The following is a 57157-nucleotide window of genomic DNA, read 5'->3' as shown; positions in this document are numbered from 1 at the left end:
GGATATCCTCGGGCGTCGGGGCGATGCGGACATGGGTGAAGACCGAGCCGCCCTTCTGGGCGAGGCCGGCCATGTCGATCATGCCGCAGCCCTTCCCTTCAAGATGCGCGGCCATGCCGAGCACCGCGCCGACGGTGACAACGCCGGTGCCGCCGACCCCGTCGATGATCCCCGCCCAGCCCTGGGTGCCCATGCGGAATTCAGCCGGCGCGGGCACGCCGTCGAGAGGATCGGCCTTGCCGGCAATGCCCTCTGCCTTCCTGATCTTGCCGCCATGCACGGTGACGAAGGACGGGCAGAAGCCGTTGAGGCAGGAGAAGTCCTTGTTGCAGCTCGACTGGTCGATCCGGCGTTTGCGGCCGAATTCGGTCTCGACCGGCTGGATCGAGACGCAGTTCGACTGGACGCCGCAATCGCCGCAGCCTTCGCAGACCAGTTCGTTGATGAAGACGCGCTTGTCCGGATCGGGGAAGGTGCCGCGCTTGCGGCGCCGGCGTTTCTCGGCGGCGCAGGTCTGGTCGTAGATGAGAATGGAAACGCCTTTGAGCCCACGCAACTCGCGCTGGACGAGATCGAGGTCGTCACGGTGATGGATGCTGACGCCGGCCGGGAAATCGGCCTTGCCGGCATATTTGTCGGGCTCGTCGGTGACGACGGCGATGCGCTCGACGCCCTCGGCGCGCACTTGTCTGGCGATCATGTCGACGGTCAGGCCGCCCTCATGCGGCTGGCCTCCGGTCATGGCGACGGCGTCGTTGTAGAGTATCTTGTAAGTGATGTTGGCGCCGGAGGACAGCGCGAAGCGGATCGCCAGCACGCCGGAATGGTTATAGGTGCCGTCGCCCAGATTCTGGAAGATGTGGTCGCGCTTCGAGAACGGCGCCTGTCCGACCCATTGCGCGCCCTCGCCGCCCATGGCGGTGAAGCCGACCGTATTCCTGTCCATCCACAGCGCCATGAAATGGCAGCCGATGCCGGCGGCGGCGATCGAGCCGTCCGGAACCTTGGTCGAGGAATTGTGCGGGCAGCCGGAGCAGAAGAAAGGCGTGCGCGAGCCGATATCGACAGTGTCGGCGAGCATCGCCTGGAACTGGCGCAGCTTCGCCAGCCGCGTGGCGATTTCTTCCGACGGGCCGATGGTGCGCAGAATCCGTTCGCCGAGCGCGATGGCGATCTCGTTCGGATCGAGCGCGCCCTTGGCCGGAAACAGCCAGTCGCCGCGCTCGTCCTTCTTGCCGACGATCACCGGCTGCGTGGCGGTGCCGTAGAGGTTCTCGCGCAGCTGAACCTCGATCAAAGAGCGCTTTTCCTCGACAACGACGATGGTGTCGAGGCCGCACGCGAACTCGGCGATGTGCTGGAAGTCGAGCGGCCACGGGCAGCCGACCTTGAACAGACGGATGCCGATGCGGTTGGCGGCCGCCTCGTCAATGCCGATATCCTCCAGCGCCTGGCGGACATCGAGATAGCTCTTGCCGATGGTGATGACGCCGAGCTTGGGATTGCGGCCGCCGGAATAGACGATGCGGTTGAGACCATTGGCCTGGATGAAGGCGGAGGCGGCGGCGCGCTTGTACTCGTGCAGCCGCTCTTCCTGGCCGAGCATGTCGATCTCGTGGCGGATGTTGAGGCCGCCCGGCGGCATGTCGAATTCGGGAATGACGATGCCCAGACGCTCGATCGAGGCGTCGACCGAGGCGGTCGATTCGATGTTGTCCTTGACGCATTTGATCGCCGCCCAGGTGCCGGCGAAGCGCGACATTGCAAAGCCGTAGAGGCCGTAGTCGATGATCTCCTGGACGCCTGCCGGGTTGAGGATCGGCACCATGGTGTCGACGAATAGGAATTCGGTGGCATGCGCATTCGTCGAGGATTCGGCCATGTGGTCGTCGCCCATCAGGGCAAGCACGCCGCCGTGCTTGGACGAGCCGGCAAGATTGGCGTGGCGGAAGACGTCTCCGGAACGGTCGACGCCCGGCCCCTTGCCGTACCAGACGGAAAAGACGCCGTCATGCGTGCCCTCGCCCAGCAATTCGGTCTGCTGAGAACCCCAGCAGGCGGTGGCGGCGAGTTCCTCGTTGAGGCCGGGCTGGAAGACGATGTCGGCAGCCGCAAGCTGCTTCTTGGCCCGCCACAGCTGCATGTCGAGGCCCCCCAGCGGCGAGCCGCGATAGCCGGAGACGAAGCCCGCCGTGTTGAGGCCCGCGCGGCGGTCGCGCTCGCGCTGCATCAGAAGCATGCGCACGACCGCCTGGGCGCCGGACAGGAAGACGCGCTCCTTGCCAAGGTCGAACTTGTCGTCGAGCGCGACGTCGTGCAGCGTCATCAGGTATTTCCTCTGCGGAGGCGGCTCAAATCAGGCAGCCAACGTCGGAGTGGGACGCCGCAGTCTTTCTTCCCTTGGCGGAGAGGTCAAACAAAATCGCAGCAGCCAGATAACACGCAACAAACGGTCTGGCGAGTGGCCGACGGCGCATGCAAGACCGCGCTAACCGCTTCCCGAGGAACAAAAATTTCGTGAGCGCTGGGCTTTCAGGTCGCTTTCGAGCAATCCGGCTTCTGCGCATCGGGTAGTCTGCCGTCAGGATGGCCGGCAAGGTCCGGGTTGAGCTCGTATTTCGGGCCGATCACCAGCGGCCGGTCCGGCAGCATCGTCTGATCCTCCGACGAGGTCATGGTCGTGTCGATGCTTTGCAGCAATGTGCCGCTGGCATCCTGGATGCGGATAGAGACTTTGTAAGGCTTGTCCTTGACCACGCAGGAGAGCGGCGGGCTGGTGAGCGTGATATGGGGCAGCTTCGGCCAGATCTTCTGGTTGACGACGAGCGGATCGCCGCCCGCCGGATTCTGGAAGCTCACCACCGCGACCTGGCCGTCGACCATCGGGCGCAGCGGCTTCAGCGTGATGACATAGGTGGCGATGGCGAGCCGGTAATTGAATTCGAACAGCTTGCCGGAGATGGCGAAGAGCTGGTCGTTGCCGGTGTCGCGGCACGCGCCGAGCGCGAATGCAGCGATCAAGGCGACGCCGACCAGAGCCGAACGCGACAATTTCCTAAGCATTGCTGACCTCCCTCGCCGCTGTGCGGCGGCGGTAATAGCGGTTTGCCTTCTGGCGGTTGCCGCAAACCGCCATGTCGCACCAGAGGCGACTGGCGTTGCGGCTGCGGTCGACGAACAGCCAGCTGCAATTGGGACAGATCCTCAGCCTCGCCACCGTTTCGTCGCGCAGCAGCGACAGCGCCGAGACGGCCAAAGCCGCCTCGAAGGCGATCGGCGTTTGCGGATCGCCGAAAGGCTGGCCCGGCACCCCGATCTCGGTCGCGCTGCCGGACAGCCCGCCGGCGCAGGCCGTGAGGAAGTCCGGCAAGTGGCTGGTCGCAATCGCGCCGTTCGATACGGCATGACGAAACAGGCGGTCGGTCGCTTCGCGAATCGAGACGACGGCTGGCTTTATCTCGCCCGGCTCCGGCGCCTGCAGCCTTCGGCCGCCGAGCTCGGCCGCGCGAAAGCCGCTCGCCGCCTCGGCGAAGCGGGCGATCTCGGCCGGATCGTCAAAACGGTCAAAGGACTTTTGCGGATCGTTGCGCAGCACGACGGTGTTCGCCGTGTCGAGCGCAAGGATGCCGCCGGTGAAGCGGTGCGGGGTCCAGGAAACCGTCATGACAGAAATCTAACCGATAAAACGCATTTGACAAGTTAGATTCCGAGTGCAACGGTCCGGCGGGGTCGCGTCATACGACCTGTAGGATATCGCATGCTCTATTTCTTCCAGCAGGTGCTGAACGGGCTGCATTCGGGCGCGCTCTATGCGCTGCTCGCCTTCGGCTATGTGCTGACCAACGGCATCCTGCATCGCACCAACCTGGCTTACGGCGCGCTGTTCGCCTTCTGCGGCCAGACGATGATCCTGACCGCCGCCTTCGGCTATCAGGCGCTGTGGCTGACGCTGGCCGCCGCGGTAATGCTCGGCGTCGCCGCCGCCGTGCTTTATGCCGCGCTGATCAGTCATGTCCTGTCGCGCAGCGTTTTCGAGAGGCTCGCCGACCGCTCGCCCAACGCCATCGTGGTGACGACGCTCGGCATTCTCATCTTCCTGTCGGAAGCGAGCCGCATCGCGGCCGATACGCATGACCTGTGGCTGCCGCCGATGCTCGCCAACCCCGTCATCTTTGCCCAGGGTGAGGGCTTCAAGGTGACGCTCACGGTGATCCAGCTGCTCGATTGCGCTTGTATCATCGCGGTGGTGGCGCTGGCGGCCTGGCTGTTCTCGCATTCGCATTTCGGCCGCGCCTGGCGCGCCGTCTCCGACGACCCGAAAGCGGCGGCGATGTGCGGCATCGACGTCACCGCCGTGTTCCGCCGCGCCGTGCTGTTCAGCGGCTTTTGCGCCGCGCTGGCCGGCGTGCTTGCTGGTCTCTATTATGGCAATGTCTCCTTTGGCACCGGGCTGGTCTACGGCCTCAAGATCCTGTTCGTGACGGCGGTCGGCGGCTATCTGTCGCCGCTCAAGGCGGCGCTTGGTGCCGCGGCCTTCGGTATGGCGGAATCGCTCTGGGCCGGCTATTTCCCGCTCGAATGGCGCGACGCCTGGATCTATCTCTTCCTCGTCGCCATGCTGGTGCTGATCGGCGCCGGGCGCGACCAGGCCAAGATCGCCTGAGCTCCCAGACTTTGGTTGCATGACGTTGCGTCATGCGGCGGCATTCCGCCTCTGCGCGGCTTGCCGATCTGTTTGCCGTCGCTTTGTCATGTTGACCTGCCGGACCACGCACTGCATATCGTTGGGCCAAGCGGCGCGACACCGGAGGGGGAATCGGGCGCGCTGCCGGTACCAGGGAGGACTATGCATGGCAGGGCTGCTCGCTCTATCCAGGACGATCGACCGCATCAATGAGTTCACCGGCCGCTGGGTGTCGTGGCTGATCCTGCTCGCGATCCTGGTGAGCGCCGGCAACGCCGTCATCCGCAAGGTGTTCGACATCTCCTCCAACGCCTGGCTGGAGCTGCAGTGGTACCTGTTCGGGGCCGCCTTCATGCTGGCCGCCGCCTACACGCTGAAACAGAACGACCATATCCGCATCGACATTGTCTACGGCATGTTCTCGCGCCGTGTGCAGCACTGGATCGACCTCTTCGGCCATCTCTTTTTCCTGATGCCGTTCGTGGTGCTGATGGTGATCTATTTCGTGCCTTACGTGTCGCTTTCCTTCCGCAGCGGCGAGATGTCGACCAATGCCGGCGGCCTGATCGTGTGGCCGGCCAAGGCCATCCTGCTGGTCGGCTTCTTCCTGCTCGCGCTGCAAGGGATTTCCGAAATCATCAAGAAGATCGCCATCATGCGTGGCGACATGGACGATCCCACTCCTTTTATCTCGGCCCATGAGCAGGCCGAGCTCGAGGCCAAGGCGCTGGCCGAGGAAGCCAAGGCGCACGCGGGCGAGGTGCGCTCGTGATCGAATTCATCGCGCAGAACATGGCGCCTATCATGTTCGCCTCGCTGGTCATCTTCCTGTTGATCGGCTACCCCGTAGCCTTCTCGCTCGCCGCCAACGGGCTGATGTTCTTCTTCATCGGTGTCGTACTGTCGCCCTATTCCGGCGGGTCGATCAACCTTGCCTGGCCGCTGCTGCATGCGCTTCCCGACAATTTTTACGGCACCAGGGTGATGTCGAACGACACGCTCTTGGCGATACCATTCTTCACCTTCATGGGTATCGTGCTGGAGCGCTCCGGCATGGCCGAGGATCTGCTCGACACGATCGGGCAGCTGTTCGGGCCGATCCGCGGCGGGCTTGCCTATGCGGTGATCTTCGTCGGTGCGCTGCTTGCCGCAACGACCGGCGTGGTGGCCGCTTCGGTCATCGCCATGGGCCTGATCTCGCTGCCGATCATGTTGCGCTACGGCTACGACCGGCGCGTGGCCTCGGGCGTCATCGCCGCCTCCGGCACGCTGGCGCAGATCATCCCGCCGTCGCTGGTGCTGATAGTGCTGGCCGACCAGCTGGGACGCTCGGTCGGCGACATGTATGCCGGCGCGTTGATCCCCGGCCTCGTGCTCACCGGCATCTACATGCTCTATATCCTGATCATGTCGATCGTCCGGCCGAACTCGATGCCGGCGCTGCCGCTCGAGGCGCGTACGCTCGGCCACGGCGTGATATCTCTGCTGGTGGCAGTTGTGGTGACGGGCGCGATTTCATACGCGGCCTATCGCTACCTTGCGCCGACCCACGGCGACAATGCCGACATCCTCGGCTTCGCCGTCGGCGTCATCGTCATTTATGTCGTCGCCATCCTCGATCAGCGGCTCCGTATCAACATCATGTCGAAGCTGGCGCAGCAGGTGGTGATCGTGCTGATCCCGCCGCTGGCGCTGATCTTCTTGGTTCTGGGCACGATCTTTCTCGGCATCGCCACGCCGACGGAAGGCGGCGCCATGGGCGCCGTCGGCGCGCTCATCATGGCGGCAATGAAGGGCCGCCTGACGATGGACGTCATCAACCAGGCGCTGGCCTCGACGACCCGGCTTTCCGCCTTTGTGCTGTTCATCCTGATCGGCGCGCGCGTGTTTTCGCTGACCTTCTATGGCGTCAACGGCCATATTTGGGTCGAGCACCTGCTGACATCGCTGCCCGGCGGCGAGACCGGCTTCCTGATCGGCGTCAACATCCTGGTCTTCGTGCTTGCCTTCTTCCTCGATTTCTTCGAGCTCGCCTTCATCATCGTGCCGCTGCTGGCGCCGGCCGCCGACAAGCTCGGCATCGACCTGATCTGGTTCGGCGTGCTGCTCGGCGTCAACATGCAGACCAGTTTCATGCACCCGCCCTTCGGCTTCGCGCTGTTCTACCTGCGCTCGGTCGCGGCCCGCGTGCCCTACCTCGACAGGATCACCGGCAAGCAGATCGCGCCGATCACCACCGGGCAGATCTATTGGGGTGCCGTGCCGTTCGTCCTGATCCAGGTGATCATGATCGGGCTGACCATCGCCTTCCCGCAGATGGTCATGCGCTACAAGGGCGCCGCGGTGGAGCCCAGCACCATCGATCTCAGACTGCCCGACATGCCTTCGCTGTCGCCGCTCGGCACGCCCCCGGCGAACAACAATGGAGCTGCGCCGTCCAATGGCGGCGCTCCGGCGGCACCCGGCACGCCCGACCTGTCGCAGCCGCCGAGCTTCGGCGATGCGCCGGCCAAGCCGGCGGCGCCAGCGCCCGATCTCTCGCAGCCGCCCAAATTCAATTGAGGATACCCATGAGAGCCGTGCGGCTGGAAGCGGTAGGTAAGATCGGGTTGCGCGAGGTCGCAAAACCCGTTCCCGGGCCTGAGGACGTTCTGGTGCGCATCGAGGCCTGCGGCGTCTGCGGCACCGACCGCCACCTCTTCCATGGCGAATTTCCCTGCACGCCGCCGGTGACGCTCGGCCATGAGTTCTCCGGCATCGTCGAAGCGGTCGGCGCGGCGGTGACGGGCATTGCCGTCGGCGACCGCGTCACCGGCGATCCGAACATTGCCTGCGGGCGCTGCGCCCATTGCCATGCCGGCCGCGTCAATCTCTGCAGCAATCTGCGCGCCATCGGCATCCACCGCGACGGCGGCTTCGCCGATTACGTCCTGATGCCGCCAAGCCAAGCCTTCCGACTGCCCGCAAACCTCAAGCCGCCGCATGGCGCTTTCTGCGAGCCGCTCGCCTGCTGCCTGCACGGCGTCGACCTGGCCGCGATCCGGCCGGGCGCATCGGTCGTGGTGCTGGGCGGCGGCGTCATCGGCCTGCTCGTCGTGCAGCTGGCCAAGCTCGCGGGCGCGGCGACCATCATTCTGTCGACCCGGCAGGCTTCGCGGCGCGCGCTCGCCGAGGAACTCGGCGCGACCGCGACGATCGACCCAAGCGCCGGCGACCCGATCGCGGCCGTGGCCGGGCCGAATGGCCTGGCGCCCGGCGGCGTCGACGTGGTGCTGGAATGCGCCGGCGTCCGCGACACGGTCGAGCAGTCGATGCGCATGGCAAAGGCGGGCGGCACGGTGGTGATCGTCGGCGTCGTGCCGCAAGGCATGAAGGTGGAAATCGAGCCGTTCGATCTCTTGTTTCGCGAACTGAAGGTGCTCGGCTCCTTCCTCAACCCGTTCACGCATGGAAGGGCGGCTCATCTGATCGCCTCCGGCGCGATCGAGATCGACCGGCTGATTTCGAAGCAGGTCAGCCTCGAAGAGGCACCGGACGTGATCGCCAATCCGCCGGCGCCGGGCGAGGTCAAGGTGCTGGTGGTGCCGGGCCAAGGCTGATGGCGCAGTTTTCCATCTTGCAACGTTGGCGATTGGCGAAACCGCCGATGAGGGCGCCCCTCTCCCCGTCCCTATACGGGAGAGGATGCCGGCAGGCAGGTGAGGGGCGGCGCCGACGTCGGATGGGTAAGGGTTAGACCCAGATCACGGCTCTAGGCTTTTCAATCGCCGAAGCTGGCGCTGCCCCTCATCCCCCTGCCGGGACCTTCTCCCCGTATAGTGACGGGGAGAAGGGGCTAATCTTCCTACAGCTTGCCATTGCGCTGCTGCACCATCATGAAGGTGTCGTAATTGTATTCGGCGACCTGGGCCCAGAGATAGTGCTCCTTGCGGAATGCCTTGATCGATTCCCAGATCTTCTTGAACGGCGCGTTGTTGGATTCCATCTCGGCATAGACCTCATTGGCCTTCTCGAAGCAGGCGGCCATGATCTCCTGGCTGAACGGCGCCAGCTTGGCACCGTTCGACACAAGCCGCTTCACCGCCGCCGGATTGAGATAGTCGTACTTCTGCAGCATGTTGGCGTCCGCCGCTTGCGCGGCGGTATGCACGAGCGACTTGTAGGCCGGCGAAAGCTCTTCGTATTTGGCCTTGTTGAACATCAGATGCACGGTCGGGCCGCCTTCCCACCAGCCGGGATAGTAGTAGTAGGGCGCGACCTTATAGAAGCCGAGCTTCTCGTCGTCATAGGGGCCGACCCATTCGGCGGCGTCGATGGTGCCCTTCTCCAGCGCCGGATAGATGTCGCCGCCGGCGATCTGCTGCGGCACGACGCCGAGCTTCTGCACAACTTTGCCGGCAAAGCCGCCGATGCGCATCTTGAGGCCCGAGAGATCGGCCACCGTGTTGATCTGCTTGCGGAACCAGCCGCCCATCTGAACGCCGGTATTGCCGCCCGGCAGGCCGAACAGCCCTTGCGTGGCGAGGAACTCGTTGAACAGGTCGATGCCGCCGCCATGATAGTGCCAGGCATTCATACCGCGCGCGTTGAGCGAGAAGGGCACTGCGGCACCGAGCGCCCAGGTCGGGTCCTTGCCCCAGTAATAGTATGCGACCGTATGGCAGGCCTCGACTGTGCCGGCCGTGGTGGCGTCCGCAGCCTGCAGGCCGGGCACGAGCTCACCGGAGGCGAAGACCTGGACCTGGAAATTGCCGTCGGTCGCCTCCGACAGCATTTTTGAGAAGACTTCGGCGCCGCCATAGATCGTGTCGAGCGATTTCGGGAAGGACGATGCAAGCCGCCAGGTCACCTTGGGATTGGACTGGGCAATGGCCGGCGTGGCAAGTGCCGCCGCTGCTGCCGCGGCGCCCACGCCGGACGCACCGGCCTTGCGAATGAAAGAACGACGATCCATTAAGTTTCCTCCCTTGCGGATCAACTGACCGACGTCAGGGCATCCTCGTGCCCAGATCGGTTGGGGAAGAAACATACACAGGCAAAGGGTCGAGTCCAGCGTTGCGGGCGAGGGTTGCAGCCATTCCGGCGCCGCGTGCAACTATAGTCTAACGAACCTGCCGCTGGCCCATGCAAGGCAGCGAAACTCACCATGGCAAACTGCCTTCAGATCGCCTATTTTGTAGGCAGATTAACTCCTTAGCTCTCGAAGGAATCCAAACCCAAAATGCAGCAACCGCTCGTCGCAGTCTCGTCCGACGTCCGCCAGTTCGACAACTACACCTGGCACGCGGCACCCCAGCAGTATCTGGAAGCGGCGGTCGCGGGCGCCGGCGTGTTCCCGCTGCTGGTGCCGTCCTTCGGCGATCGGCTCGATTTCGACGAGCTGCTGTCGTCGGTCGACGGCGTCATGGTGACGGGCTCGAAGTCCAACGTGCATCCCTCGCTCTATGGCGGCGATCCCAGCGAGGCCAACGGCCCCTACGATCCGGCGCGCGACGCAACCACGCTGCCGCTGATCCGCAAGGCGATCGAGCGCGGCGTGCCGTTGCTTGCCATCTGCCGCGGCATCCAGGAGCTGAACGTCGCGCTCGGCGGCACGCTGGGCACCGAAATCCAGGAGCGCGATGGCTCGCTCGACCACCGCGCGCCGGTGAGCGACAATCAGGACGAGCGCTTCGGCATCCACCAGACGATCTCGATCAAGCCCGGAAGCTGCCTTGCCGGCGTGTTCGGCGCCGGCGAGATCAAGGTGAATTCGCTGCATCGCCAGGCAATCGACCTGCTGGGCTCCAGGCTCCAGGTCGAGGCTTTGGCCAGCGACGGCACGATCGAAGCAGTCTCCGTCAAGGATGCCCGCGCCTTCGCAGTCGGCGTGCAATGGCACCCCGAATACTGGGTGAAGTCGGACAGCAATTCCGCCAAGATCTTCAAGGCCTTCGGCGATGCGGTGCGCCTGCATGCGGCCGCCAAAACAGGTGCCCGCGCCGCGGCAGAGTAAGCCTGGACAGTTCCGCGGCTATTCGCTCGTGCTCAGCGCCAGAAGCGGCGCGGCCGGCGCGTAGGATTCGTAGCCGTCGCCATCGGCAACGCCGAAGGTGACGATCGGATCGACCCCGTCACTGAAAGCGACCGAACCATCCGCCTGCTCGCGCCAGAATTTCGCGTGCTCGATGCCAGGCATCAGCTTGCGGCAGTTCGGGGGACGGAAAGCAACGACAGGCCCTCCGAGACTTCGGCGCCGCGATGGATGGCGCAGGCCGCTTCATCGCCATTGGCGGTCAGCCGATAGGCGTTTGTCGGGATGAGTTCAGTGGCCTCGCTTTGGCCGTTGCCGCCATGCAGGAACTGAACGCCCCCGAACAACGCTACCGATGCTGCCAAGCCAACGAACAGCTTCACCCCGCCTTTCCGCACATAACCAAGTATGCAGAATGATTCCAAAGGGTTAAGTGGGCGTTAATAATGTGGCGACGCGTGCGGATTGGAGCATTTCCAGGACGGCTTTCCGTCCGGAATTGCACCAAAGCAAAGAGACAGGCGGTTTGCCGTTTTCGTGAATTCGCCGTTTTCCCTGAAACGGTGAAACGCCTCAGGCTCGCGCCTTGACGTTGAGCGTCTCGGGCACCGGCGTCAGCGGCCGGCGGTCGGTAAACCACGACACGAGGTTGTCGACGCACAGATCGGCCATGGCGCGGCGGGTGTGGACCGACGCCGAGCCGACATGCGGCAGAAGCGAGGCGTTGGGAGCATCGAGCAGGGCCTGCGGCACGTTCGGCTCGTCGGCAAAGACGTCGAGCCCGACGGCTGCGATGGTGCCGCTCTTGAGGGCGGCAGCAAGGGCTGCCTCGTCCACCGTCGAGCCGCGGCCGACATTGACAAAGACGCCGTTCGAACCCAGCGCCGACAGGACCTCGGCATTAACCGCTTTCTCGGTGGAGGTGCCGCCCGGGGCAATGCAGATCAACGTGTCGACGGCTTCGGCAAGCCCCTTCAAAGTGGCATGATATTCGTAAGCCAGGCCTTCGACCTTGCGCCGGTTGTGATAGGCGATCGGCAGGCCGAAGGCTTCAAGGCGACGGGCGACGGATCGGCCGATGCGGCCCATGCCGAAGATACCGACGCGGCGGCCACGCAAGGTAAGCCGGCTCAGGCGATAATTGCCCTTGGTCACCCAGTCGCCGTCGCGCAGCCATTTCTCGGCGGCGTAGAGCTCGCGCACGGTGTTGATCAGAAGACCGATGGCGGTGTCGGCGACCTCCTCGGTCAAGACATCGGGCGTGTTGGTGACCATGACGCCGCGCTTGGCCGCGTGACCGGCGTCGACCGAATCATAGCCGGCGCCGAAGCTGGCGATAATCTCAAGATTGGGCAGCGCTTCGATCATCGCCGCGTCGATGCCTGCATAGGAGGCGATGCCGCGCACCGTGGCGCGGATCTCGTCCGTAACCAAAGACGGATCGGCGCGTTCGATCCGCACACACTTGAACGCCTCGTCGATGCGGCCGAGGGCATGGTCGTTGAAATCGCCCGGCACAAGGATGGCGACCGGCAATTTTCCTTCGGCCTTCATGCACGCTCCACTGGCTTGCCGGTCGACTGCCGCACATGCAGTTCCGGCTTGATCAGCTCCTGCGAGGGCCGCACTGCCTGTCCGTTCAATTTGTCAAGCAGGGCGCTGGCGGCGCGGCGGCCGACCTCGCGCTGGCCGTTCCAGACCGTGGTCAGGGCCGGTGTCGCGATTGCCGCCTCCTCGAGATCGTCATAGCCGGTGACCGAGATATCGACGCCCGGCACGAGGCCGGCGCGCGCGATGCCGTTCATCAACCCGATCGCGACCAGATCGTTCCAGCAGCAGGCAGCGGTGGGCCTGTCCTTCAGCGCCAGAAACTGTCCCGAGGCCTCGAAACCCGCCTGCTTGGTGCGCGGCCCGGGAATGCGCCAGGACGGCTTCACCTCCAGGCCGGCCGCCTCCATCGCGTTGAGATAGCCCTGGTAGCGGTCGCGGCCGGTCGAGGTCTGGTCGGTGCCGCCGACCATGGCGATGCGCTTGTGGCCGAGCGAGATCAGATGATTGGTGGCAAGCGCGGTGCCATAGGCATCGTCGCCGCGGAACACCGGCACATCGGCGCCGGCAACGGTGCGCGCGATCAGCACTGCCGGCAGGCCGTTTTCCTCGGCCATGATGATGTCCTCGGCCGGCGTGCCGATGGCCGGCGACATGATGACGCCGTCGGCGCCCAGCTGCAGCAGCGTGTCGATGAAGGTGCGCTGCTTTTCCAGCTGGTCGTAGTGGTTTGACAGGATGAAGGTCTGGCGGCTGCGGTCGAGCTCGCTTTCGATCGAGCGCAGTATCTCGGCGAAGAACGGGTTCATGATGTCGTGCACGACGACGCCGACGATGCCGGAGCGCGAGGTGCGCAACGAGGCGGCGCGACGGTTGTAGATATAGCCGATGGCGCGGGCGTGCTCCTTGATGCGCTCGCGCGTCGTGCCGGCGACCAGCGGGCTGTCGCGCAGCGCCAGCGACACCGTTGCCGTGGAAACGCCGAGCGCATCCGCGATCGTCGAAAGCTTGATCTTCTGTGCCAGTGCCCTTCGCTCCCCAGGGTCTTTAAATTTTTTAAAACGGCCTTATGCCACCGGATTCGGCGCAAATCAAAGTTTTTTCGCCAGCGCCTCGGCCTCGGTGTCGAGCGAGGCGGAGTTGCGGACGCGAAGCCGGTGCTCGCGATGGATGATGTAGAGCCCGCTGGCAACGATGATGGCGGCGCCGAGCAGCGTCCAGCGGTCGGGGAACTGGTGGAAGATCAGCCAGCCGGAAATGATCATCCACACCATCTGCGAATAGGGATAGGGCGCGAGCTGGGTCGTGGTCGCCAGACGATAGGCCCGGACCAGCAAATAGTGGCCGCCGGCGCCGAAGACGCCGAGCATCAACAGGATGACCCAGTGCCAGCCATCCTGCGGCAATGACAGCGAGAAAGGCAGCAGCGGCAGGAGCAGCACGGCGGGTGCCAGCGCCGAAAAGAGGATCAGGCTCTCCGAGGTCTCCGTCGACGACATGCGCCGCGTCATGATCACGTAAATACTGTTCGACAGCATCGAGCCCAGCGCGAAGAGATGACCGATGCCGAACACGCCGACGCCAGGCCTGGTGATAATGAGCACGCCGACGAAGCCGGTGAGAATCGCCAGCCAGCGCCGCCAGCCGGCCCATTCGCCGAGCAGCGGGCCGGCAAGCGCGGTGATGACCATCGGGCCGAAGAAATAGATCGACGTTGTCTCGGCCAACTGCAGCGTGCGCAGCGCCAGGATATTGAACATGGTCGAGCCGAACAAAAGGACGCCGCGCAAGAGGTGCGCCGGCAGGTTGTTGGCGCGGAAGCGAACCGGCTCGCGCCAGCCGCGCAGGAAGATGCCGACCAGCAGGACATGCATGGTGAAGCGGGCCCACGCGACGATCAGCGCCGAGACGCCGGCCAGCACCAGATATTTGCTGGAGGTGTCGAGAAAGGTGAAGCAGACATAGACGCACAGCATCAGAAGCATCGCCGCGGGCGGCGTTGCGCTGTCGTCATTGTTTCTGGGAGCGCTCAAGGTCGGGCCGAAGGAAGATAGACGGTACCCTTCTGAGGCAATCGGCCCTTGCCAGCAAGCCAAAAGCGACTGGCCCAACAAGCGCTTCGGACAGGCTTAGAGCGCCTTGTCGGTTGGCGATTGGCTTGAACAGTTCGCGCAGTCGTCATCCACGGGCGAAGCAAGGAGCGAAGCGACGCGCGCAGACCCGAGGATCCATGCCGTTACATTGACGCTCCGCCAGCGGCGCAGAATTCTGCCCAGTTGCACACTCCGGCTAAGGTCGCGGAATGGATCCTCGGGTCTCCGCGTCCGCTTCGCTCCCGCTCCGCCCGTGGATGACGAAGCTGGTGAGTTCGCTGCCAATCTCGACGGTTCAAGATGGCATAAATCAGCCATGCATGCGGGCGCCCTTGGTGATCTTGTCGACGAGTTTTTTCTCGCCGCGCATGGCGATGCCGACGACCTTGGCGTCGTCCGGGGCGAATTCGGCGAAGACGGCGCGGTTGGCGACGTCGTGCCCGGTCGAAAACATCTCCTCGACATAGACGGATGTCGTCACGCCGCGTTCCAATGCCCGGCGGTGGATCGCGCCCAGCGTCGCCGCATCGGCCGACAAGACAATAACCGGCTGGATCGACATCGGGTTGTAGAGGTTGCCGGCACGATCACGGTAAGCCTCGCCGATGATTTCGGGGAACTGCGCAACGATGCCGCTGGTCAGGAACGCGGTGACGTTGAGCTTCTGCCACACCGGCAGGTCCTCTCTGAGAACAATTGCAATTTTCGTGTCGAACACCAAGATTGAGACTCCGAGACGGCCCGTGACGGGCGGGACAGGCGATGGCGCAGGCTCTAAGCGAAGAAGCGAAGGAAGGTCTTGAACGTTCGTGCGCGGATGCGGCCAACGGCGATCGCATCGTTTCGGCTCCGGGCGGCTCGGGTCTCGAACGCATCGAGGCGCGCTTCCATGGCAACGCCTTCGAGCTGCACCGGCACGACACCTATGCCATCGGCGTGACGCTGAACGGCGTGCAGCGCTTCCATTATCGCGGCGCGCTGCAACACAGCCTGCCCGGCCAGGCGATCGTGCTGCATCCAGACGAATTGCACGATGGCGGCGCCGGCACGGAAGACGGCCTGCGCTACAGGATCCTGTATCTGGAGTCGTCCCTGCTGCTCGACTGCCTCGATGGCGAGCCGCTGCCTTTCGTTCGCGACGCCGTGGTCGACGATCCTCGCTTGCGCGACACGTTGTTGTCGGCGCTGGCACCGCTGGACGAGGCACTCGGCGACCTGTTCGTGGCAGATTTCGTTGCGCAGCTGGCGCAACACCTCAAACGCCATGCCGGGCAGCCGGCAAAGTCAACGGGCAAGACCGCATGGCGCGCCGCCGCGCTTGCCCGCGACTATCTCGAGGAGAATGCCGAGCGACCGGTGCGCTCCGATGAGCTGGAGGCCGTCACCGGCCTCGACCGCTACGCGTTGTCGCGCCATTTTCGCGCCACCTATTCGACCAGCCCGCATCGCTTCCTGTTGATGCGCCGGCTGCAAAAGGCGCGGCGCATGATCGCCGAGGGCGAGTCGCTGGCGGAAATCGCCGCCGGCGCCGGCTTCAGCGACCAGAGCCATTTCAACCGGCATTTCAAGAAGGCGTTCGGCATGACGCCGGGGCGCTGGGCAGCGCTGGTGCGCGACGCGTAAGCGCGACGCGCAGCGTCGTCGCTCAGGCGCGATGCGCAGCATCGTCGCCTTTTCCGCTAAGCCGCCGATACTTGGGTGAAGCGACGACGCTTACGCGTCGCGCTTGCAATGCTAAGCCGGTGCGTGGAGCGACGATGCTGCGCATCGCGCTTCGAACGTCTCGCGGTTGAGCGATGACGCTGCGCGTCACGCCTCATCCAACTCCGCGTCATCGTCGATCAGCACCAGATCTTCGTTCGACAGATTCGCCTCGATGCGGGCGAGCAGCTTGAACAGCGCCTTCTGGTCCTTCTTGTCGAGGCCTCTCAGCGCCTGTTTCTCGGTCTTCTTGACCGACTTCTCGATGGCGCGGATGGTTTCGCGGCCGGACTCGGTGAGGAAGATATGGGCCTGGCGGGCATCGGCGTTGGAGGCGCGCTTTTCCAGGAAACCCTGCGCCTGCAGCCGGTTGATGGTCTTGGTGATGGTCGGCGGGCGCACGCCGAGCCGGCCGGCGAGGTTGCCGGGGGTCTGGCCGTCCTCGCGGTCGAGCGCCAGCATGATCTGGTCCTGGCCGGCATAGAAGCCGTGCGCCAGAAGCCGCGCGGCGAGCGCTGTGCGCGCCAGCCTTGCCGCCGAATGCAGCCGGCTCATTGTCGCCGTCTTGTCCGCCTTGGCCATGGTCGTTCCCTCTTCGGCCGAACCGGCGCGGACAAGCATAGAGGCTGTCCGACGGCTGGCAAATGACGATTTAAAGAGTCCGGCTTGCGGAACGCTTTGCCGGCAAGCATTGCGGTGCCCGCGCAGGTGATGCCAGATGTTTATTTCAGTTAGATGACAAACGACTTTTGCACCGGCGAGATTCACAGCGGACGCTGATGAAGGCGCTTGGGCGCCCGAGCAGTTCCTCCGTCTGGCCTGCCTCGGCCGCCGCCGATCCGTGCCTGGGGCCATTCCGCTTGGAGGGTCGGCCTGGCCCATCGGTTTGGCGCGTGCAAAAGCTCGACACCCATCCTATATCAGGCCGACAATCCAGGATTTTCGAGGCAACCCATGAGCGACGCACAGACGCAAATCCCCGTAACCGTTCTTACCGGCTATCTCGGCGCGGGCAAGACGACGCTGCTCAACCGCATCCTGTCGGAGAGCCACGGCAAGCGTTACGCCGTCATCGTCAACGAGTTCGGCGAGATCGGCATCGACAACGACCTGATCGTCGAGTCCGACGAGGAAATCTACGAGATGAACAATGGCTGTGTCTGCTGCACGGTGCGCGGCGACCTGATCCGCGTGGTCGAAGGCCTGATGCGGCGACCCGGCCGCTTCGACGCCATCGTCGTCGAGACCACGGGCCTCGCCGACCCGGTGCCGGTGGCGCAGACCTTCTTCATGGACGACGACGTGCGCACCAAGACCAAGCTCGACGCGGTTGTGGCGCTGGTCGACGCCAAGCACCTGCCGCTGCGCCTGAAGGATTCCAAGGAAGCCGAGGACCAGATCGCGTTCGCCGACGTGGTGGTGCTGAACAAGACCGACCTCGTCACGCCCGATGAGCTTGAAAAGGTCGAAGCGACGATCCGCGCCATCAACCCGGCGGCAAAAATCCATCGCACCCAGCGTTCCGGCGTGGCGCTTGACGAAGTGCTCGACCGCGGCGCCTTCGACCTGTCGCGGGCGCTGGAGAACGATCCGCATTTCCTCGACGCGCATGATCACGACCATGACCATCATCATGATCATGACGGTCATGATCATCACCATCACGACCATGCTTCCGACATCCATGACGTGACGGTGAAGTCGGTGTCGCTGCGCGGCGGCGAGATGGACCCCAAGAAATTCTTTCCCTGGATCGAGAAGGTGACCCAGATGGAAGGGCCGAACATCCTGCGGCTGAAGGGCATCATCGCGCTGCAGGGCGACGAGGACCGCTATGTGCTGCAGGGCGTGCACATGATCCTCGAAGGCGACCACCAGCGCGCCTGGAAGGATGGCGAAAAACACGAAAGCCGGCTGGTCTTCATCGGCCGCGATCTCGACGCCGAGCGGCTCAGGAAGAGTTTTGAAGCCTGCCAGGCGGCTTGATTTCCTGACTTTCAAGCGCTAGCGCTGCCCGTTCTTCCTTCTCCCCTTGTGGGAGAAGGTGGCCTCGCGAAGCGAGGTCGGATGAGGGGTGCTCCAGTTCGGCGATGACGGCGTTCCGTCACCCACCCCTCAACCGTCTCGGCGCTGCGCGCCGATCCACCTTCTCCCACAAGGGGAGAAGGCAAGGCCGCACCTAGCCGCGCTGGCTAATCTCGAACGGACCGTTTGCATGCCCACAGTCGCCCCGCTTGATCTCGAAGGCCATTGCGTTGCCGCCGTCTTCTTGAACGACGTGCCGCATTTCGCGCTCGCCGACGGCGCGATCCACCGGCTCGATAATGGGCACAAGACGGTTCAGGCCAATGACGGCCTGCTCGCCGCCTTCCATGACGCGGCCAACGACCGGCTGATCACCGGCGGCGAGGATGGCAAGGTGTTTGCCGTGAAGGCCGGCGGCGAGGTGAGCGAGTTGGCCAGCGCCGGCAAAAAGTGGATCACCAGCGTCACTGCCGGACCGCAGGGCGCGATCGCCTATGCTTCGGGCAAGACGGCCTTCGTGCGTTTCGCCGACGGCAAGATCAAGGAATTTAGCCATCCGCGCTCGGTGGAGGGGCTCGCCTTCTCGCCCAAGGGCATGCGCTTCGGTGTCGCCCGCTACAATGGCGCGACGCTGCATTTCCCGGCCGCCGAGGGCAAGCCGGTGGAGCTCGAATGGGCCGGCGCCCATACCGGCATCACCTTTTCACCGGACGGCGCCTTCCTCGTCACCACCATGCAGGAGAACGCGCTGCATGGCTGGAAGCTCGCCGACGGCAAGCACATGCGCATGTCGGGCTATCCGGGCAAGGTGAAGAGCCTGTCCTGGAGCGTGAAGGGCAAATGGCTGGCGAGCTCCGGCGCGCCGGCAGCGATCGTGTGGCCGTTCGCCAGCAAAGACGGACCGATGGGCAAGGCGCCGCTGGAGCTCGGCACGCGCGGCAATACCATGGTGACCTGTGTTGCCTGCCATCCCAGCCAAGATGTCACGGCCATCGGCTATGAGGACGGCATGGTGATTGCGGCGCGCTTCGCCGACGCCAAGGAAGTGCTGCTGCGCCGCCCCGGCAAGGGCGCCATCACGTCGATGATGTGGGACAAGGAAGAACGCCGTGTCGTGTTTGGCAGCGCCGCCGGCGATTGCGGCGTGATCGATATCACCGCGTAGGCAGTAGGGAATAGGCAGTAGGGCTTAGGGACGACGGCACCTACTGCCTACTGCCTACTGCCTACTGCCTACTGCCTACTGCCTACTGCCTACTGCCTACCGTCTGAGGGGACTTCATGCATTCAATCGACCGGACTTCCATCGGCGGCATCGACGTCGCCCGCATCGCCGAATTGCGCGAGACGGAGGCGGCCGCCTTCCACAAGGCGCGGCCGAAATCCGAGGCGAAGCTCGGCAACGGCATTGCCGGTTTCCTCGGCGGGGTGCCGATGCACTGGATGAGCGACTGGCCGACGCCGTTCCCGATCCTGGTCGACGGCGCCAAGGGCGCTACCATCACTGACATCGACGGCAACAAGCTCGACGATTTCTGCCTCGGCGATACCGGCTCGATGCTCGGCCATTCGCCGCCGGCGGTCGCCCGGGCGATCCGCCGGCAGGCCGCTCGGGGTCTGACTTATATGCTGCCAAGCGAGGATGCGCTGGCGATCGGCCCACTCCTGCAGCAGCGCTTCGGCCTGCCCTACTGGCAGATCGCCACCACCGCCACAGACGCCAACCGCTTTGCGCTGCGCGTCGCCCGCGCGGTGACCGGGCGCGAAAAGATCCTGGTCTTCAACGGCTGCTATCATGGCTCGGTCGACGAGACGATGGTGCGGCTGATCGACGGCAAACCGGTCAACCGGCCTGGGCTGGCCGGCGAATTCCGCGACCTCACGCGAGCGACCAAGATCGTCGAGTTCAACGACATTGCCGCGCTCGAGGCAGCGCTTGCGGCCCGCGACGTCGCCTGCGTCATCACCGAGCCGGTGCTGACCAATTCCTGCATGGTGCTGCCGGAACCCGGTTTCCACGACGCGCTGCGGCGCCTGACCCGCGCGGCCGGCACGCTGCTGCTGATCGACGAGACGCACACCATTTCGACGGGGCCGGGCGGTTATACGCGCAAGCACGGGCTGGAGCCGGACCTGTTCGTGCTCGGCAAGCCGGTGGCCGGCGGCGTGCCGGCGAGCATCTGGGGCATGAGCGAGGAGGTCGCCACGCGCTATGGCGCGTACAACCAGACCAAGGAGCCCGGCTATTCCGGCATGGGCACCACGCTGTCGGCGAACCCGCTGCAATTCGCGGCGATGCGCGCCACGCTGGAAGAGGTGATGACGGAGGCAGCCTACGCCCATATGGACCGGCTGGCGCGCCGCCTCGATGCGGGGCTCTCCGCCGTCATTCAGCGAAGCAAGCTGCCCTGGCATGTCGCGCGGGTCGGCGCCCGCGTCGAGTTCATCTGTGCGCCCGGACCGCTGCAAAACGGCGGCGAGGCCGAGAAGGCGCATGCGCCGGAACTCGAAGCCGCCATCCATGTCGCGCTGGTCAATCGCGGCGTGCTGATCGCGCCGTTCCACAACATGATGCTGATCTCACCGGCAACGACTTCGGCGCAAGTGAGCCGACTGATCGCCGCCTTCGCCGCGGTTGCGGGCAAGCTTGCGGCGTGAGAAAAGCGGCGATGGACAATCTGAACGCCGCTACCACCTCTCCTTCCGGCTCGACTCCCGCCGAGGCGAAGGCGTTTCTCGACGCGCATCCTGAGATCGAGGCGTTCGACATCGTGCTCACCGACGCCAACGGCATCGGCCGCGGCAAGATCGTGCGCCGGCACGAGCTGATGGGCATTTTCGAGAACGGCCGGCATCTGCCGATCTCGATCCTCGGCCTCGACATCACCGGCGAGGATGTGCACGAAACCGGACTGGTGTGGGACACCGGCGACGGCGATCTCAGGGCATGGCCGATCCCCGGCACGCTGGTCCCGCTCTTCGGCACCAACCCGCCGCGCGGCCAGGTGCTGATGTCGATGCACCACCTCGACGGCCAGCCGATGACCTCCGACCCGCGGCTGGTGCTGGCAAGGCAGGTGGAATTGCTGGCGGCGCGCGGACTGCATCCGGCGGGCGCCTTCGAGCTTGAGTTTTTCCTGCTGTCCAATGAGCGCGACGCGGATGGCAAGGTTCAGCCTGCCCGCGCGGTGCTCGACGGCCGCCGCTCGGCCAAGACCGAAGTCTATTCGGTCGACCATCTGCATGGCATGGAGCCACTATTTTCCGACATCTACGCAGCCGCGAGGGCGCAAGGCATTCCAGCCGAGACGGTGATTTCCGAATACGCGCCCGGCCAGTACGAACTGACGCTCAACTACCGCAAGGACGTGATGAGGGCGGCCGACGATCTCGTCATGCTGAAGCGGCTGGTGCGGGCGCAGGCGCGGCGGCACGGCGTCACCGCCTGCTTCATGGCCAAACCCATCGAGGCCTATGCCGGATCGGGCATGCATTTCCATGTCTCGCTGCAGGACGATGGCGGCCGCAACGTCTTCACCGAGGCAGCCGGCGAGAAATGGTCGCTAAGCCTGCTCAACGCGCTTGGCGGCCTCATCCACACCATGGCGGAATCCATGCTGGTGTTTGCGCCGCACGCCAATTCATGGCGCCGCTTCGTCTCGCAATCCTATGCCCCCGTGGCGCCCAGTTGGGGCGTCAACAACCGCTCGGTGGCGCTGCGCGTGCCGGCGGGCGACGCCAGGAACCGCCGCATCGAGCACCGGCCATCGGGCGTCGACGCGAATCCGTACCTTGTCGCCGCAACGGTGCTGGCCGGCATCGTCAAGGGCCTGGACGAGGGTCTGGACCCTGGCCTCGAGACGACCGGGAACGGCTATGAACAGGCAACGGAGAAATCGACCATGCCCGCCGACTGGCGCGCCGCAATCGAGGCGGCCGGAGGCTCCGATTTCCTGAAGTCGGCGCTCGGCCCCGACCTGCACAGAACCTTCGTGGCGATCAAGCAGGCGGAATATCTGCGCGTTGCGCGGACCGTCAGCGAGCTGGACTATCATCTTTATCTGCATGAGGTTTGAGCACAGGGCCTGACAGGCGCTGCAATCACGTTTTGCCGACGGCAGGAGATGCCGAAGAATTATTGGCGGAACCTTCCCGTGGCCTCGCTCATTCCAGATTTGATAGCAGGAGCAGACAGAGCCGCGTCAGAGATGATCGACCGGATGCCAACCACCCCACTACCGCGCCATGCCAAGGTGAAGGCCAAGCATTGGCCCGAGCCGGCCGATGTGGTGGCGCCTGAAGCCGAAGATATTCCGGAGTTGCGCGAAGAGGCGAAGGGCTGCCGCCGCTGCCCGCTTTGGCATGACGCAACGCAGACCGTGTTCGGCGAAGGACCGGAAAGCGCGGACGTGGTCTTCGTCGGCGAACAGCCAGGCGATCAGGAGGATCTGGCCGGCAAACCATTTGTCGGCCCGGCCGGCAGAATATTCGACAGCATCCTGGGCGACGCCGAAATCGATCGCCGCAAGGTCTATGTGACCAATGCGGTCAAACACTTCAAATTCGAGCCGCGCGGCAAAAGGCGCATCCATTCGAAGCCCAATGCCGGCGAAATCCAGGCCTGCCGCTGGTGGCTGGACAAGGAGCTCGACCTCGTCAAGCCGAACCTCGTGGTGGCGCTCGGCGCGACGGCGGCGCAGTCGCTGCTCGGCAAGGCCGTGCCGATCACCAAGATGCGCGGCGATGTGATCGAGCGCGAGGATGGCTTGCGCGTGTTTGTGACCATCCACCCCTCCTTCATCCTGCGCATCCGCGATCATGAGGACAAGGAGGCGGAGAGGAACCGGTTTTTGCAGGATATGCGGAAGGTGAAGGGGCTGATGGCTGCTTGATCGTTCTACGCACCCGAGGGACCGGTGGGCGTGCGCTTTTGAACGGCTCTGCGGCGTTGGAGATTAGCCGAAGCGCCTATCGCTTCGTCATCCACGGGCGGAGCAAGGAGCGAAGCGACGCGCGCAGACCCGAGGATCCATTCCGTGACTTCGATGCGCCGCAACGGTTCAGAATTCTGCTCCGCTGCATTCCTTGCCCGACGTCACGGAATGGATTCCAGGGTCTTCGCGACGGAGCTTCGCTCCTGCTTCGCCCTGGAATGACGACGTCAGCGCTTATCGCGCTACCTAACCAGAATCGCCCTCAGATCATTCACATTCGTGCCGGTCGGCCCCGGGACGAACAAATCTCCGACCGCATTGAAGGCCGTCCAGGCATTGTTGCCGGCGAGCATCGCCTTGGCGTCGACGCCTGCCGCGCGCATGCGCGCCACGGTCGAGCCGCTGGCGAAGGCGCCGGCATTGTTCTCCGAGCCGTCGATGCCGTCGGTATCGGCGGCCAAGGCATCGATGCCGTTCACGCCGTCGATACCGATGGCGAAAGCGAGCAGGAATTCCGAATTGCGGCCGCCCTTGCCTTTTGCCCGCAACGTCACGGTCGTTTCGCCGCCGGAGAGGATCAGCACCGGCTTGGCGAACGGGCGATTGCGCGTCGCCACTTCGCGGGCGATCGCGGCGTGGACGCCGCCGACCTCGCGCGCCTCGCCCTCGATCGCGTCCGAGAGGATGACGGCCTGAATGCCTTGCCGCTCAGCCTCGGCGGCGGCGGCTTCTAGAGAGACGCCGGCCGAGGCGGTCAGGTGCACCTCGTTGCCGGCGAAACGCCGATCATCGGGACGCGGCGCGTCGGCGGCGGTCGAATTGATGTGGGCCATGACCGCGTCCGGCAGTTTCATGCCATAGGCGGCGATCGAGGCCAGCGCATCCGCGCGGCTGCCGGTGTCGGGAACGGTCGGTCCCGATGCGACCAGCGCCGGATTGTCGCCCGGGATATCGGACACGACCAGCGATACGACCCGGGCCGGATGGGCAGCGGCGGCCAGGCGCCCGCCCTTGATGGTCGAGACATGCTTGCGGATGGTGTTCATCGCCGCGATCGGCGCGCCGGAGGCAAGCAGCGCTTCATTGACGGCGATCTCATCGGCAAGCGTCAGTCCGGGAGCCGGCGACGGCAGCAAGGCCGAACCGCCGCCGGAAATCAGCGCCACCACCAGGTCGTCAGCGGTCAGGCCCCGCACCTTCTCCAGCAGCCGGCGCGACGCCTCGAGGCCAGCGGCATCCGGCACCGGATGCGCCGCCTCGATGATCTCGATGCGCTCGCATCTGGCGCCATAGCCGTAGCGGGTGACAACCAAGCCGTCGATCGGTCCGTCCCAGACCTTCTCGAAGGCGGCCGCCATTTGCGCCGACCCCTTGCCAGCGCCGATGACGACGGTGCGACCTTTCGGCTTCGCCGGCAAATGATTGCGGATCGTCTTTTCCGGGTCGGCGGCGGCGACGGCGGCGTCGAAGATCGAGGTGAGGAAGCTTTTCGGGTCGGTCATTTTTCTTCCGGCGGCAGCGCGAGCGCGCTCGCATCGATGCCAAGATGCGCGCAAAGCGCGTCGACCACGAGGCCATGATCCTCGCGCTCGGGCAGGCCCGAGACGGCGATGACGCCGATGACGCCGGCACCCTTGACGGTGACCGGAAAGCCGCCGCCGGCGAGCACATAATCGGCAATGTCGAGCGCTTCCCCGACCTTGAACGTGCGGTCCGGGCGCTGCTGCTCAAGCACCAAGCGATAGGTGCTTTTGAGATAGCGCTTCACGACGTTGATCTTGCGCCGCGCCCAATCGGGATTGGAGGCGTTGGAACCCGGCATGGCGGCATAGAAGAGCGGCCGGTCGAAAGTCCTGATGTCGACGATGATCGGAAGATCTTCCTTCAGCGCCCGGTACCTGATGGCGGAGCCGATCTTAAAGGCGACAGCCTCATCGAAGGCCGGAAAGACCAGCGTGGCTTCCTGTTTCTTGATCAGAGCGATGTCGTCGGCGGTGGCCATGTCTCTTTCTCCGAAATCCCACCGTCGTTTGTACGACAAGCTCTGTCTGGTCAAGCACTCGTCGCGGGCGCGCCAGGGTCGACCCCCACTCCGTCGAGCTTCGCTCGACACCTCTCCCCCGATCGACGGGGGAGAGGAAAGGCGCGAAGCGATTCAAGCTGGCGCCTTTCCAGTTGGCCCCTTTCCTCTCCCTCCGGAGGGGGGAGAGGTGGCGCCGCGAAGCGGCGACGGAGTGGGGGAACCACTTGGCAACCAGGCGCAGTCATCATCTTGCCCTACTCGAAGATCTACCCCATTGTCGGGACTTATCCCGCCACAATCGCGCTCTTCGCCGGCCGGCCCGCCACATAGACCTCGCGCACGGCACGATCGTCGCCCAGCGTCTGCAGCAGGAAGAGCTCTTCCGCCAGCGTCTCCACAGTCTCCATCCTGAGCCGCATGCCCGGCGTGGCATGAGCATCGAGCACGACGATGTCGGCATCGGTGCCTTCGTCCAACGTGCCGACCTTGTCGGCCACCGACAGCGCTTCGGCATTGCCGCGCGTCAGTTGCCAGAAGGACTGGAACGGATTGAGCTTCTCGCCATTCAGCGCGATCACCTTGTAGCCTTCATCCATGGTGCGCAGCATCGAATAATTGGTGCCGCCGCCGACATCCGTGGCCGCGGCGATCCTGAGCGGCTTCTCGCGCCGGCGGTAACGCTGATAATCGAACAGGCCGGAGCCGAGGAAGAGATTGGAAGTCGGACAAAACACCGCGACCGAACCCGACCGCGACAGCGCGTCCGCCTCGCGCTCCGACAGGTGGATGCAGTGGCCGAACAGGCTCTTCTTGCCGAGCAGGCCGTAATGCTCATAGACGTCGGTGTAGTCGCGCGACCAGGGATAGAGCTCCTGGGTGAAGTCGATCTCGGCGTGGTTTTCCGACAGGTGCGTCTGCATGTGGAGATCGGGATGCTCACGGCAGAGCACGCCGGCCATTTCCATCTGCTCGGGCGTAGAGGTGATGGCGAAGCGCGGCGTGATTGCATAGAGCTGGCGGCCCTTGCCGTGCCATTCGGCGATCAGCGCCTTGGTATCGTCATAGCCGGTCTGCGGCGTGTCGAGCACGCCGTCCGGGGCGTTGCGATCCATCATCACCTTGCCGGCGATGTTGAGCATATTGCGCTCGTGCGACTCGGCGAAGAAAGCTTCGGCTGAACACTTGTGCACCGAGCAATAGGCGACGACGGTCGTCGTGCCCTGGCGCAGCATCTCGTCGAGGAAGACCCTGGCGATGCGGCGGCCATGCTGCGCGTTCTGGAATTTCGACTCTTCGGGAAAGGTGTATTTGTTCAGCCAGTCGAGCAGCTCGGCGCCGTAGGAGGCGATGATCTGCATCTGCGGCACATGAACGTGCGCATCGAGGAAGCCCGGCAGGATCAGATGCGGACGATGGTCGATCGTCTCGACGCCGGCGCCCGCCTTCTTCGCGACCTCGGCATACGAGCCGGCTGCGGCGATCTTGCCGTTGCCGATCAGCAGCCCGCCATCTTCCTCGTAGCGCCAGGCGGACTGGTCGTCGATCGCTTCGGGCCAGCGCAGGAAGGAGAGTGTGCGGCCGCGCAGAATTTTCGCTATCATGCTTATTTTCCGGCCCCTTCGAACCAGGCGACCAGAAGGGCCCGTTCCTGGTCGGTTATGTGGCTGACATTGGCAGGCGGCATGGCATGCGCCCGGCCGGCCTGGATGTAGATCTCGCGCGCATGCTCGGCGATGCGCTCGTCGGTGTCGAGCAGCACGCCCTTCGGCGCATGGTAGATGCCTTCATAGACCGGCTCTTGCGTGTGGCACATCGAGCAGCGGCCAAGCACGGTGTCGCGCACGGCCGGGAAATGCGCCGAGGCGATGTAGATCTGCGCTGCAGCGGAGGCGGCGGAGGTCTTCGGCTCGCCGGTCAGCACCTTCGGCACGGTCGACAGCCAGATGATGATCATGAACAGCACGGCCGCGCCCAACCATGTCCAGGTCGGGTTGCCCTTCCTTGCATGCACGGTGTTGAAATAGTGCCGGATCAGAACGCCGATGATGAAGACCAGCGAAGCGATGACCCAGTTGAACTCAGTGCCGAAGGCCAGCGGGTAGTGGTTCGACAGCATCAGGAACAGGACCGGCAAGGTCAGATAGTTGTTGTGCAACGAGCGCTGCTTGGCGATCTTGCCGTATTTCGGGTCGGGCTTGCGGCCGGCGATCAGGTCGGCGACGACGATCTTCTGGTTGGGGATGATGACCATGAAGACGTTAGCCGACATGATCGTGGCGGTGATGGCGCCGAGATGCAGGAAAGCGGCGCGGCCGGTGAAGAGATGCGTCAGCCCCCAGGCGATGAAGACGAGCACGCAGTACAGCACCAGCATCAGGCCGGTGTCGCTTTTGCCGAGCGGCGAGCGGCAGAGCAGGTCGTAGACGATCCAGCCGACGCCGATGGTGGCCAGCGACAAGAGAATGCCGACCGGCACCGAGATGTTGAGCACGTTGGGATCGATCAGGAAGAGATCGGCACCGGCATAGTAGACCACGCAGAGCATGGCGAAGCCCGACAGCCAGGTGGCGTAGGATTCCCATTTGAACCAGGTGAGATGCTCCGGCATCTCGGCGGGAGCCACCAGATATTTCTGGATGTGGTAGAAGCCGCCGCCATGCACCTGCCACTCCTCACCGAAGGCGCCGGCGGGCAGGCCGGGCCGTTGGCGCAGGCCGAGGTCGAGGGCGACGAAATAGAAGGATGAGCCGATCCAGGCAATGCCGGTGATGACGTGCAGCCAGCGGACCGCGAAGCTCAGCCAGTCCCAGAAAATCGCGAAATCCATCATTGCACTCGTCCCTGCCGATGAGAGCGACTTTACGGTCTGGCGCGCAAACGAAAAGAGGCGAGGTGCGCGATGACTTTCAAAAAAAAAAGGAAAATACTAGGGTTGCCTAAGGTGTGCGAGGATTCAGGTCAGGCCGAGCCGAAAACGGCGGGTTTCGAGAACCGGAGCGGAGCGTAGTTGAAGTACGTGAGCACCGGAAGCGCAGGAACCCGGCGTTTGCAGGCCGGCATCAGCTGAATCTCCACACACCTTCGCGCAGCCGCTTGAGAGCCACACATGGCCTATCTCGACAACATCGCTGTCTTCGTTCGTGTCGTCGAGCTCGGCAATCTTTCGGCGGCGGGGCGCGACATGCGCATTTCGCCGGCGGTCGCCTCCAACCGCATCAAGGAACTGGAGAAACACCTTGGGGTGCGGCTGTTCAACCGTACGACAAGACAGTTGATGCCGACCGAGCATGGCACGGTGTTCTACACCGGCGCCAAGCAGGTGCTGGACGCGATCACCGAGGCGGAGGCGGCGGTCGCCGCGCTCTCCGGCCAGCCACGCGGGACCATCAGGGTTACGGCGCCGCTCGGCCTCGGCCGGAGGCTGATCGCGTCAGGCATTCCGGACTTCCACGACAAATATCCCGATATCGAGGTGAGGCTTCGGCTCTCCGACCACAATGTCGATATCATGAAGGAAGGCATCGACGTCGCCTTCCGGCTCGGCATCATCGAGGATTCGAGCCTCAGGATGCGCGGCATCATGGAATGCGAGCGCGTGCTGGTGGCGGCGCCGAAATACCTGGAAGCGCGCGGCGAGCCGACCGAGGCGCAGGAGCTGATCGGTAAAAAGCACGACTGCCTGATGCTGCGCTATGCCGGCGCGCGTGAATATGTCTGGACGCTGCAGACGCCGAACGGACCGCAGAAATTCGAGGTGCACGGTCCCTATGACACCGACGACGGCGACGTTCTGACCGGCTGGGCACTATCGGGGCGCGGCATCATCAACAAGCCGCGTTTCGAGGTCGAGCCGTTCATCCGCGACCGGCGGCTGAAGGTGATCCTGCCCCAGGCGCCGCCGACGCCGGTGCAGTTCGCCGCCGTCTATCCGCACAAGAAGCTGCAGGATCCGAAGGTGCGGCTGCTTCTCGACTTCATGGCCGAGCGCTGCCAGCGGCTGATCAAGGACCTCCTGGCCGGGAAGTAACGGCCGGTGGCGTTGCCATCCCGGACGGAAGGCTACGGCGAAAGGCGCCAGGCCTAGCCGCGGCGCACTTTTTCCTGGAATGGCCTCGGATCAGTCCATTAGCCTGGCCGTTCCGGACACCCTGACCGAGCTGCCCGGCGCCGGCGGAATGTCGGCGTGAAGCCGCGAGCGCATGCCCATATCCTCGCCCTGGACGATGTCGATGGCGCCGCCATGCGGCCAGCCGAGATCGCGCAGGTAGCCGGCAAAGGCAGCGGTCGCGGCACCCGTCGCCGGGTCCTCGTAGACGCCGCCGGACGCGAAGGGATTGCGCGTGTGAAAGAGGCGCGGCGTCTCGGCATGGGCGAGGAGGATGGTGACCAGTCCTTCCCGCTGCATGAAGGCCTGGCCTTGCTTCAAGTCATAGGCCATGGCCGCCAACGCCGCGCGCGACTTCAGCGCCAGCACGAGATGATCGGCGCCGCCATGGATGAGCGCCGGCGGAATGGCGGGGTCGAGATCGGCCGGCTCATAGCCAAACAAGGCGCGCGCTTCGCCGACCAGTTCCGACGAAGCGGGCTTGCTGCGCGTCGGTGGCGACTGCAGGGCGGCGGCAAAATTGGCGCCATCGCGAAAGCCTTCGACGGTGATGTCCGCCTGGTTGAGGGTCAGCCTGAAAATGCCGTCGCCGAACTTTCCGACCAGCGCCGCGCCGAGCGCGATCGTGGCATGGCCGCAGAACGGCACTTCCGACTCCGGCGAAAAATAGCGCACGCGCCAGCCGTCGCCCTCGGGCGCCGCGAAGGCGGTTTCCGAGAAGCCAACTTCCGCCGCGACACGCTGCATGTCGGCGGCATCGGGCAAGATATCGCCGATGGCCACGCCGGCTGGATTGCCGCCGGTGTCTCCATCCGAAAAGGCGGCGATCTTCAATACGTCCATGTTCCTGACCCCGGTATCCGTGAGGCGCAACAAACACGTTTCGCGCCACTTTGGGAAATGAGGAAAGCAGCAAGCAGCGGTGAGCGCCAGTCACACCTGCAATCGGGGATGGCGCCTCTCGATCCAACGCGGAACGAAATTCTGGTCATCGCCGTTCTGACGATTGGCGGTCGCTCGGGCCGCCTTCAGCTTTCATCATGCGACGCAGCGGGACAGGAGCCGACCATGGACGCCATCGTCACCAAGAACGACCTCAAATCCGATGCCAAGAAGGAATCGATCGATCTGCTCAACGCCGGGCTTGCCGACGCCATCGACCTGGCGCTGATCACCAAACAGGCGCATTGGAACGTCAAGGGCCCGCAATTTATCGCCATCCACGAGATGCTGGACGAATTCCGCGAGGAGATCGACGGCCATGTCGACATTATCGCCGAGCGCGCCGTGCAGCTCGGCGGCACCGCGCACGGCACCTCGCAGGAGGTGTCGAAGGCGACGAGGCTAAAACCCTATCCGACCGACATCCACAAGACCAAGGATCATCTGGCGGCGTTGATCGACAGCTATGCCACGGCCGCCAAGCTGACCCGCGAAGCAATCGACGAGGCCGACGACGCCGGCGATCGCGATACGGCGGACATCTTCACCGCCTATTCGCGCTCGCTCGACAAATTGCTGTGGTTCCTCGAGGCGCACACGCAGGAAAAGGAATAGCCAGGCACTTCCTGGCTTTCACAACATAGCCGGCAGGAGTTAGCTCGCCATCGTCTTTTCAGGCGCGGCCGAAGCAGCCGGCTGAGCGCCGTGCGACACCAGCGCCGTCATGATCTCTGCGGCGGCGAGCGCTGCAATCACCGATGGGCGCTTGTCCTTCACCGCATTGCCGCCGATCGGCGAGACGAGCCGAGCGAACTGCGCTTCGCTACCCTCGGCGGATTTCAGGAACCAGTTCCTGAAGGTCGCCTTCTTGGTCTTCGAGCCGATCATGCCGACATAGGCGCTGTCGTCGCGCTTCAGCGCCTCGGCGACGATCAAGAAATCCAGCGCATGATCATGGGTCAGGATCGCGAAGGCCGATCCCGCCGGGGCCTCGCGCACCACGGCTTCGGGCAACGATGTCAGCCGCGTCTTCACCGTTTCCGGCATGCCTTCCAGCGCCTCGGCGCGGGTCTCGACGACGAAGACATGGATCGGCAGCAGCGCCAGCGAAGCTGCCAATGCCTGACCGACATGGCCGCCGCCGAACAGATAGACATGCGGCAGACGCGCCTCTTCCGATTCAGCGTTGGCGATCAGCTGCTGCTCCAGCGAAGCATCGACGAGGCGGATCGACACCTCGACGCGGCCGCCGCAGCATTGGCCGATTTCCGGCCCGAGCGGAACGTCAAGCGTTGCGCAGATCTCATCGACCTCGATACGGGCTTCACCGGCCGGAGATCGCGACCGCTGCCCTGCATTCAATACCTGCCGCGCCTTGTCGATCGCCATATATTCGAGCTGACCGCCGCCGATGGTGCCGAAAATCGACGATGCCGAGACAAGCATGAAGGCACCGGCTTCGCGCGGCGTCGAACCCTTCGTCGCCGCCACCTCCACCAATGCAGCCCGGCCGACCCGGCCGAGGAATTCCTTCAGCTGTTGCGCCTTCGAGTTCATCGTCTGCATTTCCACTTGGGAAATATAGGGTTTTTCCGCCCGAATTGCACGTTTTAAGCCGGCTTCGCGGCTTCCCGTTTCAACCTCTCGATCGCCATCAGCACCCGTTCCGGCGTCGCCGGAGCATCGAGACGTGGACAGATCTTGTGACCGGCAACGCTCGCGACGGCATCCGACAGCGCATGCAGCACCGACATGCCGTGCGGCAGCGGCGGCTCGCCTACAGCCTTGGAGCGGTGGATGGTCGGCTCATAGGCCGAGGACCAGTCAGTCAGCTTAACGTTGAAGATCTTCGGACGGTCGGACGCGAGCGGGATCTTGTAGGTCGACGGCGCATGCGTGCGCAGTCGTCCGCTGTCGTCCCACCAGAGCTCCTCCGTCGTCAGCCATCCCATGCCCTGGATGAAGCCGCCCTCGACCTGGCCGAGATCGATCGCCCGGTTCAGCGAACGGCCGGCGTCGTGCAGGATATCGGTGCGCTCGACGACATATTCGCCGGTCAGCGTGTCAACCGAGACTTCCGAGCAGGCTGCGCCATAGGCGTAATAGTAGAAGGCATGGCCGCGGCCCTTGCTGCGGTCCCAATGGATCTTCGGCGTCTTGTAGAAACCGGCCGCCGAGAGTTGGATGCGATTGATATAGGCCTGCTTGACCAGATCGTTGAAGGCCACTTCCTGGTTGCCGATGCGCACCCGGTTGGGCAGGAACACGACCTGATCGTGCGGCACCTGGTATTTGTCCGCTGCGAAATCGGTCAGCCGCTTGCGGATTTGGCGGGCAGCATCCTGCGCCGCCATGCCGTTGAGGTCGGCGCCGGACGACGCGGCCGTCGGCGAGGTGTTCGGCACCTTGGCGGTGGTGGTGGCGGTGATCTTCACCCGATCGAGGTCGATCTGGAATTCTTCCGCCACAACCTGCGCCACCTTGAGGTGCAAGCCTTGCCCCATCTCGGTACCGCCATGGTTCATATGCACCGAGCCGTCAGCATAGACATGCACCAGCGCGCCGGCCTGGTTGGCCTCGGTCTTGGTGAAGGAGATGCCGAACTTTACCGGCGTCAGCGCCAGACCGCGCTTGATGAAGCGGCTGTTGTTGTTGAAGGCGCTGATCTCGCGGCGTCGCCGCGCATAGTTCGCGCTTTCCTCCAGCTCGGCCACGATGCGCTGGATGATGCAGTCCTCGACCTTTTGATGGTACGGCGTGACGCTGCGCTCGCCGATCGCCTCCATCGGATCGTAGAAATTCAATTTGCGGATCTCGAGCGAGTCCTTGCCGACGGCGAAGGCAACCTCGTCGATGACGCGCTCCGCGCCGACCATGCCCTGCGGGCCGCCGAAGCCGCGAAAGGCGGTGTTGGAGACAGTATTGGTATAGAGCGGCGCCGATTTCGCATGCACCGCAGGATAGAAATAGGCGTTGTCGCAGTGGAACAGCGCGCGGTCGCCGACCGGACCGGAGAGGTCGGCGGAGAACCCGCAGCGCAACGCATAGGTGAAGTCGACGCCCAGGATATTACCCTCGTCGTCGAAGCCGACCTCGTAGTCGATGGCGAAGTCGTGCCGCTTGCCGGTGGCGGTCATGTCCTCGTCGCGGTCGAGCCGGATTTTCACCGCGCGCTTCAGCTTCTTGGCGGCGATGGCCGCGATGGCCGCGCACTGATTGGCCTGCGTCTCCTTGCCGCCGAAGCCGCCGCCCATGCGGCGCACTTCGACTGTCACCGCATGGCTCGGCACGCCGAGCGCATGGGCAACCAGATGCTGCGTCTCGCTCGGACCCTGCGTCGAGCAATAGACGACGACCTCGTCGTCCTCGCCGGGGATCGCCAGCGAGACCTGGCCTTCGAGATAGAAATGATCCTGGCCGCCGAGCCACATGCGGTTCTTGATGCGGCGCGGAGCGGCGGCAATCGCCGCGGCGGCATCGCCGCGCTTCAGGATCAACGGCGTGGTGACCTGCTTGTCGTTGACCGGGTCGAGATTCCAGATGTCGATGACGGCCGGAAGCTCGTCATACTCGATTTTTGCGAGACGCGCCGCGCGGCGCGCTTCCTCACGCGTCTCGGCAACCACGGCGAAGATCGGCTGGCCGTAAAACTCAATCTTGCCCTCGGCGAGCACCGGATCGTCATGCATGTTGCTCGGCGAAACATCGTTCTCGCCGGGCACGTCGGCATAGGTCAGGACATCGACCACGCCCGGCGCCGAACGCACGGCCGACAGGTCGACACTTTTCAGCGTGCCGTGCGCGATCTTCGACAGGCCGAGGCCAATATGCAGCGTGCCGGCAGGCTCCGGCATGTCGTCGATATAGACGGCGGCGCCGCTGACATGCTTGTGCGCGGAATCGTGCCGCTGGTCGGTGGCGACACCGCCTGCGATCTTTTCCGCCTTGAGATTGGGAGTGGCGTGCTTGTTCATCAGGCGGCCTCGTTGCGCGAGACCTGGAACGGCGCTTTCGTTCCGGTCGTCTCGATATAGAAGCGCAGCAGAAGGTTCTTTGCCGCCAGCGCCCGGTATTCGGCGGTCGCGCGCATGTCGGTCAGCGGCGTGAAGTCGCTGGCGTATTGCGCCATCGCGGCCTCCACTGTCGCTTCACTCCAGATTTTGCCAATAAGCGCCTTTTCGACTGCCGCGGCGCGCTTCGGCGTCGCCGCCATGCCGCCATAGGCGATGCGGATGTCGGCTACCGCGCCATTCTTGGCCAAGGTCAGGTTGAATGCCCCGAGCGTCGCGGTGATATCCTCGTCGCGGCGCTTGGTAACTTTGTAGACGGCAAACTTCGTGTCCTTTGCCGGCACCGGCACATGCACGGATTCGACGAATTCGCCGGGCTGACGGTCCTGCTTGCCATAGGCGATGAAGAAGGTTTCGAGCGGTATGGTGCGGCGGGCCTCGCCCTTGCGCAGCGTGAGCTGCGCGCCGAGCGCGATCAATGGCGGCGGCATGTCGCCGATCGGCGAGCCGTTGGCGATGTTGCCGCCGATGGTGCCCATGTTGCGCACCTGTTCGCCGCCGATGCGGTCGACCAGCGGTCCCAATGCCGGGATACGCTTCGACAGCGTCTCGAAGGCTTCGGTGTAGGTCACGCCGGCGCCGATGGTGATGACGCCGTCTTTTTCCGAGGTCGTACGCAAGCCGTCGAGGCCGCCGATAAAGATCGCCGGCGAGATGTCGCGCATATGCTTGGTGACCCACAGGCCGACATCGGTCGAGCCGGCGACGATGGTGGCGCCCGGTTCCTTCTCGAGCAAGACGGCGAAATCGTCGACGCTGGCCGGCACGATCAGCCGCGCCTTGCCCGACCCGATCTCGACCCTGGCGCCATCGCGCAGTACCTTCAGCCGCGCGGTGATGTCGTCGCGCTCCACGGCCAGCGGATCCTTAGCCGCCTTGCCGTAGCTCGAAATGGCGTGCGCTGCGCGCATGATCGCCTCATAGCCGGTGCAGCGGCACAGATTGCCCTGCAGCGCCTTTTCGATCGCCGCGTTGGACGGGTCGGGCGTCTTCATCCACAGCCCGTAGAGCGACATGATGAAGCCCGGCGTGCAGAAGCCGCATTGCGAGCCGTGGAAATCGACCATCGCCTGCTGCACCGGATGCAGTTTTTCACCGTCGCCGCGCAGATGCTCCACGGTGACGACATGGGTGCCGTCGAGCGAGCCCACGAAGCGGATGCAGGCATTGACGCTTTCATAGACGAGACCTTCGGTGGAGAGCTTGCCGACCAGCACCGTGCAGGCGCCGCAATCGCCCTCGGCGCAGCCTTCCTTGGTGCCGCGCAGCGAGCGGTTGAGCCGCAGCCAGTCGAGCAAGGTCGCATCGGGCGCGACGTCTTTCAGCGCCACGTCGCTGCCGTTCAGGATGAAGCGTATTTCGTTGCGGGTCTCAGCCATGTCTCAGCTCCCCCGATAGGTCGAGTAGCCGTAAGGCGAAATCAAGAGCGGGACGTGGTAGTGCCGTGCTTCCGCCATGCCGAAGCGGATCGGCACGATGTCGAGGAAAGCAGGTTGCGGCAGGTCGATCCCCTGGCCGCGCAGATAGTCGCCGGCGGCGAAGACCAGCTCATATTCGCCGATGCGGAAATCGGCGCCGGCAAGCAGCGGCGCGTCGCAGCGCCCGTCATCGTTGGTGGCGACGGTCTTGAGGTGCGTGCGGCCCTGGCCCTCGATGCGAAAAAGGCCTATCGACAGGCCCTTTGCAGGCCTGCCGGCCGCGGTGTCGAGCACATGGGTCGTCAGGCGCCCGCCATCGGCTTTCGACGTCTCTGCCACTGGCCGCCTCCGATCCCGGTTCAGTTTCAGGTCAATTGTGCGCCAATTAAAGGCTATGCATAAGCCCCGGTCGAGCGGAGCGTGGCAAAAAGCACTTTCAAAAATTTTCGGGGGAATGCATGCGCACTCCTTTCGATATCTTCATCTCGACCATCGGGCAGGAGCGGCAATGCGTTACGATCGGGACATGCGCGGTTACGGGGCAAATCCGCCGGATCCGAAATGGCCCGGCGGCGCGCATGTCGCGGTGCAGTTCGTCGTCAACTATGAAGAGGGCGGCGAGAACTGCGTGCTGCATGGCGACAAGGCTTCCGAAGCCTTCCTGTCGGAGATCGTCGGCGCGGCCCCCTGGGTCGGCCAGCGCCACTGGAACATGGAATCGATCTATGAATACGGCGCGCGGGCCGGCTTCTGGCGGCTCCACCGGCTGTTCACCGAAGCGCAAGTGCCGGTGACCTGCTATGGCGTCGCCACGGCGCTGGCGCGCTCGCCCGACCAGGTCGCGGCGATGCAGGAGGCCGGCTGGGAAATCGCCTCGCACGGGCTGAAATGGATCGACTACCGCGACCACTCGGCCGAGGATGAGCGGCGCGATCTCGAAGAGACGATCAAGCTGCACTACGAGGTGACCGGCGCGCGGCCGACCGGCTGGTACACCGGCCGCACTTCGGTGAACACGGTGCGGCTCGTCGCCGAGGAAGGCGGCTTCGACTACGTCTCCGATACTTATGACGACGAGCTGCCCTACTGGTTCGACCGCGACGGGCTGGAGAAGCCGCAGCTCATCATCCCCTACACGCTCGACGCCAACGACATGCGCTTCGCGACGCCGCAGGGCTTCAACTCCGGCGACCAGTTCTTCGCCTATCTGAAGGACAGTTTCGATACGCTCTATGCCGAGGGCAAGGCGGGCAGGCCGCGCATGATGAATATCGGCCTGCATTGCCGGCTGGTCGGCCGTCCCGGACGGGTAGCGGCGCTGAAGCGCTTCGTCGACTATGTGAAATCGCATGACAAGGTGTGGCTGACACGGCGCATCGACATCGCCAAACACTGGCGCGAGACGCACCCCTACGAGGCACCGGCGCTGCGGCCGTCGCGGATGGGGTTCGAGGAATTCGTGCATGCCTTCGGCGGCGTGTTCGAGCATTCGCCGTGGATCGCCGAGCGCGCCTACGAACTGGAACTCGGGCCCGCGCATGACAGCGCGGGCGGCCTGCACAATGCGCTCTGCCGCGTCTTCCGCGCGGCGAGCGAGGCCGAACGGCTTTCCGTCCTCAACGCCCATCCGGACCTCGCCGGCAAGCTGGCGGCGGCCAAGCGGCTGACGCCGGAATCGGCCAAGGAGCAGGCCTCCGCCGGGCTCGACGCGCTGACCGACAAGGAGCGCGAGCTGTTCTCGAAACTCAACGCCGCCTATGTCACCACCTTCGGCTTCCCCTTCATCATCGCGGTCAAGGGCAAGACGAAGGACGAAATCCTGGCGGAGTTCGAGGCGCGGATCGGCAACAGCCGCGGCACCGAGCTCGAAACCGCCTGCAAACAGGTCGAACGCATCGCGCTGCTTCGCCTGAAAGACATGCTCCCACTCTAATGTTTGTTTTTCACGCAATTCCGTATGGAAGGCCACGGCGAAGCCGCCGACCTAACCGCTTCATACTTTTCCTGGAATTGCTCTGAGGGCCAGGACCGATGGATATGATCAAGACTGCCGAGCGAACCTATTACGCCCCGCAGGGCGGCCATCCCGGCCAGAACGAGCTTCTGACCGGCCGCGCCGTGTTCACCGAGGCCTATGCGGTCATCCCCAGGGGGGTGATGCAGGACATAGTCACCAGCCCACTGCCGTTCTGGGACGAGACGCGGGCCTGGATCATCGCAAGGCCGCTCTCGGGCTTCGCCGAGACGTTCTCACAATATATCGTCGAAGTTCTGCCCGGGGGCGGCAGCGACCGGCCCGAACTCGACGCTGGCGCCGAGGGTGTGCTGTTCGTCGTCGAGGGCGAGCTCACCGTTTCGCTTGCCGGCAAAAAACATGTACTTGCCCCCGGCGGCTTTGCCTTCCTGCCGCCGTCGAGCGGCTGGACGGTGCGCAACGAGAGCGGCAGCGCCGTTCGCTTCCACTGGATCCGCAAGGCCTATGAGGCGGTCGACGGCCTCGACGCGCCGGAAGCCTTCTTCTCGAGCGATCAGGACGTTGCGCCGAGCCCGATGCCGGGCACGGAAGGGCGCTGGGCAACGACCCGCTTTGTCGACCCGGCCGACATGCGCCACGACATGCATGTTACCATCGTGACGCTGAAGCCCGGTGCGGTCATCCCCTTCGCAGAAACCCATGTCATGGAGCACGGGCTCTATGTGCTCGAAGGCAAGGCGGTCTACCGCCTCAACCAGGACTGGGTCGAGGTCGAAGCCGGCGATTTCATGTGGCTGCGCGCCTTCTGCCCGCAGGCCTGCTATGCCGGCGGCCCCGGCAATTTCCGCTACCTGCTCTACAAGGACGTCAACCGGCACGCCAGGCTTGGCGGCTATCTTGGGGGCAAGGCGCGGTGAGCCGCATCGTCGCCCGACCGCTGACCCGCGAGAACTTCGCGCCCTTCGGCGACGTCATCGACATGGGCGGCGACAACCGCTACCCGATCAATGGCGGCAAGGCGATGCGCTATCACGACCTCGCCACGGCGGAAGCCGCGGGGCCGAACGCGCGCGTGCTGATCTCCATGGTGCGCGGCACGCCCTATGAGATGCCGCTGAAGCTCACTATGGTCGAGCGCCATCCACTCGGCAGCCAGGCCTTCATCCCGCTGTCGCCGCGGCCGTTCCTGGTGGTCGTCTGCCATGACACCAAGGACGGTCCGGGTGAGCCGCATGCCTTTCTCGCCGGCCCCGGACAAGGCATCAACTACCGCCGCAACCTCTGGCACGGCGTGCTGACGCCGATCGGCGAGGAACAGGATTTCCTCATCGTCGACCGGGGCGGCGACGGCTCCAATCTCGAAGAGTTCCATTTCTCGCATCCTTACGAGATCCACCTTCCCTGAAAGCTCGCGATCCCCATGACCGACATTTCGCTGATCGACCGCCTGCTCGATGTGATCGAGCACGACATCGTGCCGAAGACGGCGCAAGGCGTCGCCCATGGCAACAAGCTGTTCGGCGCCGCGATCCTGCGGAAAGACAACCGCTCGCTGGTGCTGGCCGAGACCAACAACGAGATGGAAAATCCGCTCTGGCATGGCGAGGTGCACTGCCTGAAGCGCTTCTACGAGATGCCCAAGGCCGAGCGCGTCGACACCAAGGATGCGCTGTTCGTCGCCACGCACGAACCCTGCTCGCTCTGCCTGTCGGCGATCACCTGGACCGGTTTCGACAATTTCTACTACCTCTTCAGCCATGAGGATTCGCGCGACAGTTTTGCCATTCCGCACGATCTGAGAATCCTGAAAGAGGTCTTCACCCTGGATCCAGGCGGCTACAATGCCGAGAACGCCTATTGGAAGAGCTTTTCCATACGCAGGCTGGTCAGGGCTTTGCCCGACGCTGAGCGCAAGCGGCTGGAGGCTCGGATCGGCAGGATTTCGGCGCGCTATGACGAGCTGTCGGAGGCCTATCAGGCAAGCAAGGCCGACAACGACATTCCGCTGAACTGAAGTGTATAGCCTACCTTACCTTCGCGTTTTTCAGCACTTCATTTATCCGTGCCTGCCAACCCTTGCCGGTCGCCTTGAATTTTCTGACAACGTCCTGGTCGAGGCGGATGGAGACGACTTGCTTTGGTTTCTCCAGGGCCGGTCGGCCACGGGAACGCCTTATGCTCTCGAAAAGTTCCGGGAGCGCTTCCGCGAAAGGCTTGGCTTGTGCCAGCTGTTCGTCGGTCGCCTCCCCGTCCTCGGGATCGGCAGCAATCTGTCTTTGAATTTCGGCTTCCTCGGCATCGGTAAGCCGCCGAATGTGTGACTTAGTGTTGCTCATATACGGACCTTTCCTTTCGGCTGGCGTGACGCATCGAGATCACCGAGATCGCTTCGGAACCAAGCGGCTTGAAGATCACGGCGAGAATGATCTCTCCAAATTCTCCAATCGCCTTCAGCCGACCGGCTTTGGCCGAGAGGACGATTGACGTGGCAAAAAACTCGATATCGAGATCGGCGAAGTCGAGACCCCGGCTTGCGAGGTTCGTCACCCGTTTTTGGGTCATCCCAAACGATTTTCAGGCGAGATCATCCACTGTGTCTGCGTCGGGCCACGTGAATAAACGTAATACATAAATTACCCGAGGGAATGCAAGAGGAAGCCGGATAATCGAGGCTGCGTTCGCTAACGACCCAGGTCGCATTTTTTGATGCTCCAGTCGCGATTGGCGATTGAAAGTCGCCACGCTGCGTAGCGTTATGCGCCCCATGAAAACCGTCACCGAATTCCCCCGTAAAGTCGTCGAATTTCCCGATATGGGCATCGTCATGCCGGATGGCTGCCGGCTGTCGGCGCGCGTCTGGATGCCGGAGGACGCGACTGACGATCCGGTGCCGGCGATCCTTGAGCACCTGCCCTACCGCAAGCGCGACGGCACCATCTTTCGCGATCAGCTCACCCATCCCTATTTCGCCGGGCACGGCTACGCCTCGATCCGCGTCGACATGCGCGGCAATGGTGATTCCGAAGGGCTGATGGACGACGAATATTCCGAGCAGGAATTGCAGGACGCCTGCGACGTCATCGCCTGGGCGGCCGCGCAGCCCTGGTGCAACGGCAATGTCGGCATGATGGGCATTTCCTGGGGCGGCTTCAACTGCCTGCAGGTGGCGGCGAAGCAGCCGCCGGCGCTGAAGGCGGTGATCAGCCTGTGCTCGACGGTCGACCGCTATGCCGACGACATCCATTACAAGGGCGGCTGCCTGCTCCTGGAAAATTTCGGCTGGGCCTCGACGATGCTGTCCTATTCGTCGCGGCCTCCGGATCCGGCGATTGCCGGCGGCAACCGCTGGCGGGATTTGTGGCTTAACCGGCTGGAGAACCAGTCTTTTCTCCTCCCGCTCTGGCTCAGCCACCAGCATCGCGATGCCTATTGGAAACGCGGCTCGATCTGCGAGGATTTTTCGGCGGTGAAAGCGGCCGTGCTGTCGATCGGTGGCTGGCATGACGGCTACCGCAACACGATCTCCAATCTCGTCACCAACATCGAGTCACCGGTCAAAGGTATCGTCGGTCCGTGGATCCACAAATACCCGCATTACGCCGGGCCCAAGCCGGCGATCGGCTTCCTGCAGGAAGCGCTGCGCTGGTGGGACCGCTGGCTGAAGGGCGCTGAAACCGGCGTCGAGGCCGATCCGGCCTACCGCGCCTATGTGATGGACAGCGTGCGCCCGGCGCGCTGGCATCCCGAGCGGCCGGGCCGCTGGGTGGCCGAGCAGACCTGGCCGTCGGCCAACATCAAGCTTGAGACGATCGAGCTCATCCCCGACGGCGCCAAGCCCGCGATCGTCGCGTCGCCGCAGACCTGCGGACTTGCCGGCGGCGAATATTTTCCCTTCACCTTCGGGCCGGAACTGCCGGGCGACCAACGCCCCGACGACGCGCTGTCGGTTTGTTTCGATCAACCCGAGCTCGGCGAAGCGATCGACATCGTCGGGGCGCCGGAGCTCGATGTCCGGCTTGCCTCCGACCGGCCGCAGGCCAACATCGCGGTGCGGCTTTGCGATGTGCATCCCGATGGCGCCTCGGAGCTGATCTCCTATGGCGTGCTCAATCTGACCCACCGCAACTCGCATGAATTTCCGCAAGCGCTGGTTCCCGGGCAGACGGTTTCGGCGCGCGTCGTGCTCGACCAATGCGCCTATCGTGTGCCGGCCGGCCACAAATTGCGCATCGCCGTTTCGACCGCTTACTGGCCGATGATCTGGCCCTCGCCGGAACCCGTACGGCTTGATCTCTCGACGGCGACGCTGAGGCTGCCGCGGCGTCCGCTGGCAAGAGGGGATGAGGTTTCATTCCCTGAGCCGGAAGGCGCGACGCCGTGGGCGACCGAGACGATCAGGCAGGCGAATTCCGAACGCCATGTCGATCGCGACGAGAAGACCGGGCTGGTTAGGCTTTCCATAACCGACGATTTCGGCGAGGTGCGCGACATCGACCATGGGCTGGCCAATGGCAGCGTCGTGCGCGAGATATGGACGATCCATCCCGACGACCCGCTGTCGGCCACCGGAGCCACGCATTGGACGCAGACCTTGTCGCGCAATGAATGGTCGGTGCGGACCGAGACTTTTGCCGAGATGCGATCGGACGCCGCAAACTTCATCGTCAGCGCCAGAATCGAAGCCTATGAGGGCGAAAAGCTGATCTTCGAACGCGACTTCGAGCAGGCGATTCCCCGCTCGCGGGTTTGAGTCGGAACAAGATTGGTCCAAATGCGACGTGCGATTTACGCCACCGTATGTCGCATTCGGTCTTGCCTGCCGCTTTCCCTTACGGTCATTATCTCCTCCAATAGCAAGAAACGACCATAAGGTCGGATACCCAGAGTGAGGAACCATAATGTCCAACGAACTCGACTATCTCAGCCGGCGAGTCGCGGCCGGAAAACTTAGCCGTCGCGATTTTCTCGGTCGCGCCGCGGCGCTCGGCGTCACCGCTACCTTCGCCAACTCGCTGCTCTCCAGCGCCGTGCGCGCTGCCGGCCCGGTCAAGGGCGGCACGCTGAAGGCCGGCCTGGTCGGCGGTGAATCCACCAACAGCCTCGATCCGGCCCTGTTCATGACCCAGGTGCCCTTCGCCTTCGGCAAAATGTGGGGCGAATTGATCGTGGAGCTATCGCCCGACGGCAAGCTGGAGAACCGCATCGCCGAGGAGATCGGCTCTTCGGACGACGCCAAGGTCTGGACGCTGAAAATCCGCGACGGCATCGAATTCCACAACGGCAAGACGGTTACCGCAGAAGACGTCGCGGCCACACTCGAGCGTCATTCGGACGAGAAGTCCAAGTCCGGCGCGCTGGGCTACATGAAGGGCATCGACACCATCAAGGTCAACGGCAAGGAAGTGGTGCTGACGCTGAAGGAGCCCAACGCCGACCTCCCCTACCTCCTCAGCGACTATCACCTGATCGTGCAGCCGAACGGCGGCAAGGACAAGGCCGATGCGGGCATCGGCGCCGGTCCGTACAAGGTCAAGGTCAATGAGCCCGGCGTGCGCCATGGCGGCGAACGCTTCGCCAATTACTGGCAGGGCGACAAGATGGGCCACGCCGACCAGATCGAAATCATCGTCATCAACGATGCGACAGCGCGCACGGCGGCCCTGCAGGGCGGCCAGGTCAACATGATCAACCGCGTCGAGCCGAAGATCGTCGATCTGATCAAGCGCGTGCCTGGCGTCACCATCCGCAACCACTCCGGTCCGGGCCACTACGTGTTCATCATGCATTGCAACACGGCGCCGTTCGACAACAATGATCTCAGGATGGCGTTGAAGCTGGCGATCGACCGCGAGGAGATGTTGAAAAAAGTGCTGCGCGGCTACGGCTCGCTCGGCAACGATTTCCCGATTAACGCCTCCTACCCGCTATTCACCGAGATCGAGCAGCGCAAGTACGATCCGGACAAGGCCAAATTTCACTACAAGAAGTCCGGCCATGACGGTCCTGTGCTGCTCAGGACCTCGGACGTCGCCTTCCCGGGCGCTGTCGATGCATCCCAGCTTTTCCAGCAGAGCGCCGCCAAGGCCGGCATCAAGATCGAGCTCAAGCGCGAGCCCGGCGACGGCTATTGGAACGAAGTCTGGAACAAGCAGCCCTTCTGCGCCTCCTATTGGGGCGGCCGGTCGACACAGGACCAGATGTACTCGACCGCCTATCTGTCGACCGCCGACTGGAACGACACGCGCTTCAAGCGCCCGGACTTCGACAAGATGGTGCTGGCCGCGCGCGCCGAACTCGACGAGGCCAAGCGCAAGGCGATCTACCACGACATGGCCGTCATGGTGCGCGACGAAGGCGGCCTGATTCTGCCGATGTTCAATCAGTTCATCGACGCAACAGGCCCCAAGGTGGCTGGCTGGGTGGAGGATCCGCATCAGGAGCTTTGCAACGGCTACGCGCTGGCGAAGTGCTGGCTCGAAGCCTGAGCACGGCCTTGCGGAGATGTCCTCACCCATCGTGAAACTGGTGGCCCAGCGCGTTGCGCTGGGCATCCTCCTTCTGCTGGCCGTTTCGGTCCTGATCTTCGCCGGCACGCAGATTCTGCCCGGCGACGTCGCGCAAGCCATCCTTGGACAATCGGCGACCCCGGAGTCGCTGGCCAATCTGCGCGAGCAGCTCGGGCTCAACCAGCCTGCCTATATCCGTTACTTCCACTGGCTGGGCGGCGTGCTGACCGGCGATCTCGGCACCGCCATGTCGAGCGGCCAGGACATCGCGACTTCGATCAAGGAACGGCTGTGGAATACGCTGTTCCTGGCCTTCTGGGCGGCCATCGTGGCTATCCCGCTGGCGATCACGCTTGGGTTGATCGCGGTGCGTTACCGCAATGGCTGGGTCGACAAGCTGATCTCCGGCGTGGCGCTTGCCTCGACCTCCTTCCCGGAGTTCTTCATCGGCTATCTGCTCGTCTTCTACTTCGCGGTCCAGCACCAGTGGTTCCCGGCCATCTCAACCGTCTATGACGGAATGTCTTTGGGTGAGCGCCTGCAGGCTATCGCGCTGCCTGCGGCGGCGCTGACTCTGGTGGTGCTCGCCCACATGATGCGCATGACGCGCGCGGCGATCCTGAACGTCATGCAGTCGGCCTATGTCGAGACGGCGGAACTCAAGGGGTTGTCGGCCGCTGCCGTTATCCGCAAGCATGCCTTCCCGAACGCGATCGCGCCGATCATCAACGTCGTCATGCTCAACCTTGCCTATCTGGTGGTCGGCGTCGTGGTGGTCGAGGTGATCTTTGTCTATCCAGGCATGGGGCAATATCTGGTCGACCACGTCACGAAGCGCGACGTGCCGGTCGTGCAGGCGGTCGGCTTGATCTTCGCCGCCGTCTATATCACCCTCAACATCATCGCAGACATTGCGGCGATCGTCGCCAATCCGCGGCTCAGGCATCCGAAGTAGGGGGCGGCCGATATGCTCGATATCAGACGCATCCCCCTGCCATCGCTGGCCGGCCTGGTGCTGACCGCGCTGTTCGTGCTGGCGGCAATCTTCGCGCCCTTGATCGCGCCGCACGGCAACGCCGAGATCATCGGCGACGTGTGGGAGCCGATGTCGGCCGCGCACTGGCTGGGCACCGACAATCTCGGCCGCGATCTGTTGTCGCGCATGATCTACGGCGCCCGCATCACGCTGTTCATCGCGGTGCTGGCGACGGCACTGTCCTTCTCGCTTGGGGCCATTCTCGGCTTTTCGGCGGCGGTATTCGGCGGCTGGTACGACACGATCCTGTCGCGGCTCGTCGACCTCCTCATGTCGATCCCGACGCTGATCATGGGCCTCGTCGTGCTTTCGGTGCTGCCGTCGAACCTGGTGACGCTGATCCTGGTCATGGGCATCCTCGATTCGACCCGCGTCTACCGACTGTCGCGCGCGGTCGCCGTCGACATCAACGTCATGGATTATGTCGAGGCAGCGAAGCTGCGCGGCGAAGGCAGCGGCTGGATCATCTTCCGCGAGATCCTTCCCAATGCGCTGTCGCCGCTGGTCTCGGAACTCGGGCTGCGCTTCATCTATGCTGTGCTGTTCCTGTCGACACTGTCCTTCCTCGGCCTCGGCGTGCAGCCGCCGGATGCCGACTGGGGCGGCATGGTGAAGGAGAACAAGGACGGCATCGTGTTCGGCATTCCGGCGGCGCTCATCCCGGCGGCGGCGATCGCGGCACTTGCGATCTCGGTCAATCTCGTCGCCGATTGGGTGCTCAATCGCACGACGAGCCTGAAGGGAGGACGCGGCTGATGGTTGACGGCAAAGCAAAGTCCGGTCCTCTCCTCGACATCCGCAACCTGCGCATCGAAGCGACGGTCTATCCGCCGGGCGAAGCACCGAGAACCATCACGCTTGTCCACGACGTTTCGCTGACGCTGGAGAAGGGCAAGGTGCTTGGGCTGATCGGCGAGTCCGGCGCCGGCAAGTCGACCATCGGCCTGTCGTCGATGGGCTATGGCCGCGGCGGCGTTCGGATTACCGGCGGCGAGGTCATCCTCAACGGCCGCGACATACTGAAAGGCGGCAAGGAAGGCCTGCGCAAGCTGCGCGGCCGCGAAGTCTGTTATGTCGCCCAGTCGGCGGCGGCGGCCTTCAATCCGGCGCACCGACTGATGGACCAGGTGGTGGAGGCCACGCTCCTGCACGGCACCGCTACCCGCGCCGAGGCCGAGAAACGCGCCGTCGCCCTGTTCAGGAAGCTCAGCCTGCCCAACCCCGAAACGATCGGCGAGCGTTTCCCGCACCAGGTGTCGGGCGGCCAGCTGCAGCGCGTGATGACGGCGATGGCGTTGTGCTCGGAGCCGGACCTGATCGTCTTCGACGAGCCGACGACGGCCCTCGACGTGACGACGCAGATCGACGTGCTGTCAGCGATCAAGGATGCCATCCGCGACACCCATGTCGCGGCCCTTTACATCACCCACGATCTAGCCGTCGTGGCACAGGTGTCCGACGAGATCATGGTGCTGCGTCACGGCCGGCTGGTCGAATGGGGCGGCACCCGCCAGATCATCAAGGAGCCGCGCCAGGAATACACCAACGCCCTGGTCTCGGTGCATCAGATCGAACACCAGGAACAGCAGCCGGGCACGACGCCAATGCTGTCGGTGAAGAACGTGACGGCCGCCTATGGCGGCGGCCACGTCAAGGTGCTGAAGAACGTTTCGGTCGACATCTTTCCGGGCCAGACGCTGGCCGTGGTCGGCGAGAGCGGTTCCGGCAAATCGACGCTGGCGCGCGCCATCACCGGTCTCTTGCCGCCCGAGAAAGGTAGCGTTGTCTTCGACGGCCGCACGCTTGCCAACAGACTCGCCGACCGGCCGAAGGAGGACCTTCGCCAGCTGCAGATGATCTACCAGATGGCCGACGTGGCGATGAATCCGCGCCAGACGGTAGGCACCATCATCGGCCGGCCGCTGGAGTTCTATTTCGGCATGAAGGGCCGCGAGCGCGACAAGCGCGTCGCCGAGCTGCTCGACGAGATCGAGATGGGCAAGGGCTTCGTCGACCGCTATCCGGCCGAGCTTTCCGGCGGCCAGAAGCAGCGCGTCTGCATCGCCCGCTCGCTCGCCGCCAAGCCGAAGCTGATCATCTGCGACGAGGTGACCTCGGCGCTCGATCCGCTGGTCGCCCACGGCATCCTCAAGCTGCTGCTCAACTTGCAGCAGATCGAGAAGGTGGCCTACCTTTTCATCACCCACGATCTGGCGACGGTTAAGTCGATCGCCGATTCGATCGCTGTGATGTATCGCGGCGAGGTGGTGCGCTACGGATCCAAAAGCAAGGTGCTGACGCCACCCTTCGACGCCTACACCGACCTTCTGTTGTCCTCCGTTCCCGAAATGGAAATCGGCTGGCTGGAGAAGGCCATCAAGGGACGGCGCATGGAAAGCGCCGGCAACTGACGCAATTCCGGCAGAGCTGTTAAGCGGCTTTTGCACGGAATTGCGGCGCCGCCAACACCAAGAAAGGTCAGTGGCTGGGTGAAGAATCCCATGGCGAGATGATGGACGGCTACGCTCTCTGCCAGTGCTGGCTGAACGCCTGATATCAGGCTATCTAAAAGCAGCGCCGCTTGGCCGTGCCACACGCGGCGTTTTCGTTTCGAAGAACACGCACAGGGACGTTCCGTGCCGCTCAAATCCAAACTGCTGCTCATCATCCTCGACGGCGTGCCCTACCGGAACTGGCGCCGGCTGATGGGCAATCTCGAAGGCTGGGCGCAATCGGGCGAGGCGCAGGTGTGGAAGATGCGCTCGGTGCTGCCGTCGACCTCCGCCTGCTGTTACGCCTCGATCCACACCGGTGTCACGCCGCAGGTGCACGGCATTGTATCCAATGAGAACCGCTTTCGCGTCACGCAGCCGGACATTTTTTCGGAAGTGAGCAAGGCCGGCGGCAAGACGGGCGCTGTGACCCACTCCTACTGGTCGGAATTCTTCCGTTCGTATCCGTTCGATCTTGTCGAGGACATGGAGTTCGACGAGCCAAGCGGGCCGATCACGCATGGCCGCTTCCACACCATGACCGGCTACAATCTCAAGAACCAGATGACGCCAAGCGACGTCGACCTGTTCGCGACGCTGACGATGCTGACCAAACGCCATGGCATCGACTACGGCATCCTGCACACCTGCACGCTGGACTCGATGGGCCATCGCTTCGGCCAAGACTGCCACGAGATGGATCATGCCTGCTACGCGATGGACGGCATGCTCGCCGCCTTCCTGCCGCAATGGCGCCAGGCCGGCTATGAAGTGATCGTGACGGCCGATCATGGCCAGACCGATCGCGGCCACCATGGCGGCCATGACGACGAGATGCAGGATTTCGCGCTCTATTATTTCGGACCCGCGAAGGGACCTGAAGCCGACACGCTGCTCGACCAGCTGCAGCTCGCGCCAACAGTGCTGAGCCGGCTTGGCGTGACGATACCGGAGACGATGAAGGCGAAGGCGTTTTTGGGTTAAAGCGGCCTTTCCTTCTCCCTTTGTGGGAGAAGGTGGATCGGCGCGCAGCGCCGAGACGGATGAGGGGTGTTCCAGCGGAGTGAGACGTCGGCTTTCCCTGGAGCACCCCTCATCCGTCGCCTTCGGCGACACCTTCTCCCACAAGGGGAGAAGGAAAGGCGTCCCTACTGGCAACCTCCCCGCTCTTCAGTTAGCCTCCAAAGAATCCTTGGCGGAGGGTGAACCTTTTTGGACCGATCAGCGACAGAGCTTCGAGGAGCCAGGCGGCTCGACCGGCCATGAATGCGGCGACGGAAACCGATCGCGCGCTTGTAGACCGGGTCGCGAAGGGCGACCGGGCCGCCGTCCGGCTCCTGTTCATGCGTCACCACGCGCGGATCTACCGCTTCGTGGCGCGCCAGACGGGATCGGAAATGATGGCCGACGATATCACGAATGAGGTTTTCCTGGAGCTGTGGAAACAGGCGCCCAGTTTCGAGGGCCGCTCTGAAGTTTCCACGTGGCTGCTCGGCATCGCCCGCTTCAAGGCGCTATCCATGCTGCGCAAGAAGAAGGAAGACTGGATCGACGACGACGACGCGGCGCAAGTTCCCGACGGCGCCGACACGCCGGAAGTCGTGACCATGAAGGAAGACAAGGCCGCCGCCTTGCGGCGCTTCGTCGATGCCCTGCCGGAAGAACACCGCACGGTGATCGACCTTGCCTATTATCATGGCCAGTCGGTGACCGAGATCGGCGAGGTGCTCGACATCCCGGTCGCGACCGTCAAGACCAGGATGTTCTACGCCCGCAAGAAACTCGGCGAAGCCCTCAAGGCCGCCGGTTACGACAGGGGTTGGCCATGAGCGCCGCTGAAAAGATGTCGCGTCGCGACGAGATGGAAACGCTGCTGCCGTTCTACCTGAACGGCTCGCTGGAAGGCGCCGAGCTGGAGGCCGTCGAGGAGTGGCTGGCCACCGATCCGGCGGCGATGAATGCGCTTGGCGAAGCGGAGGCCGAGTTCTCCGGCACCGCAGCCGCCAACGAGGCGATCCGGCCGCCCGCCGACGCGTTCTCCCGCTTCTCCAAGGCGCTGGACGCCGAGGCCGGTCCGGTGCGCACACCCGGCCAATCCTGGCTGGCAAGAGTCTTCGGCCGGGTGACGGCAATGCCTGCCGGTGTCGCCTGGGCGGCTGCCGCGGCGCTGCTTGCGTTGGTCATCGTGCAGTCCTTCGAACAGCCGGGCGGCAAGGGCAAGGACTTCGAGGTGGCCGGCGCTCAGGACGATCTGGCGAAGCTGCCTTTCGCGCTGGTCAAGTTCAAGCCGGATGCGAAGATGGCCGATATCGCCGCCTTCCTCGGCCAGAATGGGTTGAAGATCGCCGGCGGCCCGACCGCGGACGGCGTGTTCCACCTGACGATTCCGGCCAGCACGGCGGCCGATTACGACAAGCTCGTCGGCCTTATTGCCGCCCAGCCTTTCGCGGAGGCTGTGGTGCAGGGAAGGAAACCGGCCGATGGCGGCTAAGGCGGTCATTCTGCATGCGGCGCTCCTTGCGGCGGCGGCATTTGTCGCCGCGCCTGCCTCCGCGCAGACCAACGATCCGAACCTGACGCAAAAACAGCTCGATTGCCTGGACCGCACGACGGCGGCCGGTGGCGGCTGCAACAAGGACAGCGGCGGCGCAGATGGCGGTAGGAGCAAGGACGCAGCCAAGGGCGGCGCGGTGTTCCTGCCGGCGCTGATCGTCGATCTGTTCCCGAACCCGCCGGCGCCCACGGCCCCGCAAACGCCGGCACCGTCCAACGGAACGTCGTCATCGAACGGTTCCAGCACCACGCCGCCACCCGCTCCAACGCCGAGCGGGCCCGTCACGGTGCCGCAGGGCCTCAACCTTGCCGAACCGCCGCGCGCGATCAGCGGCGAATTCGTGCCCGACGAGGTGCTGGTGACGGTCGAGGGCGATGCCGGCGTGGTGCAGCAGATCGCCAATTCCTTTGGCCTGCAGGTGCGCTCGCAGCGCCAGTCCCGGCTGCTCGGCACCACCGTGGTGCGCTTCGGCATCACCGACGGGCGGCCGGTCGGCGTCGTGCTGGCGCAGCTCGCAGCCGACGGCCGCACGCGGCGCCGCGAGCCCAACCATATCTACACGCTGCAGCAGGCGGCCGGCATCGTGAACTATGCCTTCGACCGCATCGCGCTCGATTCGAAAGAGGCGAGCGGCGAGAATGTGCGCATCGCCGTCATCGACACCGGCATCGACGACACCAATCCCGCGCTCGCCGGCGTGATTGCCGGCCAATACGACGCCATGCCCAATGTGCCGATCGAGAAGCGCGACCACGGCACCTCTGTCGACGGGCTTATCGCCGGTGTCGGTCCGCTGGAAGGCATGGCGCCGGGTGCGAAAATCTATCACGCGCGCGCCTTCGAAGGCGGCAAGTCGACCATGGACGTCATCCTGTCGGCGCTCGACTGGGCGGCGGAGCAGAATGTGCGCATCATCAATATGAGCTTCGTCGGCCCGAAGAACGACCTGCTCGGCACCGCCTGCCGCAATGCGCGGGCGATGGGCATGGTGCTGGTGGCCGCCGCTGGCAACAACGGCCCGAAAGCGCCCTATGGCTATCCGGCCGCCTTCGACGGCGTGATCGCGGTGACCGCCACCGACGCCAAGGACGGGCTGATGCCGCAGGCCAACCGCGGCGCCTATGTCTTCATCTCGGCGCCGGGCGTCGAGATGGTGGCGCCGAGCGGCGCCGGCTCGGACGTCGTCACCGGCACCTCCTTCGCCGCCGCGATCGTGTCCGGCGCCATCGCCAATCTGATCCACGCCGCGCCCGACCGCTCTGCCGACGACATCGAGAAGGCGCTGGCGGCCACGGCCAAGGATCTGGGGCCGAAGGGGCGGGACAGTGATTTCGGCTATGGGTTGATCGATATCAAGGCCGCCGGAGCGGCGAAGGAGTAGTGCTATCGACCGCCGGCGAATTACGAATTTAGATTATTACAGCGAGGCTGGTGGATGAGCAGCTCTCAGATGGAGAGATACGTCTGGTCCTCGATATTGTACTACATCGTGACCGGAATCGCATCTATAGTCATATTGTCTTTGACCGCCATAGGCGATTATCTTTGGAGTTTCTTGGCTCTATCCGGATATATTATATTAATTATATCTCTCAACGCATGGCGGCTGAGACGGCATCCTAGAAGCGTCCATCAAGTGAAATTGGTTCAAGGTGAGGGCGAGAGGGATCATAGCGCCGGCCCCAACCGGACAGGGCTTCCATCATAGAAGCGTGACAGCCGGAAACGGCTGAGGTCGTGGCCGGTGTCGTTCCCCTGGATCATGTCGGAGACGACGCGGCCGATGCCAGGCCCGATGCCGAAGCCGTGGCCGCTCATTCCTGTCGCGACGAAAAGACCGCCGATCGCCTGGACCCGATCCACGACGGGGACGACGTCGGGCATGGCGTCGATCATGCCGCCCCAGCCGAGCTTCAAGCGGGCTTTCTCGAACTGTGGAAAAAGCTGCTTGAAATTGCGCTCGCTCGAACGAAGCTTTGCCGGCTCAGGGGCTGGGTTGAGCACCCGCATTCTCTCGAAAGGGCTCTCTGAATCCGGCGCCCAATCGCGCGGCGTCGACCAGCCGTCGGGGTAGCCTGGCGGCGCGAAGGGGAAATAGCGCGTTCCGAAGGGATTGTCCCAGAGGGCGGGAAGATATTGGGTGAAGTGCCGGAATGCGTGAGGACCCAAATAAAGCAAGTGGCTGCCGCCCGCGGCGAGCGTATATCCGCCATCCTGCCTGCGCCGGAAAGCGATGTGGTCGTCGGCGGCCGCGCCCGCATAGACCTCGGGCAAGGCCTCCGTTGCGGCCACGGTTACGCGGACGCTGAGCTGGGGGATGGCTACGCCATGTCTCGCCAGGAACAGGGACGACCAGGCGCCGCCCGCGACCAGCACGGTTGAGGTCTCGATATATCCCGCCTCGGTCCAAACGCCCTTGATCCTGCCGGCTGCGATCTCGAGGGTGCGCGCCGCGCAATTCTCCACGATCCTGGCGCCTTTTCGCACGGCAAGCCTGGCTAACGCAGGCACCGCCAACCAAGGTTCCGCGCGCATATCGGAGGGCGTCGTCATCGCGCCCTTGAACCTGCGCGACATGCCGGTGATGAGTTTTGCGGTCTCGTCGACGCCCAGGAGGCGTGTGTCGAGCTCATGGATCGCGGCGATCCTCATGAATTCTTCGAACTTGGCCATATCCTTGTCGGCGTTCGCCAGGTAGGTCACGCCTGTCTGGTTGAGCCCGATGTCCTCGCCGCATTCCTCGGCCAGTTGCCGCCATAGGCGAATGGCCTCGATGACGATCGGCAGCTCATCCGCGTCCCGTCCCTGCTTTCTGATCCACCCCCAATTGCGGGAGGACTGTTCGGCCGCAACGCGGCCTTTTTCCAGCAGCGTCACCGGAATGTTTCGGGAAGCAAGGATGAGGGCCGTCGTTACGCCGATGATCCCGCCGCCGACGATCACCACCTCCGAAGCCTTCGGCGGAGGACCGGGGTACTGGACTGGATCCGCTTCGGTGAATGGGAATGTCGGCAAATGGCGCATCCGGAAGGACTGGTTGACGGTTCTGGCTTACCGGTTGTCACCGTCCAATATCAGGAGCAGCCGAAGGCTGACCGTTGTCCCACGGCAGTTGCCCGGAATGAGTCAGTGGCGAAGCTGTTGGATTAGGCGCCTATATCGGCGCTCCGGCCACCGATCCCCTGACGATCAGATCTACCGGCCAGACCTCACCGCGAGCCCCCTCTTCCAACCCCGATATCCGCGCCGCGAGCCGTTCTGCGACACGTGCGCCGGCGAGGCGGATCGAGGAGCGTGTCGTCGACAGCGGCACCGGGAAATTCTCCGGCCGCAGCCAGGGGAAGACGTCGTCATGGGCGACCAGCGAGAGGTCGCCCGGAATGGTGAGGCCGAGATCGCGCACGGCGCGCACCACACCCAGCGCCATGATCAGGCTGGAGCAGACGATCGCCGTCGGCGGCTCAACCTCCTCGAGCAGGCGGCGAGCGGCGCGGTAGCCATTTTCCTCGGTCATCGCCACGGAGTGGATGTGGCGCTCGCCGAGCGCCAGCCCGTTCGCGGCAAGCGCGCGGCGCATGCCGCGCTCACGGTGGATGGCGAAGGTCTCGCGCTCGTTGCCGTTGATCAGCGCCAGGCGCTTGTGGCCGAGCTGGATCAACAGCCTCGACGCTTCGTGGAAGGCGCCCTCATTGTCGATGTCGAGATAGGGATAGTCGAAATCGAAGCCCTCGCTGCGGCCGTGGACGATGAAAGGGATGCCCAGCGTGTTGACCAGCGCCAGCCGCTTGTCGGCCGGCCGCGGCGCGGACAGGTAGACGGCGTCGACCTGGCGGTTGGCGACGATGCGCCGGTAGGTCGTTTCCTCGTCGTCGGCGTCGGCGGGCGAAAGCACAAGGTCGAGCTCGTGCGCACGCGCATAGTCGCCGAGGCCGGAGAGGAATTCGACGAAGTGCGGATCGATGTCGACGGCGGCCCCGGTCGGCAGCACATAGCCGATCATTCCCGACTTGCCGGTGGCGAGCCGGCGCGCGCTGGGGTTGGGCCGGTAGCCATGGCGCTTGGCGGCGTCCATAACCCGGCGCCGGGTCTCCTCGTTGACCTCTGGGTAGCCGTTCAGCGCCCGGCTCACCGTGGTCTGCGAGAGCGACAGCATATGCGACAGCTGCTTGAGGTTCATCGGAGGCCTCCCGCCTCAAAGCGCTTTCAATTTTGAATCGATCTGACGATTGTTGGCGAGATCATCAAGCAGGACGACCTTAGAGGCCAGACAGCGTCGTTTGAAGCAAAATTGCTGCTGCAGCGCCAAAAAAGCATGCTGCGCTGCACTTTTTTCGCTTAATCTTCTCCTATTTAAATCGATTAATGACGTCGCCCACTTGACTCCAAGGCGATTCAATGGCGAGATCAAAATAGCCAAAGCGCTTTGGAAGTCTCTTCGAAAGGTTGCGGTTGCCCTTTCGCTGAGTCACAGTTCCGCGGCGTCGGCGGACGAAATGGAGGTTTCGTCCTTTTTGTGATCACTGGGAGGACTTGCGATGAAGAAAATGCTTCTCTTGGGTGCGGCATTCGCGGCACTCACCCTCAGCCTGCCGGCGCAAGCCGAACTGAAGTTCAAGCCGGGCGAGGATTCGAAATTTCATTGGGCCAATTACGACGACCTCAAGAAGGTCGACCTCAAGGGCGAGACGCTGACGATCTTCGGGCCGTGGCGCGGCGAGGACGAGGCGCTTGTCCGATCCGTTCTCGACTATTTCCAGGAAGCGACCGGCGCTGAGGTGAAATATTCCTCGTCCGAGAATTATGAGCAGCAGATCGTCATCGACACCCAGGCCGGCAGCCCGCCCAACATCGCCGTCCTGCCGCAGCCGGGCCTCATCCAGGATCTTGCTTCCAAGGGCGTGCTGACCCCGCTGGGCGACGACGTCGCGGCCTGGATCAAGGAAAATTACGCCGCCGGCGACTCCTGGGCCAAGCTCGGCACGTATACGGGCAAGGACGGCAAATCGGGCTTCTATGCCTTTCCCTACAAGATCGACGTGAAGGGGCTCGTCTGGTACTCGCCCGACAATTTCGACGAGGCCGGCTACAAGGTGCCGAAGACCCAAGAAGAACTCGCCGATCTGGAGAAGAAGATCGTCGCCGACGGCGGCAAGCCCTGGTGCATCGGGCTGGGTTCGGGCGGCGCCACCGGCTGGCCGGCGACCGACTGGGTCGAGGACATCATGCTGAGGACGCAGCCGCCGGAAGTCTACGACAAGTGGGTGAAGAACGAGATTCCGTTCACCGACCCGGCCGTTGTCAACGCCATCGACATCTTCGGCAAGATCGCCACCGACGACAAGATGGTGGACGGCGGCGCCAAGGCGGTCGCGGCGACCGACTTCCGCGACAGCCCGAAGGGCCTCTTCACCGTGCCGCCCAAGTGCTACATGCACCACCAGGCATCGTTCATCCCCTCCTTCTTCCCGGAAAACGTGAAGCTCGGCCAGGACGCCGACTTCTTCCCCTACCCGCCTTACGCCTCCAAGCCGGAACTGGGCACGCCGCTGGAAGTGGCCGGCACGCTGGTGATGATCACCAAGGATTCCAAGGCCTCGCGCGAGTTCATCAAGTTCCTCGAGATGCCGCTCGCGCATGAATTGTGGATGGCGCAGAAGAGCTTCGTCACCCCCTTCAAGGCGGCCAACAAGGAGGCCTATGGCAGCGACGCGCTGAAGAAGCAGGGCGAGATCCTGGTCGGCGCCACGACGGTCCGGTTCGACGGATCCGACCTGATGCCGGGCAAGATCGGCGCGGGTTCGTTCTGGACCGGCATGGTCGACCTGGTGGGCGGCAAGTCCGCGCAGGACGTCGCCGCCGACATCCAGAAAAGCTGGGACGGCATCAAATAGCATCCTGAAATCTTCCTAATTCTCCTACTGGACCCGGGCTACGGCCCGGGTCCGACCGGCGGTCCGCGCCGGAAGCCTTCGCGTTTCGATTGTTCCGAATAACCGAAAGTCGGTGCATCCGATCGCCAGCCTCGGCCGGCCGGTCATGCGCAGGGAGAGGAACCCATGGCGGCTCAGATTTTCTCGGCCATATTCGTCATCATCATCGGCGTCGGCGGCTGTGTCGCCTATTTCTGGGGCGCCAACAAACTGCTCGATCTCGTCTTCCCGTCACGCGGCGTCTCGGGCACCGCCGCCGTCGACAATTTGCGCCGGCAGGGAATGGTGCGGCCCTGGCTGTTCGTCGGCCCGGCGATGATCATCCTAGCCATCTACCTGATCTACCCGGTGATCGCGACGCTGTGGCTCTCCTTCTTCGACCGCGGCGGCACCAATTTCGTCGGGCTCGCCAATTATGAATGGGCGGTCAGCGATCATGATTTGCGCAATTCGATCTTCAACAACATCCTGTGGCTGGCCGTGGTGCCGGCTGCCTGCACCTTCCTCGGCCTGATCATCGCCGTGCTCACCGACAAGATCTGGTGGGGCACCATCGCCAAGAGCCTGATCTTCCTGCCGCTGGCGATCTCCTTCGTCGGCGCCAGCGTGATCTGGAAATTCATCTACGAGTATCGCGGCGAGGGCCAGGTGCAGATCGGCCTGCTCAACGCCATCATCCAATATTTCGGCGGCCAGCCGCAGGTTTGGATATCGCTGCCGTTCTGGAACAATTTCTTCCTGATGATCATCCTGATCTGGATCCAGACCGGCTTTGCGATGGTCATCCTGTCGTCGGCGCTACGCGGCATTCCGGAAGAGACGCTGGAAGCGGCCGTAATCGACGGCGCCAACCCGTTCCAGATCTTCTGGAAGATCATGGTGCCGCAAATCTGGGGCACGATCGCCGTGGTGTGGACCACCATCACCATCCTGGTGCTGAAAGTGTTCGACATCGTGCTGACCATGACCAACGGCCAGTGGAATACACAGGTGCTCGCCAATCTGATGTTCGACTGGATGTTCCGCGGCGGCGGCGATTTCGGCCGCGGCGCCACCATCGCCATCATCATCATGATCGCGGTCATCCCGATCATGGTCTGGAACATCC

General features: G+C 64.0%; 52 protein-coding genes and 1 pseudogene (2 of these 53 only partly in view). 28 read left to right on the top strand and 25 right to left on the bottom strand.

Annotation, left to right across the window (positions count from 1 at the left end):
- The 3 genes from FJ423_RS21265 to FJ423_RS21255 form a co-directional block, all read right to left on the bottom strand.
- Positions 1-2326 carry the 5' portion of an indolepyruvate ferredoxin oxidoreductase family protein gene (locus tag FJ423_RS21265; protein ID WP_140844792.1) on the bottom strand. 1148 nt of this gene lie to the left of the window's left edge, so 2326 of the gene's 3474 nt are visible here — the first part of the coding sequence; its start codon is at positions 2324-2326; the stop codon falls past the left edge of the window.
- A 206-nt stretch (positions 2327-2532) separates the two neighbouring features.
- Positions 2533-3063: a hypothetical protein gene (locus FJ423_RS21260; RefSeq protein WP_140844790.1), complete on the bottom strand. Its 531-nt coding sequence runs from the start codon at positions 3061-3063 to the stop codon at positions 2533-2535.
- The gene (locus tag FJ423_RS21255) at positions 3056-3664 is read right to left on the bottom strand and encodes a CGNR zinc finger domain-containing protein (protein ID WP_095769381.1); all 609 of its coding nucleotides are present in this window, start codon (positions 3662-3664) and stop codon (positions 3056-3058) included. The genes FJ423_RS21260 and FJ423_RS21255 overlap by 8 nt, the downstream gene beginning before the upstream one ends.
- Before the next feature lie 93 nt (positions 3665-3757).
- On the opposite strand from FJ423_RS21255, the gene FJ423_RS21250 reads away from it, so the two are divergent.
- The 4 genes from FJ423_RS21250 to FJ423_RS21235 all read left to right on the top strand — a co-directional run bounded on the left by FJ423_RS21250 (position 3758) and on the right by FJ423_RS21235 (position 8283).
- The gene (locus FJ423_RS21250) at positions 3758-4663 is read left to right on the top strand and encodes a branched-chain amino acid ABC transporter permease (protein WP_140844787.1); all 906 of its coding nucleotides are present in this window, start codon (positions 3758-3760) and stop codon (positions 4661-4663) included.
- Positions 4664-4850: 187 nt separating this feature from the next.
- The gene (locus FJ423_RS21245) at positions 4851-5456 is read left to right on the top strand and encodes a TRAP transporter small permease subunit (protein WP_140844782.1); all 606 of its coding nucleotides are present in this window, start codon (positions 4851-4853) and stop codon (positions 5454-5456) included.
- Positions 5456-7246, top strand: a complete 1791-nt coding sequence (locus tag FJ423_RS21240; protein ID WP_140844826.1) for a TRAP transporter large permease subunit — start codon at positions 5456-5458, stop codon at positions 7244-7246. Before FJ423_RS21245 ends, FJ423_RS21240 begins: the two co-directional genes overlap by 1 nt.
- Before the next feature lie 8 nt (positions 7247-7254).
- A complete protein-coding gene (locus FJ423_RS21235; protein WP_181174862.1) occupies positions 7255-8283 on the top strand; it encodes a zinc-dependent alcohol dehydrogenase family protein in 1029 nt (342 codons plus the stop codon).
- 245 nt (positions 8284-8528) lie between these two features.
- Here FJ423_RS21235 and FJ423_RS21230 read toward each other — a convergent pair whose 3' ends face one another.
- On the bottom strand, positions 8529-9638 hold the full coding sequence (locus FJ423_RS21230; protein WP_095769385.1) for a TRAP transporter substrate-binding protein: 1110 nt from the start codon (positions 9636-9638) through the stop codon (positions 8529-8531).
- A gap of 267 nt (positions 9639-9905) precedes the next feature.
- Here FJ423_RS21230 and FJ423_RS21225 point away from each other — a divergent pair, with 267 nt between their 5' ends.
- On the top strand, positions 9906-10679 hold the full coding sequence (locus FJ423_RS21225; protein ID WP_095769386.1) for a gamma-glutamyl-gamma-aminobutyrate hydrolase family protein: 774 nt from the start codon (positions 9906-9908) through the stop codon (positions 10677-10679).
- An 18-nt stretch (positions 10680-10697) separates the two neighbouring features.
- Here FJ423_RS21225 and FJ423_RS34820 read toward each other — a convergent pair whose 3' ends face one another.
- The 6 genes from FJ423_RS34820 to FJ423_RS21200 all read right to left on the bottom strand — a co-directional run bounded on the left by FJ423_RS34820 (position 10698) and on the right by FJ423_RS21200 (position 15056).
- A complete protein-coding gene (locus FJ423_RS34820; protein WP_348642919.1) occupies positions 10698-10862 on the bottom strand; it encodes a hypothetical protein in 165 nt (54 codons plus the stop codon).
- Complete coding sequence (locus FJ423_RS34815) at positions 10862-11080, bottom strand: hypothetical protein (RefSeq protein ID WP_348642918.1); 219 nt, start codon at positions 11078-11080, stop codon at positions 10862-10864. Before FJ423_RS34815 ends, FJ423_RS34820 begins: the two co-directional genes overlap by 1 nt.
- Positions 11081-11270: 190 nt before the next feature.
- Positions 11271-12251, bottom strand: coding sequence for a 2-hydroxyacid dehydrogenase (locus FJ423_RS21215; protein ID WP_140844772.1), 981 nt, complete (start codon positions 12249-12251; stop codon positions 11271-11273).
- On the bottom strand, positions 12248-13270 hold the full coding sequence (locus FJ423_RS21210; protein ID WP_095769389.1) for a LacI family DNA-binding transcriptional regulator: 1023 nt from the start codon (positions 13268-13270) through the stop codon (positions 12248-12250). The genes FJ423_RS21215 and FJ423_RS21210 overlap by 4 nt, the downstream gene beginning before the upstream one ends.
- A 66-nt stretch (positions 13271-13336) precedes the next feature.
- Positions 13337-14221, bottom strand: a complete 885-nt coding sequence (locus FJ423_RS21205; protein WP_181174863.1) for a DMT family transporter — start codon at positions 14219-14221, stop codon at positions 13337-13339.
- A 427-nt stretch (positions 14222-14648) separates the two neighbouring features.
- A complete protein-coding gene (locus tag FJ423_RS21200) occupies positions 14649-15056 on the bottom strand; it encodes a DUF2000 family protein (protein WP_140844762.1) in 408 nt (135 codons plus the stop codon).
- Positions 15057-15100: 44 nt separating this feature from the next.
- On the opposite strand from FJ423_RS21200, the gene FJ423_RS21195 reads away from it, so the two are divergent.
- On the top strand, positions 15101-15961 hold the full coding sequence (locus FJ423_RS21195) for an AraC family transcriptional regulator (RefSeq protein ID WP_140844758.1): 861 nt from the start codon (positions 15101-15103) through the stop codon (positions 15959-15961).
- Positions 15962-16147: 186 nt separating this feature from the next.
- On the opposite strand, the gene FJ423_RS21190 is transcribed toward FJ423_RS21195, so the two are convergent.
- A complete protein-coding gene (locus FJ423_RS21190) occupies positions 16148-16621 on the bottom strand; it encodes a MarR family transcriptional regulator (RefSeq protein ID WP_027169177.1) in 474 nt (157 codons plus the stop codon).
- A 372-nt stretch (positions 16622-16993) separates the two neighbouring features.
- Between FJ423_RS21190 and FJ423_RS21185 the strand changes: the two genes are divergently transcribed.
- The 5 genes from FJ423_RS21185 to FJ423_RS21165 all read left to right on the top strand — a co-directional run bounded on the left by FJ423_RS21185 (position 16994) and on the right by FJ423_RS21165 (position 22956).
- A complete protein-coding gene (locus FJ423_RS21185) occupies positions 16994-18025 on the top strand; it encodes a GTP-binding protein (protein ID WP_140844753.1) in 1032 nt (343 codons plus the stop codon).
- A gap of 229 nt (positions 18026-18254) precedes the next feature.
- On the top strand, positions 18255-19229 hold the full coding sequence (locus FJ423_RS21180; protein WP_140844749.1) for a WD40 repeat domain-containing protein: 975 nt from the start codon (positions 18255-18257) through the stop codon (positions 19227-19229).
- 116 nt (positions 19230-19345) lie between these two features.
- Positions 19346-20722 (top strand): aspartate aminotransferase family protein, encoded by a 1377-nt coding sequence (locus FJ423_RS21175; protein ID WP_140844744.1) that lies wholly within the window; start codon positions 19346-19348, stop codon positions 20720-20722.
- 11 nt (positions 20723-20733) lie between these two features.
- Positions 20734-22140: a glutamine synthetase family protein gene (locus tag FJ423_RS21170; protein ID WP_140844739.1), complete on the top strand. Its 1407-nt coding sequence runs from the start codon at positions 20734-20736 to the stop codon at positions 22138-22140.
- 48 nt (positions 22141-22188) lie between these two features.
- Entirely contained in the window at positions 22189-22956 is a 768-nt protein-coding gene (locus FJ423_RS21165) for a UdgX family uracil-DNA binding protein (protein WP_181174861.1), read from the top strand.
- Positions 22957-23240: 284 nt separating this feature from the next.
- On the opposite strand, the gene FJ423_RS21160 is transcribed toward FJ423_RS21165, so the two are convergent.
- The 4 genes from FJ423_RS21160 to FJ423_RS21140 form a co-directional block, all read right to left on the bottom strand.
- Positions 23241-24500 carry a glycerate kinase gene (locus FJ423_RS21160; RefSeq protein WP_140844733.1) on the bottom strand — a complete coding sequence of 420 codons (1260 nt, stop codon included), beginning with the start codon at positions 24498-24500 and terminating at the stop codon, positions 23241-23243.
- On the bottom strand, positions 24497-25000 hold the full coding sequence (locus FJ423_RS21155; protein ID WP_140844731.1) for a heme-degrading domain-containing protein: 504 nt from the start codon (positions 24998-25000) through the stop codon (positions 24497-24499). Before FJ423_RS21155 ends, FJ423_RS21160 begins: the two co-directional genes overlap by 4 nt.
- A 305-nt stretch (positions 25001-25305) precedes the next feature.
- Positions 25306-26622 carry a guanine deaminase gene (gene guaD / locus FJ423_RS21145; protein WP_140844729.1) on the bottom strand — a complete coding sequence of 439 codons (1317 nt, stop codon included), beginning with the start codon at positions 26620-26622 and terminating at the stop codon, positions 25306-25308.
- Positions 26623-26624: 2 nt separating this feature from the next.
- A complete protein-coding gene (locus FJ423_RS21140) occupies positions 26625-27851 on the bottom strand; it encodes a urate hydroxylase PuuD (protein ID WP_140844727.1) in 1227 nt (408 codons plus the stop codon).
- 276 nt (positions 27852-28127) lie between these two features.
- Between FJ423_RS21140 and FJ423_RS21135 the strand changes: the two genes are divergently transcribed.
- Positions 28128-29048: a LysR family transcriptional regulator gene (locus tag FJ423_RS21135; protein ID WP_140844725.1), complete on the top strand. Its 921-nt coding sequence runs from the start codon at positions 28128-28130 to the stop codon at positions 29046-29048.
- A gap of 90 nt (positions 29049-29138) precedes the next feature.
- On the opposite strand, the gene FJ423_RS21130 is transcribed toward FJ423_RS21135, so the two are convergent.
- Positions 29139-29969: a PhzF family phenazine biosynthesis protein gene (locus FJ423_RS21130; protein ID WP_140844723.1), complete on the bottom strand. Its 831-nt coding sequence runs from the start codon at positions 29967-29969 to the stop codon at positions 29139-29141.
- 225 nt (positions 29970-30194) lie between these two features.
- Between FJ423_RS21130 and dps the strand changes: the two genes are divergently transcribed.
- Entirely contained in the window at positions 30195-30683 is a 489-nt protein-coding gene (gene dps / locus FJ423_RS21125) for a DNA starvation/stationary phase protection protein Dps (protein WP_140844721.1), read from the top strand.
- A gap of 39 nt (positions 30684-30722) precedes the next feature.
- Here dps and xdhC read toward each other — a convergent pair whose 3' ends face one another.
- From xdhC to uraH, 4 genes are read right to left on the bottom strand one after another with little or no spacing between them, the layout of a single operon-like run.
- Positions 30723-31625 (bottom strand): xanthine dehydrogenase accessory protein XdhC, encoded by a 903-nt coding sequence (xdhC, locus tag FJ423_RS21120; RefSeq protein WP_140844719.1) that lies wholly within the window; start codon positions 31623-31625, stop codon positions 30723-30725.
- Positions 31626-31678: 53 nt separating this feature from the next.
- Positions 31679-34042: a xanthine dehydrogenase molybdopterin binding subunit gene (xdhB, locus tag FJ423_RS21115; protein WP_140844717.1), complete on the bottom strand. Its 2364-nt coding sequence runs from the start codon at positions 34040-34042 to the stop codon at positions 31679-31681.
- Entirely contained in the window at positions 34042-35517 is a 1476-nt protein-coding gene (xdhA, locus tag FJ423_RS21110) for a xanthine dehydrogenase small subunit (protein WP_140844715.1), read from the bottom strand. The genes xdhB and xdhA overlap by 1 nt, the downstream gene beginning before the upstream one ends.
- Positions 35518-35520: 3 nt before the next feature.
- Positions 35521-35895 carry a hydroxyisourate hydrolase gene (uraH, locus tag FJ423_RS21105; RefSeq protein WP_140844713.1) on the bottom strand — a complete coding sequence of 125 codons (375 nt, stop codon included), beginning with the start codon at positions 35893-35895 and terminating at the stop codon, positions 35521-35523.
- Between the two features lie 169 nt (positions 35896-36064).
- Between uraH and puuE the strand changes: the two genes are divergently transcribed.
- The 4 genes from puuE to FJ423_RS21085 all read left to right on the top strand — a co-directional run bounded on the left by puuE (position 36065) and on the right by FJ423_RS21085 (position 39545).
- Entirely contained in the window at positions 36065-37489 is a 1425-nt protein-coding gene (gene puuE, locus FJ423_RS21100; protein ID WP_140844711.1) for an allantoinase PuuE, read from the top strand.
- A gap of 98 nt (positions 37490-37587) precedes the next feature.
- A complete protein-coding gene (locus FJ423_RS21095; RefSeq protein WP_140844709.1) occupies positions 37588-38448 on the top strand; it encodes a bifunctional allantoicase/(S)-ureidoglycine aminohydrolase in 861 nt (286 codons plus the stop codon).
- Complete coding sequence (locus tag FJ423_RS21090; RefSeq protein ID WP_140844707.1) at positions 38445-38936, top strand: ureidoglycolate lyase; 492 nt, start codon at positions 38445-38447, stop codon at positions 38934-38936. Before FJ423_RS21095 ends, FJ423_RS21090 begins: the two co-directional genes overlap by 4 nt.
- A gap of 15 nt (positions 38937-38951) precedes the next feature.
- Positions 38952-39545 carry a nucleoside deaminase gene (locus FJ423_RS21085; RefSeq protein WP_140844705.1) on the top strand — a complete coding sequence of 198 codons (594 nt, stop codon included), beginning with the start codon at positions 38952-38954 and terminating at the stop codon, positions 39543-39545.
- Positions 39546-39555: 10 nt separating this feature from the next.
- Here the strand turns inward: FJ423_RS21085 and FJ423_RS21080 are convergent, their stop codons facing one another.
- Positions 39556-39867 carry a BrnA antitoxin family protein gene (locus FJ423_RS21080; RefSeq protein WP_140679043.1) on the bottom strand — a complete coding sequence of 104 codons (312 nt, stop codon included), beginning with the start codon at positions 39865-39867 and terminating at the stop codon, positions 39556-39558.
- A pseudogene (locus tag FJ423_RS21075) lies at positions 39854-40109 on the bottom strand (BrnT family toxin). Before FJ423_RS21075 ends, FJ423_RS21080 begins: the two are co-directional and overlap by 14 nt.
- A gap of 186 nt (positions 40110-40295) precedes the next feature.
- On the opposite strand from FJ423_RS21075, the gene FJ423_RS21070 reads away from it, so the two are divergent.
- From FJ423_RS21070 to FJ423_RS21030, 9 genes are all read left to right on the top strand, one after another.
- On the top strand, positions 40296-42281 hold the full coding sequence (locus FJ423_RS21070; protein WP_140844703.1) for a CocE/NonD family hydrolase: 1986 nt from the start codon (positions 40296-40298) through the stop codon (positions 42279-42281).
- Positions 42282-42429: 148 nt separating this feature from the next.
- Positions 42430-44016: an ABC transporter substrate-binding protein gene (locus FJ423_RS21065; protein WP_095769414.1), complete on the top strand. Its 1587-nt coding sequence runs from the start codon at positions 42430-42432 to the stop codon at positions 44014-44016.
- 16 nt (positions 44017-44032) lie between these two features.
- A complete protein-coding gene (locus FJ423_RS21060) occupies positions 44033-44992 on the top strand; it encodes an ABC transporter permease (protein ID WP_140844701.1) in 960 nt (319 codons plus the stop codon).
- 12 nt (positions 44993-45004) lie between these two features.
- Positions 45005-45829 (top strand): ABC transporter permease, encoded by an 825-nt coding sequence (locus FJ423_RS21055; protein ID WP_095769416.1) that lies wholly within the window; start codon positions 45005-45007, stop codon positions 45827-45829.
- The gene (locus FJ423_RS21050; protein ID WP_140844699.1) at positions 45829-47484 is read left to right on the top strand and encodes an ABC transporter ATP-binding protein; all 1656 of its coding nucleotides are present in this window, start codon (positions 45829-45831) and stop codon (positions 47482-47484) included. Before FJ423_RS21055 ends, FJ423_RS21050 begins: the two co-directional genes overlap by 1 nt.
- Positions 47485-47709: 225 nt before the next feature.
- Positions 47710-48549, top strand: a complete 840-nt coding sequence (locus tag FJ423_RS21045) for an alkaline phosphatase family protein (protein WP_140844697.1) — start codon at positions 47710-47712, stop codon at positions 48547-48549.
- Positions 48550-48827: 278 nt separating this feature from the next.
- Complete coding sequence (locus FJ423_RS21040) at positions 48828-49394, top strand: sigma-70 family RNA polymerase sigma factor (protein ID WP_095770209.1); 567 nt, start codon at positions 48828-48830, stop codon at positions 49392-49394.
- Complete coding sequence (locus FJ423_RS21035; protein ID WP_140844694.1) at positions 49391-50056, top strand: anti-sigma factor; 666 nt, start codon at positions 49391-49393, stop codon at positions 50054-50056. The genes FJ423_RS21040 and FJ423_RS21035 overlap by 4 nt, the downstream gene beginning before the upstream one ends.
- Entirely contained in the window at positions 50046-51500 is a 1455-nt protein-coding gene (locus tag FJ423_RS21030; protein ID WP_140844692.1) for a S8 family serine peptidase, read from the top strand. Before FJ423_RS21035 ends, FJ423_RS21030 begins: the two co-directional genes overlap by 11 nt.
- A 287-nt stretch (positions 51501-51787) precedes the next feature.
- Here the strand turns inward: FJ423_RS21030 and FJ423_RS21020 are convergent, their stop codons facing one another.
- The 3 genes from FJ423_RS21020 to FJ423_RS21010 form a co-directional block, all read right to left on the bottom strand.
- The gene (locus tag FJ423_RS21020) at positions 51788-53134 is read right to left on the bottom strand and encodes an FAD-binding oxidoreductase (RefSeq protein ID WP_140844688.1); all 1347 of its coding nucleotides are present in this window, start codon (positions 53132-53134) and stop codon (positions 51788-51790) included.
- 139 nt (positions 53135-53273) lie between these two features.
- Positions 53274-54296 (bottom strand): substrate-binding domain-containing protein, encoded by a 1023-nt coding sequence (locus tag FJ423_RS21015; RefSeq protein WP_140844686.1) that lies wholly within the window; start codon positions 54294-54296, stop codon positions 53274-53276.
- Positions 54297-54311: 15 nt separating this feature from the next.
- Positions 54312-54536 carry a hypothetical protein gene (locus tag FJ423_RS21010; RefSeq protein ID WP_140844684.1) on the bottom strand — a complete coding sequence of 75 codons (225 nt, stop codon included), beginning with the start codon at positions 54534-54536 and terminating at the stop codon, positions 54312-54314.
- 118 nt (positions 54537-54654) lie between these two features.
- Between FJ423_RS21010 and FJ423_RS21005 the strand changes: the two genes are divergently transcribed.
- Both FJ423_RS21005 and FJ423_RS21000 read left to right on the top strand, forming a co-directional pair.
- Positions 54655-56010, top strand: coding sequence for an ABC transporter substrate-binding protein (locus FJ423_RS21005; RefSeq protein WP_095768191.1), 1356 nt, complete (start codon positions 54655-54657; stop codon positions 56008-56010).
- Positions 56011-56175: 165 nt separating this feature from the next.
- Positions 56176-57157 carry the 5' portion of a sugar ABC transporter permease gene (locus FJ423_RS21000; protein WP_095768190.1) on the top strand. It continues 32 nt past the right edge of the window, so only the first 982 of its 1014 coding nucleotides appear in the window; it begins with the start codon at positions 56176-56178; the stop codon falls past the right edge of the window.

The sequence above is a fragment of the Mesorhizobium sp. B2-8-9 genome (genome assembly GCF_006439475.1).
Classification (GTDB): domain Bacteria; phylum Pseudomonadota; class Alphaproteobacteria; order Rhizobiales; family Rhizobiaceae; genus Mesorhizobium.
This window is presented reverse-complemented; position numbering and strand designations above follow the sequence as displayed.

Bases quoted from the DNA above. Each gene is read 5' to 3' on its own strand.
- FJ423_RS21260 (WP_140844790.1), bottom strand. From the start codon at position 3,063: ATGCTTAGGAAATTGTCGCGTTCGGCTCTGGTCGGCGTCGCCTTGATC.
- FJ423_RS21255 (WP_095769381.1), bottom strand. From the start codon at position 3,664: ATGACGGTTTCCTGGACCCCGCACCGCTTCACCGGCGGCATCCTTGCG.
- FJ423_RS21250 (WP_140844787.1), top strand. From the start codon at position 3,758: ATGCTCTATTTCTTCCAGCAGGTGCTGAACGGGCTGCATTCGGGCGCG.
- FJ423_RS21245 (WP_140844782.1), top strand. From the start codon at position 4,851: ATGGCAGGGCTGCTCGCTCTATCCAGGACGATCGACCGCATCAATGAG.
- FJ423_RS21235 (WP_181174862.1), top strand. From the start codon at position 7,255: ATGAGAGCCGTGCGGCTGGAAGCGGTAGGTAAGATCGGGTTGCGCGAG.
- FJ423_RS21230 (WP_095769385.1), bottom strand. From the start codon at position 9,638: ATGGATCGTCGTTCTTTCATTCGCAAGGCCGGTGCGTCCGGCGTGGGC.
- FJ423_RS21225 (WP_095769386.1), top strand. From the start codon at position 9,906: ATGCAGCAACCGCTCGTCGCAGTCTCGTCCGACGTCCGCCAGTTCGAC.
- FJ423_RS34820 (WP_348642919.1), bottom strand. From the start codon at position 10,862: ATGCCTGGCATCGAGCACGCGAAATTCTGGCGCGAGCAGGCGGATGGT.
- FJ423_RS21215 (WP_140844772.1), bottom strand. From the start codon at position 12,251: ATGAAGGCCGAAGGAAAATTGCCGGTCGCCATCCTTGTGCCGGGCGAT.
- FJ423_RS21205 (WP_181174863.1), bottom strand. From the start codon at position 14,221: ATGCTGTGCGTCTATGTCTGCTTCACCTTTCTCGACACCTCCAGCAAA.
- FJ423_RS21195 (WP_140844758.1), top strand. From the start codon at position 15,101: ATGGCGCAGGCTCTAAGCGAAGAAGCGAAGGAAGGTCTTGAACGTTCG.
- FJ423_RS21190 (WP_027169177.1), bottom strand. From the start codon at position 16,621: ATGGCCAAGGCGGACAAGACGGCGACAATGAGCCGGCTGCATTCGGCG.
- FJ423_RS21185 (WP_140844753.1), top strand. From the start codon at position 16,994: ATGAGCGACGCACAGACGCAAATCCCCGTAACCGTTCTTACCGGCTAT.
- FJ423_RS21180 (WP_140844749.1), top strand. From the start codon at position 18,255: ATGCCCACAGTCGCCCCGCTTGATCTCGAAGGCCATTGCGTTGCCGCC.
- FJ423_RS21175 (WP_140844744.1), top strand. From the start codon at position 19,346: ATGCATTCAATCGACCGGACTTCCATCGGCGGCATCGACGTCGCCCGC.
- FJ423_RS21170 (WP_140844739.1), top strand. From the start codon at position 20,734: ATGGACAATCTGAACGCCGCTACCACCTCTCCTTCCGGCTCGACTCCC.
- FJ423_RS21165 (WP_181174861.1), top strand. From the start codon at position 22,189: ATGCCGAAGAATTATTGGCGGAACCTTCCCGTGGCCTCGCTCATTCCA.
- FJ423_RS21160 (WP_140844733.1), bottom strand. From the start codon at position 24,500: ATGACCGACCCGAAAAGCTTCCTCACCTCGATCTTCGACGCCGCCGTC.
- FJ423_RS21155 (WP_140844731.1), bottom strand. From the start codon at position 25,000: ATGGCCACCGCCGACGACATCGCTCTGATCAAGAAACAGGAAGCCACG.
- guaD (WP_140844729.1), bottom strand. From the start codon at position 26,622: ATGATAGCGAAAATTCTGCGCGGCCGCACACTCTCCTTCCTGCGCTGG.
- FJ423_RS21140 (WP_140844727.1), bottom strand. From the start codon at position 27,851: ATGATGGATTTCGCGATTTTCTGGGACTGGCTGAGCTTCGCGGTCCGC.
- FJ423_RS21135 (WP_140844725.1), top strand. From the start codon at position 28,128: ATGGCCTATCTCGACAACATCGCTGTCTTCGTTCGTGTCGTCGAGCTC.
- FJ423_RS21130 (WP_140844723.1), bottom strand. From the start codon at position 29,969: ATGGACGTATTGAAGATCGCCGCCTTTTCGGATGGAGACACCGGCGGC.
- dps (WP_140844721.1), top strand. From the start codon at position 30,195: ATGGACGCCATCGTCACCAAGAACGACCTCAAATCCGATGCCAAGAAG.
- xdhC (WP_140844719.1), bottom strand. From the start codon at position 31,625: ATGAACTCGAAGGCGCAACAGCTGAAGGAATTCCTCGGCCGGGTCGGC.
- xdhB (WP_140844717.1), bottom strand. From the start codon at position 34,042: ATGAACAAGCACGCCACTCCCAATCTCAAGGCGGAAAAGATCGCAGGC.
- xdhA (WP_140844715.1), bottom strand. From the start codon at position 35,517: ATGGCTGAGACCCGCAACGAAATACGCTTCATCCTGAACGGCAGCGAC.
- puuE (WP_140844711.1), top strand. From the start codon at position 36,065: ATGCGTTACGATCGGGACATGCGCGGTTACGGGGCAAATCCGCCGGAT.
- FJ423_RS21095 (WP_140844709.1), top strand. From the start codon at position 37,588: ATGGATATGATCAAGACTGCCGAGCGAACCTATTACGCCCCGCAGGGC.
- FJ423_RS21085 (WP_140844705.1), top strand. From the start codon at position 38,952: ATGACCGACATTTCGCTGATCGACCGCCTGCTCGATGTGATCGAGCAC.
- FJ423_RS21080 (WP_140679043.1), bottom strand. From the start codon at position 39,867: ATGAGCAACACTAAGTCACACATTCGGCGGCTTACCGATGCCGAGGAA.
- FJ423_RS21070 (WP_140844703.1), top strand. From the start codon at position 40,296: ATGAAAACCGTCACCGAATTCCCCCGTAAAGTCGTCGAATTTCCCGAT.
- FJ423_RS21065 (WP_095769414.1), top strand. From the start codon at position 42,430: ATGTCCAACGAACTCGACTATCTCAGCCGGCGAGTCGCGGCCGGAAAA.
- FJ423_RS21060 (WP_140844701.1), top strand. From the start codon at position 44,033: ATGTCCTCACCCATCGTGAAACTGGTGGCCCAGCGCGTTGCGCTGGGC.
- FJ423_RS21055 (WP_095769416.1), top strand. From the start codon at position 45,005: ATGCTCGATATCAGACGCATCCCCCTGCCATCGCTGGCCGGCCTGGTG.
- FJ423_RS21050 (WP_140844699.1), top strand. From the start codon at position 45,829: ATGGTTGACGGCAAAGCAAAGTCCGGTCCTCTCCTCGACATCCGCAAC.
- FJ423_RS21040 (WP_095770209.1), top strand. From the start codon at position 48,828: ATGAATGCGGCGACGGAAACCGATCGCGCGCTTGTAGACCGGGTCGCG.
- FJ423_RS21035 (WP_140844694.1), top strand. From the start codon at position 49,391: ATGAGCGCCGCTGAAAAGATGTCGCGTCGCGACGAGATGGAAACGCTG.
- FJ423_RS21030 (WP_140844692.1), top strand. From the start codon at position 50,046: ATGGCGGCTAAGGCGGTCATTCTGCATGCGGCGCTCCTTGCGGCGGCG.
- FJ423_RS21015 (WP_140844686.1), bottom strand. From the start codon at position 54,296: ATGAACCTCAAGCAGCTGTCGCATATGCTGTCGCTCTCGCAGACCACG.
- FJ423_RS21005 (WP_095768191.1), top strand. From the start codon at position 54,655: ATGAAGAAAATGCTTCTCTTGGGTGCGGCATTCGCGGCACTCACCCTC.